Here is a 54971-nt window from a genome sequence, read left to right on the forward strand (position 1 = left end):
CCCCACCCCTCTGCTCCGGCGCCTCCTCCCCCCCCCCCACCCCCCCCCCCCCCCCCCCCCCATCCCCCCCCCCACCCCCCCCCCCCACCCCCCGCCCCCCCCCCCCCCCCCCCCCTCCGCCGGCTACCGGGCGGGGCGGGCTGCTCGGCGGGCTGCTCGCCCGTCGTCCGACCGCCCGGCTACAGGTGCTTGGCCAGCGCCTCGTGCACGCGTCGCCAGGCGTCGGCCGTCGCGTCGGCGTCGTGGTCCGTGGGGCGGTCGGCCGCGAAGCCGTGGCGGGCGCCCGGGTACGTGATCAGCTCGTGGCCGACCTCGGCCGCCGTCAGCCGCCGTCCGGCCTCCTGCCACTCCTCCTGGGGGAGGATGTGGTCCAGCTCGCCGCAGAAGCCCAGCAGGTACACGCCGTTGGCGGCGATGCGCTCGGCCGTCTCCAGCGGCGGCACCGGACCGACCAGCGGGAAGCCGGAGTTGAGCAGCCAGCCCGGGTAGAACACGGCGGCCAGCTCGAAGCGCAGCTCGGTGGCCGCCCGTACGGCGATGTGGCCACCCATGCTCGTTCCGACGAACGCCACCCCGTGGCCGCCGGCCAGGGCCCGGGCCGCGGCCAGCGCCTCGGCGGCGTCGGCGACCAGTTCGTCGCGGTCCAGGGCGCGCATCAGCTCCAGGCCCGCCTCGCGCTCCTCGGCGCTGTAGCCCAGTTCGGTGCGGCGGGCGTTGCGCCAGTAGAAGTCCGGCGCCACCGCCGCGTACCCGAGGCCCGCCAACTCGGCGCACACGCCGCGGAGGTACGCGTTGACCCCGTACAGCTCGGAGCAGACCACCACCGCGCCGCGCGCCTCGCCCGCCGGGCGGTGCACGTACGCCTCGATCCCGCCGGGCGTGCCCAGCTCCCGCCACTGACCTGCCATCAGATTCCCCGTTCGATTGGCCGGAACGTTTCGCTGCGCATGGTAGCGCCCTGCGCTTGGAAGGCCCGCTCCCGCTTCCCGTCAAGGACTTGGTATGACCACGGCAAAGGCTTCGCTTCGTCGTGTCCGCACGTCTGGACCGACCGCCCGCCCGCCTGGTGTGGTGTCGGCGCTCCAACGAACGCACGGACGAACCCCCCACGGATCGACCCTCCCACCACCCTCACACTCGGGAGCAGACGCATGCGCAAGCCGTTCAAGGCCGCCGCCCACACCCTCACCGCGCTGGCCCTGGCCGCTTTCGGCACCACCACGCTGGCCACCGGCGCCTCGGCGCAACCCGCCCCGGCGCCCGCCCACTCCGGAGTCAAGCCGCTCCACCCCGGCACCGCCCAGCGGGCGGCCGCGACCACGCGGAACACCCTCTCCGTCCGCTCCAACGCCTCCCAGGGCGTGGTCTCCCCCACCCCGAAGGTGTACCTGGTCTTCTGGGGCTCCCAGTGGTCGTCCGACCCGGCCGGGGTCGCCCCCGACATGCAGAAGATGTTCAACGGCCTCTACGGCAGCCAGGACACCTGGGGCACCGTCCTCGACCAGTACTGCGAAGGTGTCGCCAAGGGCACCACCACCTGCGGCACCTCGGGCGTCCACGTCCAGCACCCGGGCTCCTCCCCGCTGGCAGGTGTCTGGTTCGACAACGCCGCCGCCGCTCCCGGAAGCGCGACCAGCACCCAGATCGCCGCCGAGGCCGGCAAGGCCGCCGCCCACTTCGGCAACACCACCCAGGCGCCCAACCTGAACGCCCAGTACGTCGTCGTCTCCGCGACCGGCACCCACCCGGACGGCTTCCCCAACACCGGCTTCTGCGCCTGGCACGACAAGACCAGCAGTGCCTACGGCACGCTCGCGTACACCAACCTGCCGTACATCCCGGACAACGGCGCCGGTGCCTGCACCACCCTCACCGACGGCCGCCTGCTCTCCGGCATCGAGTCCACCGAGACCCACGAGTACGCCGAGACGGTCACCGACTTCTGGCCGAGCATCGGGTGGAACGGCGGCGGGGGCGAGATCGGCGACGAGTGCGAGAACCTCGACGCCTACGTCACCCTGAGCACCGGCACCTTCGACCTCCAGGGCCTGTGGTCGAACAGCGCCGGCAAGTGCGTGACCCACGGCTGACGAGACCGAGTCGGAGCGCGGGTCCACGGGCCCGCGCTCCGCGCCGGAAGTCCGGCGGACGAGCGGCGCGGCCTCGGTGGCGGCAGCGGTTACGGCCCGCGGACGAAATGCGCGCCGCGCGGGTGCCGGCGGCCGACGACGGCCCAGACCGTCTTGCCGCCGCCGGCGAGCGGGTGGGCCCCGTGGCGGTCGGCCACGGAGGCGACCAGGCGCAGCCCGCGGCCTCCCGGCTCGCCGGGTTCCGGGAGGCGCGGGACGGGCAGCCGGGGATCGTCGTCGCGGACCTCCACGCGCACCCGTCCGTCCTGGGCGCGGAGCACGAGCAGAGGCCGTGCCCGGGTGTGCCGGAGGACGTTGGTGACGAGTTCGGAGACGACCAGCAGGACGTCGTTCAGGAGTTCGGGGTCGCCGGCGTAACCGGTGACGGCCAGTGCACGGCGGGTGACGACACGCGCGGTGGCGATCTGCCCGGGTCCGCGCCCCAGCCGTACGGCGAATCCCACCGCCGCATCCGGGGGCGCGGCCATCAGGGCCAGCGGAGGTCTGGACATCTCAGCCTCCATAACCGGAGCGGGTCGTTCACGCCTTGGGGTACCCGGTCGCGGTTCGGCCATTCGCGCAAATCGGACCGCATTTCGTTCCCGCACGGTGGGCGGGCGTCGTGGTGCGCACCGCGAGCCGCCCGGGGATGCGGCGCCGCGTTCACCGTGCGTACCTGGTCTTGGAACAGCCTGCAGGGGCTGGGAACGGCTCGGAACGACCGCGGAGGAACCGATGGGCTTGCCGCTTTCCGTCGGCCATGTGCTGGTGCGTCTGGGGGACGGCGATCCGGAGGTGGCGGACGCCGTTCTGGACCTGCTCGAGGCCGTCTTCCCGACGCACACCGGCCGCGGGCGGACCCGGATCGGGAACCCGTGGGACGTACCGCCCACGCTAACCTCGGAGAGCACCTGGACGGTGGCCGAGCCCTGGCCCGGCGGTGCCTCGCCGATCCGCGGGCCGGGCCCGGCGGTGAGCTCCTCGCAGGCCTTCGACGTGCACCACCCCACGCCGCCGGCGCGCCGGGCCGTGCCGGCGGGCGAGATCACCGCGGAGTTGCTCGGCGCTCCGGAGAACGTCGAGGCGATGCTGCGGACGCTCGCCGGCCTCTGCCCGGTGCGTGAGGAGGACCGCCGGCAGCAGGGGCCGCAGCTCGCGGTACGGCTGCGGCTCGGCGTTGCCGCGGACCCACCCGGGTAGGCGCGTCCGCGCGCCGGCCGGCGCCGGGCGGCTCCGCGGCCCGGTCACTCCCGGAGCGCGGCGAGCCGGCGTCGGGCGGGATTGAGGGATCGGCCCCGGTTCGGGGCGTCCCGCCACGGATCGGCCTTGAGGAGCCGGTCGACGGTGGCGAGGGTCCAGCGCTGCGGGGTGAGGCCCGGGTCGGCCACGTCTTCCCAGCTGACCGGGGCGGCGACGGGGGCGCCCGGCAGGGCCCGTACGGCGTAGGGGGCGACCGCGGTCTGGGCGTAGGCGTTGCGCTGGAGGTCCAGGTAGAGCCGGCCGCCCCGGGCGCGTTTCCTGGCCTCGGTGGTGAGCCGGTCGGGGTGGCGGGCGACCAGCAGGTCGGCCACGTCGCGGGCGAAGGCGCGGACCTCGTCGAAGTCGGCACGGCGGTCCAGCGGCACCAGGACGTGCAGGCCACGGGAGCCGGTGGTCATGACGGCGGACGGCAGCCGGAGTTCGTCCAGGAGTTCGCGCAGCAGCAGCGCCGCCTCCCGGACCGGGGTGAACTCCGCGCCGGGCGGGTCGAGGTCGAAGACCAGCCGGTCGGGGTGGTCGGGCCGGTCGGCGCGGGAGAGGAACCGGTGCGGGGTGATGCAGGCCTGGTCGGCGAGGTAGAGCAGGGTGGCGGTGTCGTCGCACAGCGGGTACGTCACCGTGCCGCCCGCCTTGGGGAGTTCGACCCGGTGCACCCAGCCGGGGAAGTACTCGGGGACGTCCTTCTGCATGAAGCCGGAGCCGCCGATGCCGTCGGGGTGACGCTCCAGCATCAGCGGCCGGCCGCGCAGCTGCGGCAGTAGCCGAGGGGCCACCGCCCGGTAGTGGTCGGCGAGTTCGGCCTTGGTGATGCCGTCCTCGGGGAACAGCACCTTGTCGGCGCGGTGGAGCTCGACGGTCCGGCCGCCGGCGCGCAGTTGCCTGGTGGTCATCGCGGACTCCTCGTCTCTCGGCCGCACCGACCGTGGCGGGCTCAGGCGGCATCGCGGGTCTGCCGGAGGGTGTGCCCGGTCCGCACCGAGCGCGCCCGGGCCGGGTCGGTCGTGCCGTCGGCCGAGGTACCGGAGCCGGCGTGCTTGACCAGCAGCCAGGCCTCCCGCTCACCGGCGCCGTGGCGGAACCGGGTGAGGGAGTAGCCGCCGTGCAGCTTGTGTCCGTACAGGTGGAAGGAGGCATGGCCGCGCTCCAGGGCCTCGGCGAGCGGGAGGCCGTGTCCGGCGCGGTCGGTGGACAGGTTGCGGTAGGTGCCCTCGTCCCAGACGATCACGGTGCCGGCGCCGTAGCCGCCTTCGGCGATGACGCCCTCGAAGTCGCGGTACTCCAGTGGGTGGTCCTCGGTGGGCATGGCGAGGCGCTTGTCGTGCGGGTTGCGGGACGGGCCTTTGGGGACGGCCCAGGACTTGAGCACGCCGTCGACCTCCAGCCGGAAGTCGAAGTGCATTGCCGTCGCGTCGTGGAGCTGCACGACGAACGACGGGCGGTCCTCGGACGGCCCGGTGCGGCCGCCCTCGGGTTCGGCGGTCCGGGCGAAGTCGCGGCGCCGGTGGTACTCGGCGAGGGCGTCCTTCATGTCTCCTCCGACCATGTCTCCTCCGACGCGTCCGGGCTCGGCCGACGGACCCGACCAAGTGCCCGGTGTCGTCCGGCCCCTCCGTCCCAACCCGCCTGCCCGTGGTCCGTCGGCCGAAACGGGGGGTCGGCGTCGCGGCCCGGCCGAACGGGATCCGCGGGACGTCTACCGCAGGCCGAGTTCGCACCAGACGGTCCTGCCCGGCCCCGGCGGGCGCCAGCCCCAGTGCAGGCCGAGCCGGTCGAGCAGGTACTGGCCCAGGCCGCCGCCTTCGTCCGGGCCGGGCCGGGCGGGGGCCGGGGCAGCGGGGGCTTGGGGCCCGGGCGGCGGCCCTCGGGGCTGGTCAGTCTGGTCAGGTGGTCAGGGAGGTCAGGGAGCGTCCAGCCAGTGGCGCATCCGGTCGAGCAGGTGGGCGGTGTCGACCGGCTTGGTGATGTGGTCGTCGGCGCCGGCGGCGAGGCTCTTGGCCTGGTCCCCGGGCATGGCCTTGGCGGTGACGGCGATGACCGGCAGGCGGGCGAAGCGCTCGTCGGCGCGGATCGCGGCGATCGCGGCGTAGCCGTCGAGGCCGGGCATCATCACGTCCATCAGGACGAGGTCGGTCTCCGGATGGGCCCGCAGCAGGTCGAGCCCGGCGTCGCCGTCGGCGGCGTGGAGCACGTTCAGGCCGTGCTGCTCCAGGGCCTCGGCGAGGGCGAAGACGTTGCGGACGTCGTCGTCGACGATCAGCGCCGTCCGCCCGGCGAGTGTCCCGGCGCCCGGGGTGGTGACCGGATCGGGCTCGCCGCGCCCGCCGCCCAGCAGTCGGACGACACGCTCGCGCAGGTCGTCCAGGCCCCTGGTGGTCTCCACGCCGTCGATCGGGTCGAGGGCGCGGTCGGTCCGGTACCCGAGCACCGGGGTGCCGTCCGCCAGCCCGGCCAGCAGGACGGGCGCCAGGTCCGCGGAGCCCGCCAGGTCGAGCACGGCGCAGCGGTACGGGCCCTGCGCGAGCGCGGCGCGTAGTTGCGCGGCGTCCCCGGCGCCGCTCACCCGCGCCGCGGGGAGGGGGCCGCCCGGGGCGTCGGCGGCGGCGCGGGCGAGCAGGGTCAGCAGGCCGGGCGCGCCGGGTTCGACGACGAGGACGGCGGGCTCGGCCTCGGTGGTGTCGTCCGGGTGTTCCGGCCCGCTGAGCGGCAGGTGGAGCGTGAAGCGGCTGCCCTGCCCCACGGTGGAGCGGACGGTGAGGGAGCCGCCGAGCAGCCGGGCGAGTTCCCGGCTGATCGACAGGCCGAGGCCGGTGCCGCCGTAGCGCCGCGCGGTGGATCCGTCGGCCTGCTGGAAGGCGCCGAAGATGGTGTCCAGTTGGCCGGGTTCGATGCCGATGCCGGTGTCCTCGACGTGGAAGGCGATCGCCGCGGCCGCCCGGCCGAGTTCGGGCGGCAGGTCCGGGGGTTCGACGTGTTCGACCCGCAGCTCGATCCGCCCGGTGTCGGTGAACTTGACCGCGTTGGAGAGCAGGTTGCGCAGCACTTGGCGCAGTCGGGCCGGGTCGGTGACGATCCGCTCCGGGGCGGCCCGGTCGACGACCACCGGGAAGGCGAGGCCCTTCTGGTCGGCGAGCGGCCCGAAGGCGGATTCGACGTACTCCAGCAGCTCGCGCACGGGGAAGGGCTCGGGGGCCACCTCCATCTTCCCGGCCTCGACCTTGGACAGGTCGAGGATGTCGTTGATGAGCTGGAGCAGGTCGGCGCCGGCGGAGTGGATGACGCCCGCGTACTCGACCTGTTTCGGGGTGAGGTTGCCGCCGGGATTCTGGGCGAGCAGTTGGGCGAGGACGAGCAGGCTGTTGAGCGGAGTGCGCAGTTCATGGCTCATGTTGGCCAGGAACTCGGACTTGTACGTCGAGGCGAGGCTCAACTGCCGGGCGCGTTCCTCCAGTTCCTGGCGGGCCTGCTCGATCTCCAGGTTCTTGGCCTCGATGTCCCGGTTGCGCTGGGCCAGTAGGGCGGCCTTCTCCTCCAGTTCGGCGTTGGATCGCCGCAGTTCCTGCTGTCCTTCCTGCAACTCCTCCGACCGCTCCTGGAGTTCGGCGGTGAGTCGGCGGGACTCGGCGAGCAGTTCGTCGGTGCGGGCGTTGGCGAGCAGGCTGGCGAGGTTGACGCCGCAGGTCACCGCGAACCGCTCCAGGAAGTCACGGTGGACCTGGGTGAACGGGTGGACGGAGGCGAACTCCATGACGCCGAGCAGCCATTCCTCCAGGACGACGGGCAGGACGACGAGCGAGCGGGCGTCGGCGGATCCGACGCCGGTGTCGATCACGGCGTAGCCGGGCGGCAGGTCGTCGACGGTGATGATCCGCCGGCTGCGGGCGGCCTGGCCGACCAGGGACTCCCCCAGCCGCAGCCGCCGCTTCGGCCCGGGCGGGTGGCCGTAGGCGCTGACCAGGGCCAGCTCGGCGCCGTCCGCGCCCTCCTCGGCCAGGAAGAACGCGCCGTACTGGGCTCCGACCAGCGGGGTCAGCTCGCCGGTGATCATCTCCGCGACGGCCTGGATGTCCCGGCGGCCCTGGATCGCGGCGGAGAACCGGGCCAGGTTGGTCTTCAGCCAGTCCTGTTCCTGGTTGGCGCGGGTGGTCTCGCGCAAGGACTCGACCATGGCGTTGATGTTGTCCTTGAGGTCGGCGACCTCGCCGGAGGCGTCCACGGTGATCGAGCGGGTGAGGTCGCCGGCCGCGACGGCGCTGGTGACCTCGGCGATCGCCCGGACCTGCCGGGTGAGGTTGCCGGCCAGCTCGTTGACGTTCTCGGTCAACCGCTTCCAGGTGCCGGAGACGCCCTCGACCCGGGCCTGGCCGCCGAGGCGCCCCTCGCTGCCGACCTCCAGGGCGACCCGGGTGACCTCTGCGGCGAAGGAACTCAGCTGGTCGACCATGGTGTTGATGGTGGTCTTGAGCTCCAGGATCTCGCCGCGCGCGTCCACGTCGATCTTGCGGGTGAGGTCGCCGTCGGCGACGGCGGTGGTCACCTGGGCGATGTTGCGGACCTGGCTGGTCAGGTTGTGCGCCATGAAGTTGACGTTGTCGGTGAGGTCCTTCCACGTCCCGGCGACGTTCGGCACCCGGGCCTGGCCGCCGAGGATGCCCTCGGTGCCGACCTCGCGGGCCACCCTGGTCACCTCGTCGGCGAAGGCCGACAGTGTGTCGACCATGGTGTTGATCGCGTCGGCGAGGGCCGCCACCTCGCCTTCGGCCTCCACGGTGATCTTCCGGGAGAGGTCTCCCCGGGCCACCGCCGTCGCCACCTCGGAGATCGAGCGGACCTGGCCGGTGAGGTTGGAGGCCATCACGTTGACGTTGTCGGTGAGGTCCCTCCAGGTGCCGGAGACGCCCTGGACGGTGGCCTGGCCGCCGAGGTTCCCGGCCGTGCCGACCTCGCGGGCCACCCTGGTCGCCTCGTCGGCGAAGGCCGAGAGCTGGTCGACCATGGTGTTGATGGTCGTCTTGAGCTCGAGGATCTCCCCGCGCGCGTCCACCCGGATCTTCTGGGTGAGGTCGCCCTCGGCGACGGCGGTGGCGACCTGGGAGATGTTGCGCACCTGGCTGGTGAGGTTGCCCGCCATGGAGTTCACCGAGTCGACCAGGTCGCGCCACGTGCCGGCGGCGCCCTCGACCGTGGCCTGGCCGCCGAGCCGCCCCTCCGTACCGACCTCGCGGGCCACCCTGGTCACCTCGTCGGTGACCCGGGCCAGCTGGTCGGCCATCCCGTTGAAGACCTCGGCGATCTCCCCGAGCACTCCCGGCCGGTCGGGGGTGAGTCGGGTGCGGAAGTGCCCGTCGCGCACGGCCGTCAGTCCGGCGAGCAACTGCCGCAGCGCCTGCTCGGCCGGGTCGGCCGCCGACACGCCGGACGCGGGGTACTCGTCCATCCTGTCCCACTGCCCGGATCCGTCACGGACGGCGTACGCGCTTGGGTCGCGCCGACGCCATGGGCGGCTCGGGACCGCCCTGCTCCTACTGTGCCACCGCACGCCGGGGCGTGCGACGGCGTTCGGCGCGCCGCCGGGGCGCGGAGGTGTCAGTCGGGCAGGGTGTCCCGGATCCGGAAGGCCTCGGTGGCGCCGGTGAGTTCGAGCATCCGCAGGACCAGCGGCCGCGGGCGGGCCAGTTCGATCCGGCTGCCGTCGGCCACCGCCCGGGCCTGGGCGCGCAGCAGGGCGTTGAGCCCGGTGGAGTCGCAGAAGTCCAGCCCCGCACAGTCGACCACCACGATGGTTCCGGGCGCTTCCAGTGCGGGGTCGAGGGCCGCCCGCAGCTCCGCGACCGAGTCGAGGTCGAGTTCGCCGCGGAGGGCGAGGACGGTCCCCCCGGCCCACGGTGACACGTCCACGGTGAACGGGCCGGGCGGTGGCCCGGTGACGGAGTCCCGGTCGGCGGGGAGCCGGCGGGGCGGTTTCCTCGCGGCCACGACACTCCTCCTGGCGGCTACCTCGGTGGCGAGGGCCCCCGAGGCGCGGCTGTCCGCTGGGCGGCGTCCGAAACACGGCACGCCCGGGAAACCGGCCGCCACGGAGATGCTTGACAACCTCAACCTTTCAGGCCTAGCGTGCGTCCTCGACAGGTACTTCATGACCTGAAACATCGGCCGCCCAGGCCCTTCCGAAGCGCCGCGAGACCCGCACCCCCGGAGCCCACGTTCATGACCCCGCTCGACCACGGCGCGGCCGTAGCCGCCGAGACCGCCCGCTTCGTCGCCGCCGTCCGGCAGGCCGACACCGCCCTCCCGGTGCCCAGCTGCCCCGGCTGGACTCTCGCCGACCTCGTCCGCCACGCCGGCAGCGTGCAGCGCTGGTTCACCGTCCTGCTCCAGCAGCGGATCCAGGAACCGCCGCGCAGCCGCGACGTAGACCTGCGACTGCCCGAACGGCCCGAGGATTACCCGTCCTGGCTGGCCCAGGCCGCCGAGGAGGCCGCCGCGACGTTCGCCCGGACCGACCTCGACGCCCCGATGTGGGCCTGGGGAGCGGACCAGCACGCCCGGTTCTGGGTGCGCCGGATGCTGTTCGAGACCCTCGTCCACCGCGTCGACGCGGAGCTCGCGCTCGGTCTCGAGCCCGCCGTCGAACCGGCGCTGGCGGCCGACGGCGTCGCCGAGTTCCTCACCAACCTGCCCTTCGCCGCCTTCTTCGCACCCGGCACCGCCGAACTGCGCGGCGACGACCGCACCATCCGGTTCGCCTCCGTGGACGGCGGCGGCGACTGGCTGGTGCGCCTGCGCGCCGACGGCTTCGGCCTCGACCCGGACGGCGCCGACGCGAGGGCCGACGCCACCGTCCGGGCCACCGCCGCCGACCTGCTGCTCCTGCTGTACGGGCGGCTCGACCGCACCTCCGAGCGCGTGGAGCGCTCCGGGGACGAGGAGCTGCTGGCGCACTGGTTCGCCCACTCGGCCTTCTGACGGCCGTGGCGGCGGAGTGACGACGGGCCGCGGGGCCCTTCCGCCGAGCGGGCCCCTTCGGCCGAGCGGGCCCACGCCGTCGAAGGGCCCCGGCGGCCGCTGGTCAGCCCCGGATCAGCGACATCAGCTGTTCGTGGGTCTCGCCGTCGGCCGCCGCCACGAGCCCGCCGCCCGCCCCGTCGACCGGACCGCCGTCGATTCCGGTAATGACGCAGCCGGCCGCCCGGCACAGGGCGATGCCGGCGGCGAAGTGCACGCTCCCGGACAGGTCCCCGCCGTCGGTGACGTACGCGGCGCGCCTGCCCGCCGCGACCCAGGCCAGTGCGAGCGACGAGGAGACGACCCGCGGCCGGAACCCGGCCGTGAACCCGGGGTCGGCCAGCAGCTCCACCGCCCGGAAGGTCCGGGCGTTGGGGAAGGGCGGGTCCAGGTTGACGTCGACGAGCCGACTGGCGACCGTGGGCTCCAGCCGGGCGTCGGCGCCGTCGCTCCGGAGCCAGGCGGTGTCTCCGTCGGTGACGAACACCTCGCCGCCGAACGGATCGGCCACCGCCGCCGCCCCGCCGTGCAGCGCCACGTTGACGGCCACCACCTTGGTGCCGACGGCGTAGTTGAGGGTGCCGCACAGCGGATCCACCAACCACTGGCGGGCGGCCCGCGCCGCCCCCTGCTGCCCGCCCTCCTCGCCCAGCACGGCGTCAGCGGGCCGGGCGGCACGGATGACGTCCAGAATGGCCCGCTCGGCCTCGATGTCGGCCGTGGTCGCGAAATCCCCGGCCCCCTTGTCGATCCGGGCGAGCCGCCGGCCGTACAGCTCCCGCACCACGTCCGCGCCGGCCCGGACCGCCGCCATCGCGACTCCGGAATCGTCGAGCCCCTCATACGAGTTGATCATGCCTCGCAGGATATCCGGGCCGGCCACGCCACCACTACGACTCGAGCCGGACCCGGTCCGCCTGCATCCCCTTCGGGCCCTGAACCGCTTCGAAGCTGACCTTCTGGCCCTCCACCAGGGATTTGAAGCCGCTCCCCTCGATCGCGCGGAAGTGCACGAACAGGTCGGGGCCGGACTCCGGGCTGATGAAGCCGAAACCCTTCTCGTCGTTGAACCACTTCACGGTGCCGAACTGACGCTCCGCCATGTCTTCTCCTCTGCGTTCGGGTCACACTGACCCCGCAGATCCTCTCACGCAGAGCGTCCGCTCCGGTACGCAAAGTGGCGGCCTCGGCTCAGGCGGTCGGGGCGAGGGTGCCGTCAAAGGTGGCGGCCGCGAGCCCGAAGGAGAGGGTCATGCCGATGCCCGAGGTGACGGAGAGCGCCCGCACCCCCGGCGCCAGGTCGCGCACCAGCAGCGGGCCGCGCGCACTGCTGGCGTACACGCCCTGCCAGCGCTCGAGGATTCGCAGGCGCTCGACGCCCAGGACCGCGGCGACGGCCTCGATCAACAGCTCGGCCGTGCGCTCGTCGACGAACGGCGGGGTGGTGGCGTCGTAGTGGTGCGAGTCGCCGACCAGCACGGTGCCGTCCGGGAGCCCGGTGAACATCACGTTGGCGCCGATCTCCAGCAGCTCCGCGCTGTGGCCGCGCACCTCCTCCCGCAGCCGGGCGGCCGACGGGCGGCCGGTGAAGGCGTCGTAGCGGAGCATCGAGGTGGCGGTCAGCACCGCGGCGTGGGTACGGAAGCCCGCCGGCGCGGCGGCTCGCGCCATGGTGAGGCGGCAGCGCTGGACGCCGTGGTCCTCGGCGATGTCGGGGAACAGGTAGTCCAGGTCATGGCCGACGCAGATCAGGATCCGGTCACCGTGGACCGGCCCGCGGGTGGTGTGCACCGTGCCGGGCTCCACACCGGTAACGGCGGTGCCCCACAGGACCCGGCCCTGCGGCTGCTCCACCACCCAGCGGGCCAGGCCGGGCGCCGCCTCGCGCGGGTTCACCCGCAGGTCGGCGGGCAGCAGCGCGCCGCCCACCAGGTCGCCGGCCCCGCCGGCGCCGTCCGCCCTGCCGGCAACACCGTCGCCACCGGCTCCGCCGTCCGCGCGCCCGAGCAGCGCGGCCGTCTCGGCGGCGGTGCGCAGCTGAACGGCGTCGCCGCCGCGCTCGGCGCGCAGTTCCTCCAGCACGGCCGCCTCGGTCGCCGACCGGGCGACCACCAGGGTGCCGGCCTCCTCGGCCCAGAAGCCGGCGGCCTCGGCGGCGCGCAGCCAGCCGGGCCGGGACCGCTGGGCGAGGGCGAGCAGTTCGCCGTCCTGGGCGCTGATGCAGCAGTGGCCGAAGTTGCGGACCGAGGCGCCGACCGGTTGCCGATCGCGCTCGACGACGGTGACGGACAGTCCGTTGCTCAGCGCCTCGAAGGCGTGGGCCAGGCCGATGATGCCGGCGCCGACGATCACCACGTCGCTGCGGCCGGGGGTGCCGGCGGCGCAGGTGCGGGAGACGGCGGGGGCGGGGGTGGGTGTGCTGCTGCTCATGGCTCCAGGTTTCCGGCTGGTCGGCGCCCGTGTCAACGGCTGTATGTACAGGTTATCGCTTACTTCATCTCTGCGACGACCATCGATTCCCTGGGACTCTCTGCGCAAACGCGTCGGCGGACCTGCCTTGAGAAGTACTGCCCGCGAGTGTCATAGTCATCTTGTGAAGACAAGTGACGAGCTTCCTCTCCACCAACGGCTCGGCGCCGAGTTCCAGCGCCGCATCGAGGCCGGCGAGTGGCCCGAGGGCGAGCCGGTGCCCAGCGAGTCGCAGCTCTGCGCCGAGTTCGGCACCTCCCGGGGCCCGGTCCGCCAGGCCCTGGCCATGCTGCGCCGCGAGGGCAGTCTGGTCGGCGGGCGCGGGAAGCCGCCGGTCGCCCGCCGCGCGGCACCCTCCCAGCCGTTCGGCACCTTCCTGTCCTTCACCCAGTGGGCCCGCACCATCGGCCGCGAGCCCGGGCAGACGACCCTCGAGGTGGCCCGCCGCCGGGCGACCCCGGAGGCGGCGGCCCGGCTCGGCCTCGCCGAGGGCGAACCGGTCGTCGAACTGGTCCGGCTGCGGCTGCTGGACGGCGTACCGGCCATGCTGGAGCGCTCCACCTTCGTCCACGACGTCGGCCGCATCCTGTTCGACTTCGACCCGGACACCGGGTCCGTCTACGAGGAGCTGCTGCGCCGCGGCGTCGACCTGCACCACGCCCGGCACACCATCGACGCGGTCGCCGCCGAGCCGGGCGACGCCGAGCCGCTGCGCGTCACCGTCGGCGCGCCGCTGCTGCGCGTACGGCGGCTCACCGCGTCGAGCCGGGGCCTGCCGCTGGAGGACGCGGACGACCGCTACCTGCCCGCCATGGCCACCTTCACCATCGAGAACGCCATCAACGGCCCCACCGTCATCGGCCGTTACCACACCGACGAGGACTGACACGTGATCGAGCTCGCCGCCCTGGACATGGCCGGTACCACCATCAACGAGGCCGGCGCGGTCTACCGGGCCCTGCGCACCGCCGTCGAGCGCACCGGGGTGCCGGTCGCCGAGGCCGACCTCCAGACCTGGATGGGCACCGACAAGCGCGAGGCCATCGCCGCCCTGGTCCGCCTCGGCGGCGGCACCCCGACCCCGGAGCTCGTGGAGGAGGGCTACGCGGCCTTCCGGGAATTCCTGCGCGAGGCGTACCGGACCACTCCCCCGCAGGCCATCCCCGGTGTCGAGGAGGCCCTGGCCGAGTTGCGCCGGCGCGGCATCAAGGTGGCCTTGACCACCGGCTTCAGCGACGACGTCGCGTACCCGCTGCTGGAGTCGCTCGGCTGGTCCACCGGTGAGGGCGGCAACCTCGACGCGGTGGTCACCTCGGACGAGGTCCCGCGCGGGCGTCCGGCCCCGCACATGATCCACCGGGCGATGGAGAAGACCGGGGTCATCGACACCCGGCGCGTGCTGGCCGCCGGCGACACCGTGGTCGACGTCGAGGCGGGCAGCAACGCCGGTGCCGGCGTGGTCATCGGCGTGCTGACCGGGGAGCTGACCCGCGCCGACTTCGACGGGCATCCGCACACCCATGTCCTGGACAGCGTCGCCGACATCCCGTCGCTGCCCGAGGCCCGGCCGGCCGCCTGATCCACGGCCGGGACGCCGGAGGAGGCCGGCCGCGGGGCAGCGTCGCCGCGGCACGAGCCTCCTGCCGGCGCCGTGGTCACGGCACGGCACTCCGATACCGCTGGCTATCCGCGGGCCGCGTGCCGCAGACTCGGGCCGAGCACTTTCCTGACCGGAGGATGATTTCCATGGTTGACAGGCCCTTGACGCTGATGGCGGTGCACGCCCACCCCGATGACGAGGCCACCGGGACAGGAGGTGTGCTGGCCCGGTACGCGGCCGAAGGCATCCGTACCGTTCTCGTCACGTGTACCGACGGCGCCTGTGGCGACGGGCCGGGCGGCATCAAGCCGGGCGAACCCGGTCACGACCCGGCCGCCGTCGCCGCGCTGCGCCGGGCGGAACTCCGGGCCAGTTGCGATGTCCTGAAGGTCGGTCACCTGGAGATGTTGGACTACGCCGACTCCGGGATGATGGGCTGGGCGACCAACGACGCGCCCGGCTCCTTCTGGCGCACGCCCGTCGAGGAGGGTGCCGCCCGCCTCGCCGAGCTGATCCGGCACTACCGGCCCGACGTGGTCGTGACCTACGACGAGAACGGCTTCTACGGCCACCCCGACCACATCCAGGCCCACCGCATCACCATGGCGGCGCTGGAGATGACGGGGGCGACGCCGAAGGTGTACTGGACGACCGTGCCGCGCTCGGCCATGCGGCGCTTCGGGGAGGTCATGCGCGAGTTCGGCGCGGACTGGGAGGAGCCGGAGGGCGGGGAGCAGGCGGAATCCGACGTGATGCCCGACATCGGCCTCCCCGACGAGGAGGTCACCACCTGGGTGGACACCACCGCGTTCGGCGGCCAGAAGTACGACGCCCTGGCCGCACACGCCAGCCAGGGCGAGAACATCTTCTTCCTGCGGATGGGCAAGGAGCGGTTCACCGAGCTGATGGGCGTGGAGACCTTCGTGCGCGTCCAGGACACCACCGGCGCGGCCGTCCCGGAGAACGACCTCTTCGCCGGCCTGCGCTGAGCCTCTCGCGGCCGGTCCGCGACCCGCCCTCCGGGTCGCGGACCGGCCGCGATCGATCCCTGCCGGCGGACCGGTCGGCGCGCTGCCGGACGTCCGGCGCCCTTCGGCCGGGGCGCAACCGCGCGGGGCGCCTCCCGCGTCGGAGCGGATGAACGCCCGTCGGCCGCCCAGGCCGGGCGGGACAGCGGAAACGGGGGGCCGTCGACGTGCTGATCGTGCTCGTACTTCTCGCCGCGGGCGCAGGCCTGGTCCTGATGGGCGTCCACAAACTGACCACCGCGGTGCCCACCTGCTACGGCCGGCCCATGTCGCCCGAGGACGTCTGCCACCCCCGCGTCACCGGCTCCTTCTCCGAAGGCATGCCCGAGCCCTACTCCTCCACCTACCAGGAGCAGTTGGACAACCTCACCAGCGGCGGCTGGACCGCCATCGTGATCGGCGTGGTCCTGCTGGCGCTGGGGGGCCTGGTCGCCGTCGCCTGGGCGGCCTCCCGGGACTGAACCCGCGGCTGCGCCGGGGAGGGGGACCGACCGGTGTACGACCGGCCCGGCCGGCTCCTGCCGGCGGTCAGGCCGGTCGCACGCCCGCGTGGCGGAGCGCGGAACGGGCGGCCAGGACTCCGCACAGGCCGTGCACCCCGGCGCCGGGCGGGGTGGCCGCCGAGCAGAGGAAGACACCGGGGATCCCGGTGGCGTACGGGTCGATCGCGGCGCGCGGGCGCAGCACGGTCTGCAGCGCCGTGTTGGCGCCCGTGGAGATGTCGCCGCCGACGTAGTTGGCGTTCTCGCGTGCCAGTCGGCCGGTCGGGGTGACGGCCGTGGCGAGCACGCGCTCCCGGAAGCCGGGCGCGAACCGCTCGATCTGGGCGAGGATCGGCTCCGAGGCGTCCCCCCGGTAGCCGTTCGGCACGTGGGCGTAGGCGTACACCGGGTGCACGTCGCCGCGGGAACGGCCGGGATCGGCGAGGTACTGCTGCGCCACCAGCACGAAGGGGCGCGCGGGCATCAGGCCGAGGGCCGTCTCCCGTTCGGCGTGGGCGATCTCCTCCAGGGTGCCGCCGAGGTGGAGGGTGCCGGCCCGGCGGCAGTCGCGGTGGCGCCACGGGACGCCGCCGGCCACGGCGAAGTCCACCCGGAACGCCGCCGGCCCGTGCCGCCAGCGACGGTAGGCGCGGCGCACCCGCGCGGGCAGTTCCGCGCCGCAGAGGTCCGCGGCCGCGCCCGGCGCGAGGTCCAGCAGGACGACGCGGTACGGCCGCAGCTCGGCCAGGGTGCGCACCGGCTGCCCGGTCTCGATGCGTCCGCCGAGTTCGACCAGCCGTGCCGCCAGGGCGGCGGTGATCCGGCCGGAGCCGCCCCGGGCGACCGGCCAGCCGCGGTGGTGCGCGGCCGCGAGCAGCAGCAGGCCGACGGCCGAGGTCAGCGGCCGGTCCAGCGGCTGGAAGGCGTGCGCGGCGGCGCCGGCGAACAGGGCCCGGGCCCGGTCGGTGTGCCAGCGGCGGGCGAGCAGCGTGGCGGGCCGGACGGCGTTCAGACCGAACCGCCCGAGCGTCACCGGGTGCCGGGGCATCCGCAGGAGCGGGCGCAGGGCGTCCCCGGCCAGGGCGTCGAAGTCCGCGCCCAGCCGGCCGAACACCCGTTCCCAGGCCGCCGCGTCGGGCCCCAGCGCACGGGCGGTCTCCGCTACCGAGCGCACCGCCACCGCCGCGTCACCGCCGTCGAGCGGGTGCGCCAGGTCCACCTCCGGCCAGACCCACTCCAGCCCGTGCCGGGCGAGCTCGGCGGAGCACAGCAGGGCGGAGGCCATGGCGAAGGGGTGCACCGCCGAGCAGTGGTCGTGCAGCAGGCCCGGCAGGGTGGCCTCGCCGCTGCGGGCACCGCCGCCGATCCGCTCGGCTGCCTCCAGCACCGTGACGGAGAGGCCCTGCCCGGCGAGCGTGACCGCGGCGGCCAGGCCGTTGGGTCCGGAACCGACGACGACGGCCTCGCTCATGCCTGCCTCCTGAGTGGTCGCCCGCTCCGGCCGGTGCCGCCCGGTCCCTGCTCCTACCCCGGCCCTGGTCTCGTCCCCGGTCTCGGGGCACGAGCTCCAGCCTGGCGCCTTCGGTCGCTTCAGGACTCGTCCAGCGGCGTGGCCTCGTCGGGTTGGTACGGCTGGAATGACTGGAAGGGCCGGAAGGGGCGGAAGGGCCTCTGCGCCGGGTCGTGGTCCTGGGCCCACCAGGGCTGCTCCTCGTCGCCGGCGCCACCGGTGGTCTCGCGCGGTCCGCGGATGGCGCCGTGCAGGTGTTCCAGCACCTCGGGCGGCACAGCGGCCGCGAGGTCCGTCACGGCCCCTTCGCCGGTGCGGCGGGCCTTCCGCCGCGCCCGGTCCGTCGGGGCGGCCGTCCGTAGTCCCGGGACGCCGTCGATGCCGGTGGCGTCGTACCGGGTGCCGAGGCTCTCCTGGGCGATCCGCGGGTGGTCCCCCAGGGCGATCGGCGAGGACAGCATGATCTGGTGTCCGCCGAACGGCCCGGCCAGGACGGGCCAGGTCCGCTCGTTGCGGCACCGCTCGACGGCCTTGCGGGCCCACTCGGGCGGGTTGGTGACCGACAGGAACCGGCCGTGCTGCAGGCCGAGCAGCAGATGGACGGAGACCAGCGAGCGCGGCAGCGCCTCCTCCCGCCCGGCCCGCCGGGACGGCGTCCAGTCGGAGGTGTTCTCCACCACCACCGTCAGGCGCTGCGCCCGGTACGGGCCGGGCAGTTCCTCGGCCCGCAACCGCACCAGGCCGTCGACCTGTTCGCACCGCCGCACCACCCGGCCGACGGTGGCGCCCTGGCGGTGCACCAGCTCCGTCCTGCCGACACCCGGCAGCCGGAACGCGCGCTGGACGCCGTCGCCGTTCAACTCGTCGATGTCCAGGAGGAGTTCGATCCTCTCCTCGGCGCCCTCGTCCTGCTCGACGGGATCCCGGTCGGCGGGATTCCGGTCGGCCGGATCCCGGTGGGCGAGGGTCCGGTCGAGGAGTTCCCGCTCGGTGAGATCTTGGTCGAGGGGTTCCCGGTCGAGGGCTTCCCGGTCGAGGAGCGCGCCACCGGTCTCGACGGCCCGTTCGACGATCCGCCGCTGGACGCGCAGGAAGCGCAGCTCGACCGCCAAGCGGTCGTCGCGGCGCGCCTCCATCACGCACTCGGTGCGCTGGTGGGAGTGCTCACCGCCCTGTGCGGTGTACTCGGGCGGCACCAGGACGCCGAACTGCCAGCGCAGCCCGTTCCCGGCCGCCGAGTCGCCGTACGGGTGGAGCGCGTAGTCCTCCAGCAGCACCGCGTCGGCGATCTTCCGGGCGGCGGCGAAGCCGCGCTCGATCCCCTCGGGGAGGCCGCTCACCCGCTCCTCCTCCCCGGCCGCCGTCGTCGCGGGCAGTTCACGCATCGTCGCCTCCCGGGACGGCGGGGCTCGCCGGGAGCGGTGGACCGGGCAGCGCAGGGGTGACGGCCTCCTCGCTGCGCGGTCTCCTCGCGGCGGTCGGTGGCACGGCGCCGCCGTCGGTCGTTGCAGCACCCATCAGGACGCCTCCTCGGGGTCTCGGGGCGGGACGGTACGAAAGGGCTCGGATCAAGTCATAGCAACGGTTCGGACCGGTCGCCGGTCCGGAGGGCCGAGGCGGCCGCCCCGGGAGGCGCCCGTGGGTGGGAGCATTCGGGTCAGGTCTGAGTGACCGGCCCGGCTGTCGGCCCGTCGGGCGCGTGGCGATCGCGGACGAGCGCGGACCGCTCGCCGGGCGGCCACGGAGCTCGGGGTTGCGCACTGCACCGTCCGGAGTAGCCCGTCCCCCGGCCACCCGCCCTGCCGCGCCGGGCCGCGCCGGACCGCGCCGGACCGCGCCGGACGGGACCGCAGCGGATCAGCCGACCGTCAAGGTGCCGTGCATGAACGGGTGGATGGTGCAGAGGTACGGGTGGGTGCCCGACTGGGGCGCGGTGAAGGTCCCGGTGGAACCGGCCGCGATCGTCCCCGTGTCGAAGGACTTGTCGGAGGCGGTGAGGGTGTGCGACACGGAGTCCTGGTTGACGACCGTGACGGTCTGACCAGGGCTCACCGTCAGGTCCGCCGGCGCGAACGTGAAGTTCTTGATCGTGACCTGGAGGGCGCCGCTGCTGCTGGGCGCGGGCGACGAGGCGGTGGCGGCCGGGGAGCTGACCAGCGGGGAACTGGCGGCCGGGGACCGCACCGCGGTCGTCGTGCCGCCCGAGGGCGTGCGGGAGGGGGAGCTCGAGCAGCCGGCGAGGACGACGGAGGCGACGGAGAGCAGGAGCGCTGCGGTTGCCTGGAGGGGCCGGGCGGTGGTCACGGACGGGCTCCGTTCGGAGAGGGATTCGACGAGGACGCGGCGCGAGGACGGGCCGTCTTCCGTTCTCCTTCGCCGCACGCCCGGCCGCAACCGGGCCGAGCCCCCGGGACAGCCCGTCGCTTCACGCGCACGGGTGAACCGGACGGCGGTGGCTTGACCCGGGCCGGCGGTCCGGGACACTCCCGCCGCTCCCTCCCCGTACGCCACTTGACCGGGCTGCGCGGACGGTGGTGTGCGAAGGGGTTGTGGAGATAGCGGCCCCACGCGGTGCCCGAGGGCCCTTCGGGTAGGCACCCCTCAGGTGCGCCGGCCCGCCCCTGGGCCGACCCGTCGCGATCGCAGGAGGCCGATTCGATGCAGACGTCCACGGTCCGCCCGATGCCCGTCACCTTTCCGGAGAGTGCGCTGCCCGACGTGCCGGTCGACGCGGAACTGCGCTTCGACACGAGCCTTCCGTACGCGGCCTGCCTGGCGTTCCCGCTGTCCCCGTGCCAGTGCACGGACGACGGCGCCCGGGTGTCCTGGTACTTCAGCCGGGAACTGCTGAAGGAGGGCCGCCACGGACCCGTCGGCAGCGGCGACGTGAAGGTCCGTCCCGGGCCGGAGGGCGAGGTACTGATCACCCTGCGGGGGCCGACCGGCAACGCGGCCGTCCTCAGCGCCCCGGAGGACGTCGTCACCGCGTTCCTCTCGGAGTGCTTCGCACTGGTGCCGGCCGGGTCGGAGTCCGACCACCTCGACCTCGACGCCGCCGTCACCCGGCTCCTCGCGGCCGACTGACCCGCGGAGGCGTACCGTTCCGTAGAATCCGCAGGTCGAACCCGCCGTTGATCCCCCGCCGTCCCCCCGTCCCGACTCGCCTGCAGGAGGCCGCGTTGGCGCCCCACCCCGGGCCCGGTGTGCTCACCCACCTGGAATCCCTGCTCCACGAAACGCCCGCCGACCAGGGCGGGGCGCTGTGGCGGCTCGCCGAGGAGGGGCGCCAGCTGGACGCGAACATCATCCGGCTGGCGCCGCACGCCGAGGGCGCCGAACACGTGGAACCGGACCTCGACGTCCTCGTCCAGGTGCTCGGCGGGAGCGGCCACCTGGAGACGGACAACGGCCGGCAGCCCCTCTCACCGGGTGCCACGGCCTGGCTGCCACACGGCGCGCGCCGGGCCCTCGCCGCGGATTCGGACGGCCTCCTCTACCTCACCGTCCACCGCCGCCGGCCCGGCCTCGCGATCCGCTCCGCCCCGGTGACGTAGACCTACGGCCCGAGCTTCCTGCGGTCAGGTCTCCCGCCGCGGCCCGCTCAGCCGTCGTTCTCCGCGGAGGGCAGGTACGCCCCGGGCACGTCGTCCGGCGCGAGGATCGCGGACTCCCCCGGGTACGGCGTGGTCCAGTTGTGCGTCTGGTACCAGGTCAGGTGGTTCATCTGCGCCGGGTTGGCGCGGTCCGGTGCGGCGGTCGGCCCGGTGAGGCGCTGCTTGGACTTCCAGGCGTCCCACTGGTCCGCGACGGCCCGCTCCGCGGCCGGCGGCGCGGTCGTCGCCGGGGCCGCCGCCGCGCTGCGGTCCTGCGCCGCGGGTACGTCGACGCCGCACGCGGGCGGGGTCTTCAGGCCGTCGGTCAGCGAGGTGCGGTTGGGCACCGCGGTGAACGGCGTGTAGTCCGGCTTGTCGGTGAAGGCCGTGGCCATCGGGGTGGCCGCGCTGTCCTTCTGGTTCATCGGGTGGACCCCGAGGATCTGCTCGATGGTGCGGATCATGGTGATCTGCGAGTAGTAGCGGCTGTCGACGGCCCCGTGCTGCGCCCAGGGGCTGATGATCTGGATCGGGGCACGGTGGCCGTCCACGTGGTCCAGGCCGGCCTGGGAGTCGTCCTCGACCACGAAGACCGCGGAGTCCTTCCAGTACTCGCTGTGCGAGATCTCGTCGACGATCCGGCCGACGGCCAGGTCGTTGTCGGCGACCTGCGCGGCCGGGCTGGCCGGGCCGCCGGTGTGGTCGCTGGACAGCCACAGCAGGTTGAGGTTCGCCGGGCCGTTCCGCTCGAAGTCCTGCTTCCAGATCTGGTACCGGTACTGGTCGGGCACGTCGAGGTCGAACTTGGGAAAGCCGGGCACCGACACGTCGTTGAGCGAGGGGATCGGCGACGAGGACTCGAGCGGGTAGGCGGTGTCCTGCCCGTTCGCCGCCATGTCCTTGGCGTCGCAGTACAGGTTCTGCCAGGTCGCGCCGGCGGGCTTGGTGAGGAACTGGTGGAACTCGCCGAAGTCGCGCACGTCCTGCCCGGCGGCCTGGGCGCCCGTCCACAGGAAGCCCGACCGCTGGTGGCCCAGGCCGTCGTCCTCGGTGTCGTAGCTGCGCTCGTACTCGCCGGCCGAGGACTCGGTGTACTCGGGGTTGTCGGCCTGCATCAGCCAGTTGTGGCCCTCGGCGGAGTTGGTGCCGATGTCGTAGGTGTTGTCGTAGAGCCCGAACTGCTGGGCCAGCGCGTGCTGGTTGGGTGTCACGTTCGCGCCGAACTGGGCCAGCTTCGGGTCGCCGCCGCCCTTCGCGAGGTCGCCGAAGAGCTGATCGTACGTCCGGTTCTCCTTGACGATCAGGAAGACGTGCTTGATCGTCGACGGGTCGCCGATCCGCGCCGGCACCGGCACGGGCTTGGCCTTCCGACGGTCGGCGGTCTGCACGGAGCCGTTGGTCCAGCCGTTCTGGCGGAAGACCTTGGCGGTCTGGGAGCGGATCTCCCGGTCGCCGGGCAGGGTGAACCGGGTGAGGCTGGCGGTGGTGTCGTGGGTGTTGTGCGCGCCGGTGTTGTTGGGCCGGCGGGCGTCGATGCCGCGGGTGTTGGAGACGACCACCGTGGACCCGACGGTGGTGATCTCGGCCGGGAAGTAGTCCGTGGGCAGCAGACCGACGGAGCTGACCGGCTCCTGCGCACCGGTGAAGCGGTAGACGGCCACTGCGTTGGCGCGGCCGAGGGTGACCAGCAGGTGCCCGTCGTCGGTGAGCGTGACGGCGGTCGGCTCGTAGCCGACCGAGGCCTCGGGCCACGGCTTGGTGGAGATGCGCTGGACGACCTCGCCGCGCGCGGTGTCGACGACCGACACCTCGTCACTGCCGGTGTCGGTGACGAAGAGCACGCCGTTCCTGGCGTACAGCGCCGTCGGATGCAGGCCGACCTCGATGGACGCCACGGTCGCGGAGGGGTCCGCGAGGTCGATCACGCTGACGGTGCCGGTGGTGGTGGCGCCGGTGTCCGGGTCGGCCACCACCTGCGTGCCGTAGGAGTTGATCGTGTCGTCGTCGGGTGTGGCCGGGCGCCCGCCCTCGTTGCTCACGTACAGCTTGTGGCCGACCTGCACGATGTCGCGCGGCGCGTTGCCCACCGTCCAGCTGTGCTCGATCGCGCCGGTCGCCGCGTTGATCGCGACCACCCGGTTCTGGCCGTTGACGGCCGCGTACACCGTCGAGCCGTCGGCGGAGAACACGGCTCCCGAGGCCAGCGCGTGCTTGTCGCCGTCGGCCGGGATCGCCACCGTCACCGGGGCGCTCAGGGAACCGTCGGCGTTCACGGTGAACCTGGTGTAGCCGTTGAGCTGGCCCAGCCACAGCTGGGAGCCGTCCGGCGAGTAGACCGGGGCCTCCTGGCCGACCGAGCCGTCGGTCAGGTGCAGGTCGTCCGTCTTGGCCTTGCCGATGCGCTGCTGCACCCGCCCGGTCTTCAGGTTCACCACGACCAGGGACGCGTCGCCGTCGGCGACCGAGGCGGCGAGGTGACCGCCGTCCGGGCTGACCCGGGACGCCATGACCTTGCCGTTGTCGATCACCAGCCGGTCGCCGTACGGGGCGAGGTACTGGTCGCTGGAGATGACCTGGCCGTCTGCGGTGACCTGACCGACCTGGTCGGTACCGAACTGGTGGGTGGCCGCGAAGGCGGTGCCCGTGGCCACGGACACCGCCGTGATGCACGCCGTGGCGAGCGTGGCACGGCGGCTCACACGCCGGCCGCGAAGGACGGGGTGCTCCTTCGGGAGGCGTCGACGTCGCGTTACCTGCATGGTGTCAGCCTTTCGTTGAATGCGTTGTGGTCGTTGCCTGTGGTGCGGCCGTCGGGTGCGTTGCGGTGTGTCAGGGCGTCGCGGAGGAGAGCAGGCCGAGCTGGCCGTCGAACTGCCAGAGCGGGTTCGGCGCGTCCCCGCCCGGGGTGTGCACGAGGAAGTAGCCGTTCACTTCCTTGGGCCCGTCACCGTCGGCCGTCAGCCGACCGTCCGGAGCCACGTCCACCTGGTAGACCGCCGTCCCCGGGGCGGCCGTGCCGGGCAGGTGCCAGGTGACGACACAGCGCCAGTCGTTGCCGGGGCCCTGCGGATCGACCTGGCCGTCGCCCCGGTCGCACGCTGCGGTGGCCCTCAGCTGGTCCTCGGTGACGGCGGGGCGGTGCAACTGCTCGGTCTGCAGCCGGTACAGGTGCGCGAACACGGTCGCGACCGACTGCTGCACCTTCGTCTGCGAGACCCCGGAACCCGTCGAGGGCGTGGCCACCGCGACCGCGCCGGAGGCCAGCGCGAGCAGCCCGGCGAGCGGCAGCACCCCGAAGGTGAGCGCCCGGCGCCCCGTGCCGTCCTCGCTGCCGGTGGTGAAGTCCCGGCGGACGAACAGCCGGTAGGCCGCCGCGGTCGCCACCGCGGCCCACACCAGGCTGACCGTGACCGCGATCAGCGACTCCTCCAGCCGCGCCGGGTCGGCGAACAGCCCGTTCCACGCGACGAAGGCGTATCCGGGCAGCGCGAGGCGCAGCGCCACCGGCAGCGGCAGCATCTGCGCGAGCTGCATCGCGACCGCCGCCAGCGCGGGAACCAGCAGCCCCATCGGCGACCGCCCCAGGATGACGGAGCCGAGCAGGCCGAGGGCCGCCAGCGCCAGCGTGGGCGCCAGCGCACTCCCCCAGGCCAGCAGCACGTGCACAGCCGCGTCCGACGGCGGCAGGAGGTGCCCGTCGATGCCGACCAGCGGCCGGTTCCCGACCGCAGCCAGCCCGCCGACCGTGCTGGAGGCCGCCAGTCCGGCCACCAGCAGCACGATCACGGTCGCGCTCGCCAGGGCCTTCGCCGCGAAGATCCGTCGTGGTGAGCGGATCGCCACCAGCAGGTGGCGCCAGGTGCCGAGCCGGTCCTCGGCGGCGAACACGTCGCCGGCGACCACCGAGGTCAGCAGCGGCAGCGCCCACGCGCCCGAGAATCCCAGCACCACCAGGGGCCCGGCCCATCCGGTGGCGTGCATCCAGCGGCCGAACAGGGTGTCGGAGGGCAGCGTGCCCTGCTGGGCCACGGCGGCCGTGAACAGGCCGGGCACGATCCAGCAGGCCAGCATCAGCAGCCGGACCCGCCACTGGGAGACGAGCTTGACCAGCTCGAAGCGGTACACCCGGCCGACCGGCACCCGGCCGGCCTCGGGGGCCAGACCCGCACGGGCCGTGGCGGTGGTGGTGGTCGCGGTCATCTCCGCCCTTCCTGCCGCTGTTCGGTCAAGGCGAGGAAGGCGGCCTCCAACGGCGGTACCACGGGCGCGACTTCGCGTACTCCGATGCCCGCGAGCACCAGCTCGGCCACCAACGCCTCGACGGCCGGCCCCGCGGCCCGTACGACCAGCGCGCCGTCCGAGCGGCGCGCCCCGGTCTGCGCCACCGCCCGCACCCCCGCGGCCCCGGCGGCCACCCGCCGGGCGGCCTGCGGATCGGAGGTGAGCAGGCGGTGTTCCAGCTCGCGGCTCTCGGCCGCGAGCTTCTCCAGCGGGCCGGAGAAGCGGACCCGCCCGGTCGCCAGGATGGTGACCTCGTCGCACAACGCCTGGAGGTCGTCCATCCGGTGGCTGGACAGCACCACCGTCACCCCGGCGTCCGCGAGCCGCCGCAGGGCCCGGTGCACGTGCTGCTTGCCCGCCGGGTCCAGGCCGTTGGACGGTTCGTCGAGCACCAGCAGCCGGGGGTCGGTGAGCAGCGCGGCGGCCAGCCCGAGCCGCTGCCGCATGCCCAGCGAGAAGCCGCGCACCCGGTCGTCGGCGACGTCCGTCAGCCCGACCTCGGCGAGCACGTCGTCGATCCGCCGGCCCCGCGCGTCCTGTCCGTGCAGCGCCGCCAGCGCGGCCAGGTTCTTCCGCGCGGTCAGCGCGGGGTACAGCCCGGGGCCGTCCACGAACCCGGCCACGCCGTGCGGCGCCGCCAGAGCCGGCCCGACCGGTCTGCCCAGCACCCGCAACTCGCCGTCGTCGGCGACGGCCAGTCCGAGCAGCAGCCCGAGCAGGGTCGTCTTCCCGGCACCGTTCGGCCCGGCCAGCCCGTGGATCCGCCCGGGCGCCAAGGCGAGCCCGACGTCGTCGAGCGCCACGACGTCCCCGAAACTCTTCGTCAATCCGCGAGCCCGTACGGCGAGTTCTGTGTCGTCCATAGCCCCTTCTCGCAGTCCACCAGGGAAGGTAGGGCGTCGGCGGGGCGCGGACAGGAGCGCGTGATTGAACACGGGTGGAACAGCAGGCGGTGGGCGGGCCGATCCGGATGACACGGTCACATAACCCTGAGGTAACTTGATGTGACGTCAGCACTTCATCAAGGAAGGCGCGCCGACCCCGCGCCGATGGGGCGGGAGCCCATGGGCGAGGATCTGAGCAGGAGTCCGCGCGTGAGGAGGATCAGGACGATGGGTGTGCGCCGTTGGGTACCGGCAGTGGCGGGGCTCGGCCTCCTGCTGGCCGGGTGCGGGACCGAGCACGTGGGAGGAACCGCCGCGCCGGGCGCGACGATGCCTTCGCTGAGCACGCCGGCACCATCCACGTCACCGCTCGACTTCCCCTGCCCCGGGGAGAGTCCGACAGCGACGCCCACTGCCAGGGCGACGGTCAACGGCGAGCCGTCGCCGCCGGACCATTACCGGGAGAACAACGGGTTCAAGATCCCCCTCCCCCTGCACGGACAGCCGCGCTGCGACGGGCTGTCGGCCGTCCAGCGGATCCGGGGCGCCCTCGACCCGCTGCGCCGGCGCGGGGACTTCACGGTCGGGAGTGCCCGCACCGCGCTCACCGGCCTCGACTTCGAGGACGGCAAGGTGACGGTGAACGAGAACGGCGCCGGCGTCAGCTTCCTGATCGACGCCATCAGCACCCACCACCTGTGTCTGGAGGGCACCGTGAACCCGGCCGCCGTCACGGCGGAGGCCTTCGGCGGCTATCCGGACCACACGGGCTGCGACCAGCCCCGCGGTGGGCACTGACCTCAGCCCGGCGGTTCCGTCGGGCTGAGGCCGGTCGGACTGCCTCAGCCGGTGACCTCGATCGTCACGTCGTACGTGCGTTGCTCCGGCCCGCAGTTGAGGGCCTCGCCGCAGGTGGTGCGGGAGGCGGCGAGGTGGGCCGTGCCGGGCGTACGGGCGGTGAAGGAGGTGGCCACGCTGCCGCAGCCCCCGCCGGGGTGGCAGCCGGCGGACGGCGAGGTGCTCAGGGCACCGACCGGGGCGAGGACATCCGGCACCGAGCTGGTGACGGCGGACCAGTAGGTACTGTGCAGCTCGACGGTGACGGTGGCGCCGACGGCGACCTTCAGGGTGGTGTGGTTGGCCTTCTCGTCGGCGGTGACGGCGGCCGACCCGGTCGTGGCGGTGGCCGCGGGGGCGGAGGAGGTCGCCGGGGTGGAGGGGGCCGCCGGAGCGGCGGCCGAGCCGCAGCCGGCCAGGGCCAGCAGCACGGCGGCGCAGGCCAGGGCGGTGGCGGTGGCGGTGGGTCTTCTCAGGTTCACGGTGGTTCCCTTGTGCCGGGGTAGGAGCGGTGCGGGTTCGACGCACCGGCGGCCGAATCGGATCCCTTCCCCCTCCGGCGGAAAACGCACCGGGGCGGGCACGAGGCCCACCCCGGCGCGTTCGGCGCGTCGATCGTCAGGAGACGGTCACGTCGTCGTAGTAGGTGTAGGTCGGGTCACCCGGGTAGTTGTCGTCGTGGTTGCTCAGGGTGAGCGTGTAGGAGTGGCCCGGGGTGACGGCGGCCGTCGTGTTGGTCCAGGTGCCCGTGGTGGTGCAGGTCTTGGCGAGGACCGTGGTGGTGGTGCCGGTGGTGTTGTCCTTCAGGGTGGCGGTGGCCCAGTCGTAGGTGACGGTGTCGTTGCAGGTGTTGCTGTACCAGAAGGACACCTTGCTGGAGCCGGTCGGCGCAGTGAAGGTCTGGGCGACCGAGGAGTCCCCGGTCGGGCTGGTGGAGCCGACCATGGCGCCGTAGCCGCCGCTGTGGGCGGCGCCCGCGGTGGCGGAGGTCGAACCGGCGGTGGTCCAGCCGGTCAGGTTGCCGGTCTCGAAGCCGCCGTTGGTGACGGATCCACCGCCCGAGGTGGAGGACTCGGTCCAGGTGAAGGTGGTGTTACCGGCAGCGCCGGTGGTGTCGGTCGCGGTGACCGTCACGCTGGAGGTGCCGGCGGCGGTCGGCGTGCCGGAGATCAGGCCGGTCGAGGAGTTGATCGACAGGCCGGCGGGCAGGCCGGTGGCCGAGTAGGTCAGGGTCTCGCCGGTGGCCGAGTCGCTGGCGCTGATCTGCAGGCTGGCCGCGGTGCCGACGGTACCGCTCTGGCTGCCCGGGTTGGTGACGGTGACCGTGTTGCCGTGGGTCAGGATGGCGTGCGAGATCGCGCAGGAGTTGGTGTCGTTCGACCAGCTGGCCTGCTCGGCGAAGGTGCCGTAGGAGCCGAAGGAGACGTTCGCGGCGCCGCCCGTCGAGCCGGGCCGGATCCAGGCGCACTCGTCGGAGTTCTCCTGGCCGTTGTACGAGCTGCCGGACACGTGGTTGGTCCAGCCGCCCGCCGGGTTCTGGTCGGACATCATCTCGTGCCACTCGTGGCCGAGCGTCATCGTCCAGCCGTCCAGCGTGCCGGGCGAGTTGACGAAGCCGACCCCGCAGCTGGTGCCCTGGTCGATGTTGTACGGCTGGTTGGAGAAGGCGATGTCTCCGTAGGGCGAGGTGGCCGCGCCGCCGGTGAGGGTGGTGTCGCCGTTCCAGTCGTGCCAGGCGCAGTACCCGGTGGTGGGGTTCTGGTAGTCGTCCGGGTTGGTGCCGTGCGGCGAGAGGATGACGTAGTACGCGTCGCGGTTGGCGGCGGCCGTGGTGTTGCCGAAGTGACCGGCGGCCTTGACGGCCTCCTGGGCGAGCTGGTTGCCGGTGGCCTGGGCGGGCGAGGCGGCTGCGTTGTCGTACCAGACGCCGGACAGGACGCCGCCGCTCTGGTACGGGACGAAGTTGGCGTTCGAGGGGCAGCTGGTGGCACCGGTGGCGACGTTGGGGCCGTCGCACCACTGCGTCAGGTCGGCCGACCAGGTCTCGCCGTTGGTCCCGATGCCCTTGAACATCTGCTGGGTGGCACCGGCCGCGCCGGCCGAGTCGCCCGAGAACTTGGCGTTCCCGCTCGCGTCGGTGGTCTGGGTGCCCCACTGGGTGCCGTAGAAGACCAGGTACACCTTGGAGTGGCCGCTCTGCACGCCGATGCCGTCGACGCCGCCGCCGTAGGACAGCGTCTGCTGGCCGGTGGCCGCCGCCTGGTTGTGCTCGGCGAGCCACTTCTTGTAGTTCTCGTTCTGCTTCGTGCTCGGCACCGCGCCGTGCCGGTACGGGTGCCCGTTCTGCGGGCTCCAGGGGTTGAACTCGTTGGCGGTGCTGCCCGAGGAGCTGGAGATGTCCTGCGCGGCGGCCGGTCCGGCCGCGCCGGCCAGGCCGGCGGCGGCGAGCGCGAGCGACGCGATTCCGGTGAGCGCCGCGTACTTCGCACGCCGCATTCTGCGGGAGTGACCCATGGGGTGGGGGGTGCCTCTCTCTGCCGATCGCCCGTACGGCCTTGGGGAGCCGTGGACGATCCCTTTGTGGGGAAGGGAGCTGACGGCGAATTCCTTCGAAAGCCGGATCCGGCGGTGTGTTCCGACACCCGGATTTGACTGCCCGTCGGCTGGGGCCGCCGTCTGCTGGCATGAGGAAAGCAGAGCTGATGAACGCGGGTCAACGGCGAATGGTAAGGAATGATTAAGAGCGAGTGTCCGGGCAGGTGAAACCCGTGATCGGAAGCCCGGTTGCTGCAGGTCGGCCATTCACTGAATGGCGGTCGGGAGACTGTTTCCGCATTCAGTGAAACGTCACGTCTTCAACACCTTCGCCATTCACTGTGAACGGCCTCCGAGCCCGCGTGCCGTCTACTGGAGGGCCTATTCCGGCTCAGCTGCCGGGAGATGGAGGCGGCGCGTCGATCTCGGCCCAGACGGTTTTTCCGTCGTCGTGCGGCAGCGCACCCCAGCGGGTCGCGGTCTGCTGGACGATGAACAGGCCGTGCCCGCCCGGCAGGCCCGGATGGTGGGGGCGGCGCGGCTCGGGCAGAGCGGTCGAGCGATCGCCGACCTCGATCCGCAGGCGGACCTCGGAGGCGTCGAGGACCAGCTCGACCGGGCCGTCGGCGTGCAGGGTGGCGTTGGCCACCAACTCGGCGACCAGGAGCACGATGTCCTCCCCGGTACCGGCGGCTCCCATCGGCCACGACCAGTCGGCAAGGGCCTGCGCGGTGTACGCCCGGGCACGGGCGACGGGCTTGGGCAGCCCGGCCAGGTGCAGGCGCCGGCGCTGTCCGCCGGGGGGCAGTGTGGGACCGGCGCCCGACCGGTCGCCGTCCAGGGTTGCCCGGCTGGTCGTCATGGGCGGGTTCCCCTCCGGTTCGGCACTGTGTGGTTCGGCTTCGCCTGCTCGGCTTCCCGACGGCCGCGGGATCATGCGCGGCCATCCGGGGCCAGTGTTCACAGCGGTGCCGCCAGGGCGGCGTCCAGCGACGGATGGAGCGAGAACACGCTCTCCGCGCAGGTCAGTTCCAGCAGCCGCCGGACCGCTTCGGAGGGCGCCGAGAGACGGAACCCGACGTCCGCCGCGGTGGCCGCCAGCCGGGTCCGCAACAGCAGGTTCAGTCCGGAGGAGTCGCAGAAGTCGACGTGTCCGAGGTCGACGACGAGCAGCGGCGGATGCCGGTCCACCAGGTCGTCGAGCGTGCTCCGCGCGGGGGCCAGGGTCTCGACGTCGAGGTCGCCCGCCAGCGCGCAGACCACGGCCAGGGTCTCGGTGTGCCAGGTGCGGACGGCCAGATCGGACCCGGCCGGGCCGCACGCCGCCAGGTCGAACCCGGCCGGCTGGAGCCCGACCAGCCGGAGTGCGGCCGGCTGGAGCCCGACCGGTCGGCGCCTGACCGGCTGGTGCCTGACCGGGGCGCTCGGCCAGGGCGGTTCGAAGGCCGCGACGGTCGGGGGCACGGTCGCAGGCCCCTCCTCCTCCGGCGTCGTCTCCTCGGGCCGCATCGTCTTCGCTCTCCCTCCCCCGGGGTCCTCTCCGAGCCTAAGCACGCCGACGCCGTACTGGCCAGGCCCCGGTCGGAATTCGGGCCGTCCCGGGAGTCCATGGGCCGTGACGCGCGCTCAGGTGACGGTGAGACCGGCGTGCAGGCGTTTCAGCGTGCGGCCGAGGAGACGGGAGACCTGCATCTGGGACAGCCCGAGGCGATCGCCGATCTGGGCCTGGGTGAGGTCCTCGCCGAAGCGCATGGCCAGGATGAGCCGGTCGCGCTCCGGCAGGGCGGCGATGAGGGGCTTGAGGACGATCAGGTCCTCGACCGTCGCGTACCTCGGGTCCTCGGCGCCGAGGCACTGGAGGAGCGGGGCCGGTTCCCCCTCCTCGCCCTCGGGGGCGGGCGCGTCCAGGGAGCCGGCGGTACGGCCGTTGGCGGCGGCGAGCCCGTCGACCACCTCCTCCTCCGGCAGTCCGAGGTGTTCGGCCAGTTCGGGCACGGTCGGGGCGCGGCCCAGCCGCTGGAACAGCACGTCGCGGGCCTTGGCGAGGCCGATGCGCAGCTCCTGCAGGCGTCGCGGCACGTGCACGGCCCAGGTGGTGTCGCGGAAGTGGCGCCGGATCTCGCCGAGGATGGTCGGCAGGGCGTAGGTCGTGAACTCGACGCCATGGCCCGGGTCGAAGCGGTCGATCGCCTTGATCAGTCCCAGCGCGCCGACCTGGACCAGGTCCTCCTCGGGTTCGCTCCGCCTGCCCAGGCGGTGCACCGCGATCCGCACCAGGGACAGGTTGAGCTCGATGAGCGTGGCCCGTACGTACGAGTACGCCCGGGTGCCCTCCTCCAGTGCCGCGAGCCGGGCCAGCAGCACCCGGGTCAGCTCGCGCGCGTCCGCGGGGGCGACCCGCCGGACGTCCTCGATGCCGGCGAGTTCGGGGAGGGCGACGCGGGAGGCGGCGGGTGCGCCGACCGACGGCGCTGCCGCCGCCCGGCCCGGGGCTGTCGCGCGGTGGAGGAGTTCGTCACTGCTCGTGGCCACGTCGTTCCCTTCCGCTCGGCGTGCGGTCCGCACCCGGTTACCCCCGGGGGCCGTTTCCATGCCCGCTTGCCGTTGGCGAAGCGCGACAACTCCCTTGCGGAGCAGGTGAGTAGTCGAGACGGCACACACCGTGCATGGCCGTCCGGGATCGGGGCACCCGGACACCGTGGGCCGCCGCAGGGGCGGCGGAGGCGGGGGAACCCGGACGCTGGAGGTCGAGGAGGAGACGATGGGACGGATCGAGGAGTCGGTCGAGGTGGCGGCGCCACTCGACGAGGTCTACGGGCACTGGATCCGGTGCGAGGACTTCCCGCAGTTCATGCGCGGGGTGCTGAGCGTGGACGTGTCCGCCCCCGGCAGCAGCAGCTGGGTGGTCGAAACCGCCGGCGGCCGACGGGAGTTCGAAGCCGTGACCACGGAGGTGGTGGAAGGGGAGCGGGTGGCCTGGGACGGCGGCTCCGGCCCGGTCCGCCACAGCGGTGTGGTGACCTTCCATCACGTGGACGAGCGCACTACCCGGGTGATGCTGCAGCTGGAGATCGAACCGCACGGAGTCTGGGAGCACCTCGCGGAGGCGCTCGGCTTCGTCGACCGCCGGGTCATCGACGACCTGAACGACTTCAAGCACCACGTCGAGCTGACCGGCGGGGCGGCGGCCGGTTGAACCCGCCTCCCGCGCTGAACGGCGATTCGGCGCCGAAGGCTGAGCCGAACGCATGAACCGCGACATCGGGGGCAGCCGAGCGGACACGACCGACCGGGCCGCACAGGAAGGCCTGGTCCACGAGGAAGCGAACGGAGGCAGTCATGAGCGAACGACACGACATCTGGCAGTTCCGCACCACCGCCGGGCACACCGCCGGCACCGACCTCATCGGCTTCCACGTCGAGGCCACCGACGGCTCGATCGGCAAGGTCGACAAACTGTCCGAGGAGGTCGGCGAACAGTACCTGGTCGTCGACACCGGCCCGTGGATCTTCGGCAGGCGCGTCCTGCTCCCGGCCGGCACGGTGACACGCATCGAGGTCGCCGAACAGAAGGTCTACGTCGACCGGTCCAGGGACGAGATCAAGCACAGCCCCGACCTCGACGAGTCCGAGCCCCACCAGGAGAGCGACACCCGCGAACGCTTCGGGCCCTACTACGACCGGCTCTACGGCGGCCGGATCATGTGAGGCGGCCGCCGGCCGCCGCGCCGGACGGGTCGCAACCACTGGTCGGACGATCGCCGGTCGGGCGAGCACCACCGGTCAGGAACGGACGGGACTGACCGCGACAGACTGACGGGCGGACCGGCTGAGGCCGGGCCGGCCCGGAGGAACCCGGGAAGGGGAACCCGCTCGATGGAACGTCTCACCGCCCGGATCACGATGCGACTGATCACCGGCGACGAACGCAGCCGGGACCTGGACGTCGGCTGGTCCTACCGGACCGGCGACCCCCATGCGGTGGACCTGGACTTCACCTCCTACCAGCCGGAAGCGGTGTGGACGCTCTCGCGCGACCTCCTCATCACCGGCCTGCAACGGCCCGCGGGTGAGGGCGACGTCCACGTCACGCCCTTCGACGGCGACCGGGTGCTGATCGCGCTCGGCGGCCGCGAAGGCGTCGCCCTGCTCGCCGCCGCCACCGAGGCGGTCGCCCGCTTCCTGGCCGCGACGGCCCGGATGGTCCCGCCTGGGCGCGAACATACCCGGATCGACTGGGACCAAGGCCTGCAGGACCTGCTGGCCGCCTGAGCCGCCGGGCCCTGCCTCCGGCGGGGGGCGGGGCCCGGCGTCAACCCGCGGCCGTGCGGACGGCAGGCGCGGAACCGGTCGGGGGAGCCGCCCTCCCGAGCGAGGCCATTCAACCCGAGCCTTCGAACCTCACGAAGCGAGCTCACCGGCCGAACTCACCAGCCGAGCCCACCAACCGAGCCCTACGAACCGAGTTCACGACCGACCGAGAGGAGCCCCCGTGACGAACCCCGTGACAAGCGCACCCGCCCAGCCGGGCGTCCTGCCGCCGCCTTCGCAACCGGAGCCCCCGGGGCCGCCGATGCCGGTGCCCCCGGAACCGGCCCGGCCGCCCGGCCCGCCCGTGCTGCCCGACCCGCCGCCACCACCCGGCTCGCCGGTGCCGCCGCCGGATCCACCACCGGTGCCCGGCCCCGTACGGCCGGCCCCCGGCCCGGTCACGCCCCAACCGGGGCGCCCCCATCCGCCCGAGCCGCCGGACTGACCGGCGGTCAGCGAGCCCGGTCACGGGCCGACGGACGCCACCCTCCCGGGCGGCGTCCGTCGGCATGCCGGCACCGTGCCCCGGACCGGGCGTCACCGTGCTCAACTCCCGGAGACAGGAAGGAGACCGGCTCATGTGGTGGAGCCTGCTCCGCCTCGCCGTCGTCGGTGTCGCGGCCGCCCTCTTCACCTACGGCCTCGATCGGATGGCGCAGGTGGTGGCGCGGCGGCTGGCGATTCCCGGCAGCGCCGACGGTGTTCCGCGGATGGTGCGCAGGTGCCGCCGTCCGCTCCTGGCGCTGACGGCCTGCCTGCTGCTCTCCGCCGCGCAGCCGTGGATCGACCCGCCGCCTGCCGCCGGCGAGGAGCTCCGGCACCTCCTCGTGATCCTCTCGATCGCCGCCGGCGGATGGCTGTGCGCCCGGGTGGTGGCGCTCCTCGTGGACAGCGCGCTCAGACTCGCCGTCCACCGCCGCGATTCGGCGTGGGCCGGCCGGGCCCGGACCCAGGCCAGCCTGCTCGGCCGGATCTGCCAGGCGGTCGTCGCCGTCGCCACGCTGGGGGCCGTACTGATGACCTTCCCGGCGGTCCGCGGTGTCGGCACCAGCCTGCTGGCCTCCGCCGGGCTGGTGGGCGTGGTGGCGGGTGTGGCCGCCCAGAGCACGCTCGCCAACGTGTTCGCCGGGGTGCAGATGGCCTTCGGCGACCTGGCCCGGATCGGCGACGTCGTCGTGGTGGCCGGTGAGTGGGGGACGGTCGAGGAGATCACGCTGACCGCCGTGGTGATAGCGACCTGGGACCAGCGGCGGCTGGTGATGCCGATGTCCTACTTCGTCGGCCGTCCGTTCGAGAACTGGTCGCGCCGTACCAGCCGGATCACCGGGACGGCGCTGCTCCACCTCGACCACCAGACCCCGGTCGGGCTGCTGCGGGAGGAGTTCGACGCCTTCCTGGCCAAGAGCGACCTGTGGGACGGCCAGGGCAGCGCACTCCAGGTGGTCGACACCACCCCCACCACGATCGTGGTCCGAGCACTGGCCACGGCGGCGAACGCCGACGACGCCTTCGAGCTCCGATGCCGCCTGCGCGAGCACCTGATCGGCTACCTGCGCGACCACCACCCCTACGCACTGCCGCGCATCCCGGTGGGGGACGCGCCGTCGGACCGGACCGAGCGCCCTGTCTGGCCGCCGCAGGACGGCGTCAGCGGGCTCCGCGGCCACCTGCCCTGAACCTGTCCCGGCGGGGCCCGCGCGCTGCTGCGGCCACGCGCCCCGGGCCCTCGCGCGGCCCCGGGCGGTGACGCTCGCCTCAGCGGTCTTCGTCCGCTCCCCCGTCCTGCCCGCCCCCGCTCCCGGGCGTTCCCGCCCCGGGCAGCTGGTCCTTGATCAGCTGCATCACCGAGCTGTCGGTGAGCGTGGTGACGTCGCCCAGGCTGCGGTTCTCGGCGACGTCGCGCAGCAGCCGACGCATGATCTTCCCGGAGCGGGTCTTCGGCAGCTCCGGCACCACCAGGACCTGGCGGGGCCGGGCGATCGGCCCGATCTCCCGGGCGACGTGGGCGCTCAGCTCGTCGGCGACGGCCCGGCCGCCGTCGCCCTCACCGGTGCCGGCGTCCGCGCGCAGGATCACGAACGCGACGATGCCCTGCCCGGTCGTCACGTCGGCCGCGCCGACCACCGCCGCCTCCGCCACCTTCGGGTGGGAGACCAGGGCCGACTCGACCTCCGTAGTGGAGATCCGATGGCCGGACACGTTCATCACGTCGTCGACCCGGCCGAGCAGCCAGATGTCGCCGTCCTCGTCCTTCTTGGCGCCGTCCCCGGCGAAGTACACCCCCGGGAACCGCGACCAGTAGGTGTCGAGGTAGCGCTGCCGGTCGCCCCAGATGGTGCGCAGCATGGCCGGCCACGGCTCGGTGAGCACCAGGTAGCCGCCCGCGCCGTTCGGCACCGGCTCGCCCCGGTCGTCGACCACGTCGGCGCTGACCCCGGGCAGCGCGCGGAGCGCCGACCCCGGCTTGCAGACGCTCACCCCCGGGAGCGGGCTGATCATCTGGGCGCCGGTCTCGGTCTGCCACCAGGTGTCCACCACCGGGCACCGGTCGCCGCCGATGTTGTGGCGGTACCAGATCCAGGCCTCCGGGTTGATCGGTTCGCCGACCGAGCCGATGATCCGCAGACTGCTCAGGTCCGAGGCGGCCGGCACCTCCTCGCCCCACTTCATGAACGTCCGGATCGCCGTCGGGGCGCAGTAGAGGATGCTGACCCGGTACTTCTCGACGATCTCCCACCAGCGGCCCTGGTGCGGGGTGTCCGGGGTGCCCTCGTACATCACCGAGGTGGCGCCGTTCGCCAGCGGGCCGTAGACGATGTACGAGTGGCCGGTCACCCAGCCGATGTCCGCGGCCGTCCAGAAGACGTCCCGTTCGGGCTTGAGGTCGAAGACGGCCCAGTGCGTCCAGGCCACCTGGGTCAGGTAACCGCCGGAGGTGTGGAGGATGCCCTTGGGCTTCGCCGTGGTCCCCGAGGTGTACATGATGTAGAGCGGGTGCTCGGAGTCGAACGGCTGCGCTTCGTGGTCCGGCGACTGCCGGTCCACCAGGTCGTGCCACCAGACGTCCCGGCCCGGGGTGAAGTCCACGTCCTGGCCGGTGCGGCGCACCACCACCACGGTGCGCACGTCCGGGCAGTCGGCCACGGCGCTGTCGACGGCCGGCTTGAGCGCGGAGGCGGAGCCCTTGCGGTAGCCGCCGTCGGCGGTGATCACCACCCGGGCGTCGCAGTCGATGATGCGGCCCTTGAGCGCGTCGGCCGAGAAGCCGCCGAAGACGACGGTGTGGGGTGCCCCGATCCGGGCGCAGGCCAGCATGGCGATCGCCGTCTCGGGGATCATCGGCATGTAGATCGCCACCCGGTCGCCCTCCCGCACGCCGAGCTCGGTCAGCGCGTTGGCCGCGCGGCAGACCGCGTCCTTCAGCTGGGCGTAGGTGATGGTCCGGGTGTCACCGGGTTCGCCTTCCCAGTGGAAGGCGACCCGGTCACCGTGCCCGGCCTCGACGTGCCGGTCCACGCAGTTGTGGGCGACGTTGAGCCGGCCGCCGACGAACCAGCGGGCGAACGGCGCCTCCGACCAGTCGAGGACCTCGGTCCACGGCTCGGCCCAGCTGAGCCGCTCCGCCTGCGCGGCCCAGAAGGCGAGCCGGTCCTGCTGCGCCTCGCGCACCGTCCGCTCGGTGACGTTGGCGGTCGCGGCCAACTCCGGCGGTGGCGGGAAGCGACGCTCTTCGTGCGACAGGTTGGACAGCGTCTCGTCACTCATCGCTACTCCTCGGGGCGGTCCGGGAATCCCCGAGCCTCCCCGAACCCGGGATCCGCGGGCCCGGCGGGCGGAACGGAACCGGCAGGAGGAGTGGGCCCGCCCGGACCGACGGCCGCGGCGGGACCGCCGAGCGGCCACACCGGGAGGACCGTCCGTCGGAAGGTCCCGTTGGTGACGGTGGCGAAGGAGGCGTACCAGGCGACCACGGCGGTGACCAGTCCCAGCCACCCGCCGGCCTTGGTGCAGCCGTCGGACTGGGCGAAGGCGCCGATGGTCAGCAGCAGGAACGTCAGGGTCAGGGTGACGAACACCGCGAGCACCGCGCCCGTCGTCCGCAGGGCGGCGATCGTCATGTAGGCCGTGAAGATCGTCCAGGCCAGCAGGAACAGGCCCGTGGCCTGGTAGAGCTGGTGGGCGTGGAGCAGGTGCGGGACCACGGCCTGGACGAAGCCCCAGTACGCCAGCCAGAAGGCGCCGAAGGAGGCGAAGGCCGTGGCGGCGAAGGTGTTACCGCGCCGGAACTCCCACATCCCGGCGAGGAGTTGGACGATGCCCCCGTAGAACAGGGCCAGTGGCAGCACCACGGCCGCCACGGACTCGTTGATCAGGCCCGCGTTGAACCAGCTCAGCACGAACGTGGTCATCGCGAAGGCCCCGAGACCGAGGGCACCCGGATCGGCGACGGTACTGGGGGCCGTCGCGGGGGCCGGCGGAGCCGGCGGTTTCGGAGGAAGTACGGACCCTCGATCGGTCCGGCCGGGAACTGCCACGATGACTCCTCTCCACGGCGTGCCGGCCGCGCCCGCCCCGCCCGTGTCCACCGGCGGACACGGCGCTGGAGGGACGCGGTGTGTCCCGGCACCCGCTGATCGGCGGCCGTGCTGCCGGGCGGGGATGGCTCCTCGGCGCGGCAGCCCGTCGCATCGGCGCGCCTTTCCGGTCCGCACCGGCTCAAACGGTCCGGGCGGCCGCCTTCCGGGCCGTCCCCGGAGCGTCCCGGGGTCGTTCCGGGACCGCGCTTCGGTGCGCTCCCGGCGCGCCGGACCGCCCCTCTGGTGCACCCGACCGGCGGCGGCCACAATGCGGGGATGCGGACACGGCGTGTGGCGGGCCTGCTGGGCCCGATCGTGGTGGTCTCGGTGGCGTCGGCGTGTGGCGGGCCCGCCGCAGCGCCGCCGACCACGCCGCCGCGCCGCCCCCCGCCGACCGGGTGGCCGACTGCATGCTGAGTGTCCTGCCCTGGCTGCAGACCTCGCTGGACGGCGGCACCGACCCCGGCGACTACCAGGAGATGGGCCTGTCCAACGCCCAGGGCGGCGCGCTCCGCGAACTCCAACGGCAGGCGGCCGCCCTCAAGGCCCACGGACCACTGCCCTCCGCCTGGGCCGCCACGGAGGTCCGCCGCGCCTGCGAAGCGATCGTCGCCGCCGCCTCCGCCGCCTCCCCGGCCGCCACCAGGCCGCCCGGCTGGCCGTGACCGGCCCGAACCACCCGCCGGAGGGGAAGCGCCGGGGTCAGGCCGGGGCGCGGCGGACGGTGAGCATGTCCTGGGTGTGGCCGATCGCGTAGCTGCCGTCGGGCTGCGTGAAGTGCTTGCGGACGTAGGAGGTGAGGGCGGCGCGGGTGGGCCGGGGGTCGAGGTCCACGAGGTCCGCGACGTTCACCATGAACTCGGCGACGTCGACGGCCTCGTCGAGGTGGGGCGTGCGGTAGTGGAGGGCGAGGGTCTCCAGGGCGTAGTCGTGGGAGGGGTGCGCGGTGCGGAGGCGGTCGAGGAGGGGGCGCAGGTCGTAGCGGACGCCGGTGAAGTGCTCGGCCATCCGCATGCAGGGGCTGTCGGGGTTCTGCAGGATGACCAGCAGGGCGCCGCCGGGAGCCGTCCAGTCCAGGGCCCGGGTGACGACGGGGAGCCAGTCGGGGTCCGGGACGTAGTAGAGGACGTGGGACAGGTGCACCAGGTCGGCCGGCTCGGGCGGCCGGGCCCGGTCGATCGGCTCGGGGAGGACGACCGCCTCGGGGCAGGCGGTGCGGAGCTTCTCGCGCATGGCCGCGCTGGGCTCGACGGCGATCACGCGGTCGAAGTGGCGGGCCAGGTGGGCGGTGGTGCGGCCCTCGCCGGCGCCCAGGTCGAGCAGGACCCGGCGCTGCGGGAGGGCCGCCGCGATCTCGCTCAGCCGGGCGTGGGTGCGCGGCTTCTCGTCCGTACCGGCGAGGAAGAGTTCGAAGGCCCGGCGGTAGTCGGCGCCCGAGACGTCGAGTACGCGGACCGGAACACTGTCGGTGGTCGTCGGCTCCATCGGGCGGCGCCTCCTGTGGTGGGGTGCGGGGGCCGGGCGGGTGTGCCGGCCGGGTGGGATGTGCGGGCTCCGCGGCGGTCCCATTGCACCGTGGTGCGACCTCTGCCGGATGCAGGCACGTTCCTTCCCGTGTGTCGCCGGGCGCTCGCTCCCGATCCGTCAACTCCCTGACGGATCAGTTCACCTGGCAGGGTGGTTAGTCCCCGCCACTCCCCTGCCAGTCGAACCGCGTCGTCGGATCCACCTGGTACGAATACGGAGCGAAGAAAGCCCCGCACGGAAAGGAGCCACGGCATGCGACGCCTGCTCCGCCTGCTCGCCGTCCTCGCCGTGCTCCTGGCGGTCGCCGCCGCCCCGCCCGGCCACGACGGCGCCGACCCGCCGCGCACCCCCGACGCGCCCGGCTACACCGTCGAACTGCGCAGCGACGCCACCGGTGCGCACTGGAGCGGCCACGAGCGGATCGCCTTCAGCAACGCCTCGCCCGAACCGCTGCGCGAGGTGTACCTGCGGCTCTGGGGCAACTCCCACGGCGGCTGCGCCGCCCGGCCCGTCCGGGTGTCCGGCCTCGCCGGCCCCTACTCGGTCGACTGCACCGCGCTGCGCGTCCCGCTGCCCCGGCCGCTGTCCCGGGGCGCCTCCGGGAGCCTGACGTTCGACCTGGCCATCGACGTCCCGGACGGCGTCGACCGCTTCGGCCGCGACGGTGCCTTCGGCTTCCTCGGCAACGCCCTGCCCGTCCTCGCCGTCCGCGACGGGCAGGGCTGGCACCTGGATCCGTACACCGACCTCGGCGAGTCCTTCTACGCGCTCGCCTCCGACTTCGCCGTCACCCTCGACCACCCCGCCGGCCTGCTGGTCCCCGCCACCGGCACCGCCGTCGACACCCCCGGCGAGCCGGGCCGTACGCTCACCCGGGTCACCGCCCGCCGGGTGCGTGAATTCGCCTGGGCCGCCGGCCCGTTCAGCCGCATCACGGGCCGCTCGGCCGACGGCGTCCGGATCGCCGTCTACTCGACCGCCGGCATCAGCGCCGAGGACACCCGCGCGATGCTCGACCTCTCCCTGCGGACCGTCGACGCCCACTCCGCGAGCTACGGGGCCTACCCGTACGGCGATCTGGCCCTGGTGCTGGACAACGCCTTTGAGTTCGCCGGCATGGAGTACCCGGCCTTCGTCCTCGACCGGATCAGACCCTCCGCCGTCGTCCACGAGCTGGCGCACCAGTGGTGGTACGGCATCGTCGGCGACGACCAGTACCGCGCGCCCTGGCTGGACGAGTCCTTCGCCGAGTACGCCATGGACCTCGCCCTCGGCGACACCGGCGAGGGCTGCGCCGCCGCCACGCCCTGGCGGTCCGCCCAGGAACGCCTCACCAATCCGATGAGCTACTGGGACACCCACCCCGACCGCTACGAACCGGTCATCTATGACCACGGCTCCTGCGCCCTGCACGAACTCCGCCGCCTGATCGGCGCGGAGACGATGTCCGCCCTGCTCCACGACTACGCGCACGCCCACTGGTACGGCATCTCGACCACCGCCGACTTCAAGGCAGCCGCCCAGGCCGCGACCCCCGTCGACCTGACCGCCTTCTGGCACGAGCACCGCCTCGACTGAGACCGCCGTCGAACCGCTGCCCCAGCAGACGTCCGAACCGACCCTCGGCCGGCTGAGCCCCGCCCCGAGCGACACGATCGAAGCACCGGCCCGCCTCCCCCGGCGGGAAGGCGGGCCAGGAGGACCAGGGCCGGGACCAAGACCGGAGCCAGTGCCAGTGCCAGTGTCGGGCAGGCCTCAGGCGCGGCAGCGCAGCAGCTCCAGCGGCGGGCTGGCGAGGAGGTCCGCCCAGAAGTCCTCGCCGTACTCGCGGAGTCCGGCCTCGGACACCTGCAGCGGCACCCACTCCAGGTCGCTGAACCCAGCCGCCCGCAGGGACTCCTCATAGACCTCCCGGCGCGGGACCACGCCGAGGATGCTGATGGGCTGCGGGTCGAGGAGCGCCGTGACCCGTACGCGCGGGCCGATCTCGATCTCCTCGCCGGTCGGCTCGCAGCGGAAGCCGTACTTGTCCAGGGAGGCGCAGTCGAACCCGTAGTCGGGCTTCTGGGCGAACACGAAGAGCTCTCCACCCGGCACCAGGTTGCGGTGGATGTTGCGGCACATCCGCTCGAGCTCCGCGAGGGATTCCGCGTAGTTGAGACACTGGACCGCCAGTGCGATGTCGAAGCGCCGGTCGAGCGGCCGGAGTTCGCCCACATCGCCAACCTCATAGCGCGCCCCCAGCGGCTCACGCTGCTCGAACTCCCGCGCGACGGCGATCATTTCGCCGGAGATGTCGACGCCGAGCACCTCCTTGGCGCCGCGCCGCATGAACTCCCGGCTGTAGAAGCCGGTGCCGCACGCCAGGTCGAGGACCGACTTGCCGCTCACGTCCCCGACCAGGCCCAGGACGCTGGGCACTTCCCCGTAGCGGATCAACGGCAGGGACTTGAAGCCCTCAAACGCCTCACCGATCTCGTCGTACTGCTGCACGCCCATGTGCCGCACCTCCGTGTCGTCATCCTGTCGGCCGCCGCCCCCCGTTCCCAAGGTGCTGACGTGCGGCGGCCGTGGCGGAAAGTCTCCCGCCACCGGCTCCGCCGCCGTACTGGCAGATGACACAAAGAAGTCGGCCGCCGGAGCCGGGCCATGGGCGCCTATCGCCCAATCCCGGCACGCCGGCGGCCTGCCGGGGCGTCAGTCGGTTTCGGCGTCACCGGTCAGCCGACCGGCGTGCCGACCTGGTCGCGCTCGAGGACGGACCGCAGGGTCGAGAGAGCCTGCGCGACCGCCGACAGCGAGGAGCCGTCGAGAGCGCTCCCGAGCAGCTCGGCCAGGCCGCCGGTGAAGGTCCGCTCCGCCTCCGCGACGAGCTTCGCCCCCTCCTCGGTCAGGACCAGCAGCGAGGACCGGCGGTCCGCCGGGTTCGGCCGACGGGCGGCCCACCCCTGCTTCTCCAGACGGTCGATGCCCTTGCTGGTCGCCCCGACTCCGATGGCGAACTCTCCGGCGAGGTCCGCCACCCGGCACTCGGGGTGGTCGCGCAGGTAACTCAGGAACTCGTACTGGGAGGTGACGATCCCGTGCCGTTCGCGCAGGCGGTCATTGAGCGCGTTGTACAGGCGCGTCTCGCACCGGACGAGATCGGCGAAGAGCTCGGACAGATGGGGAAGGCCGGAGGGATCGGAGAAATCGACTGCGGTCCGGCCACCACCCGATGTATATTCCATGGCATATAGTGTACAGGAAGCTACTTGTGGCAGGAGTATGCCCATGAGCAGGGAACAGCGCATACGGATCGACGGGATCCTGCGGCAGCCGCGCCCCCGAGGACCCCAGTCGGTCGAGCAGATCCGCGCCGGATTCCGGGAGTTGATGGCTGGGATGATCGTGCCCCACGACAGCATCCGCACCGCGCCGACGACGCTCGGCGACCGACCCGCCCTGCGCGTCGAACCGAAGGTCGGACCGGACACGGAGACGGACGGCCCGGACTCCGGAACGATCCTGTACCTCCACGGCGGCGGCTGGGTCTTCGGCTCCCCCGAGACCGCCCTCTCGCTGACCGGCAACCTCGTGGCCAGGACCGGCTTCGGCGCCTACTCGCTGGACTACCGGCTCGCTCCCGAACACCCCTTCCCGGCCGCGATCCACGACACCGTGGACGCCTACCGTGCCCTCCTGGACAGCGGCGAGGACCCCTCGGCCGTCGTGTTCGCCGGGGACTCCGCCGGCGGCGGACTGGCCGTCACCGCCTGCCTCGCCGCCCGGGACGCAGGCCTGCCGCTGCCCGCCGCGATCCTGGCCCTGTCCCCCGGGCTGGACGCGACCCGGACCGGCGAGAGCATGGACACCAAGGAGGGCGCCGACCCGGTCTTCACCCGTGCGGCGCTCGAACACACCGGAGCCATGTACCTCGCCGGAGCGGACCCGCACCAGCCGCTGCTCAGCCCGGCCGTCCTCGCCGACCTGACCGGCTTTCCCCCGATGCTGATCCAGGTCGGCACCAATGAGGTGCTGCTGGACGACTCCACCCGCCTGGCCGCGCGGGCCAGGGCCGCGGGCGTGGACGTCATCCTCGACGTCACCGCCGATGTGCCGCACGTGTTCCAAGCCTTCGCCGGCGTCCTCGACGAGGCGGACGAGGCCCTGGACCGTGCCGCGCTCTTCCTCCGTCAGCGGATCCGCGCCGGAGCCACCGCGCGGACCTCCGCGGCGTAGGGCCGGCCGGCCCGGCGCTCAGGCGAGGACCTCCGGGCGCTGCGGACCGAGGTACTGCACGCCCACCCCGTCCGCATGGGGGCGAGCAGGCCCCGCAGTGGCTCGGCGGCGGCCTTGAGGCGCTGCCCGTCCGCGCGGCCCGTCCGCTCTGCCCCTCCGCTCTGCCCGTCCCGTGCGTCCCGGACGGTCCCGTGCGGCCCGGACGGTCGCGGGTGGCCCGGACGGTCGCGGGTGGCCCGGACGCCCCTCCAGGACGAAGGCGACGCGGCCGGACTCCTCGGCGAGGCGGTCCGGGTCGGAGGCACCGGCGGGCGGGCCGGGCGGCCTCAGGCGAGGGCGAGGAGGCTGACGGCGAAGGCGGCGACGCCGAGTCCGACGAGCTGGGCGCGGTGGATGCGCTCGGCGAGCACGCCGCGGGCGAGCAGGACGGTGCCGGCCGGGTAGAGCGCGGTGATCACGGCGACGACCGTGAGGTCCCCGCTGCGGACGGCGAGCAGGAACAGCAGGTTCGCCACCGAGTCCAGCACCCCGGCGGCGGCCGACAGCGCGTACGCGGGCCGTTCCGTACCCAGCCTGCGGCGCATCAGTCCGGCGGCGGCCAGGGTGACCGCGGAGGAGACCGCGCGGCCGACGATCAGCGGCGCCACCCCGCTGTCGGCCGGCGCCTGGTGCAGGCAGACCAGTTGGAGGGCGATGGCGGCGCCCGCGCCGAAGGCCAGCAGCAACGCGGTGCGCGAGGGGCGCGCCGCGCCGGTGCCGTGGCCGGCGCTCACCAGGACGATCGCCGCCAGGGCGAGCGGCAGGCCGATCAGTCCGGTGGCGCCGAGGTGCTCGCCCTGCAGCAGTCCCACGGCGACGGGCAGCGCGGCGGACACCAGGGCGGTCACCGGGGAGAGCACGTTCATCGGCCCGATCGCGAGCGTTCGGTAGAGCAGCGCGAACGCGGCGGCCGAGGCGACACCCGAGGCGGCGCCCCAGCCGAGCGCTCCCGCGCTGAACGAGGCGCCGAGCACGGGCCACAGCAGCAGTTCGACGGCCAGGCTGGCGGGGGCCGCGATGAGCACGGTCCGCAGGACGTGGGCCTTGCGGGCCCCGAGGCCGCCGAGGAAGTCGGCGCACCCGTAGGCGAGCGAGCAGCCGAGGGCCAGGAGCAGAGAGATCACGGTGGTACGTCCCTCGCGACGTTCAGTGGAATGACCACACCGTACATCGGATCGACCGAGCAGTGCCAATGAACCGACCGGTCGGTGCACTAAAGTAGTCCGCGTGAGGATGGTGATCAGGTGACCGAGACGGCCGAAACCCTGCGGACGGTCGCGCACAACGTCCGGGCCGCCCGCGTCCGCGCGGGCCTGTCGCTGGAGGAGCTCAGCCGACGCGCCCAGGTCAGCAAAGGCGCCCTGGTCGGCTTGGAGAGGGCTCAGGGCAACCCCAACCTGGCGACCCTGGTCCGCCTCGCCGACACCCTCGGCATCTCGGTGTCCGCGCTGATGCAGGGCCGACCCGAGGGCCGGGTGCGCGTCGTCGCGGCCGACACCGTCACGCCCCTGTGGACGGGGGAACGCGGCGGCGAGGCCCGGCTGATGCTGACGACCTCCGGCCCGGCCCCGGTCGAGGTCTGGCGGTGGCGGCTGGAACCGGGCGAGGAGTACGCCAGCCACCCGCACCAGGCCGGCGTCGTGGAGACCGTCAGCGTCACCTCCGGCCGAATGACCCTGGTCGTCGATGGCACCGAACACCCCGTCGAGGCCGGCCAGACCGCCACCTTCGACGGCGACGCCCCACACACCTACCGCGGCGCCGGATCGGAACCGTGCCGCCTGATCATGACCGTCCACCTGCCGCCCGGCCCCGCCCCGACCGCCTGACCCGTCCCGACCGCCTGCCCCGTCCCGACCGCCCGACCCGCGCGAGCGCCTCGACGCCGTCGTACCGCGGTGCGATCGTCAGCCGACCGCCCCTACTCCCCGGCCTGCTGGTAGAGCGTCACCAGGAGGCCGTGCACCGGCTCGCCCTCCGGGTCCTCCTCCGCCTCGTCGACCAGTCCGGCCAGCGCCTCGGCGAGCCGCGCCGCCTTGGCCGGGCTGAGCCGCAGGTGGCGCAGCGTCAGGAGGTGGTCGGCGGGTGAACGGTCCAATTCCTGGGCGACGGCGCCGAACAGTGCGGCCGTGCCCTCGGCCTGCGGTTCGGCGACGAGGAGTCGCTCGGCGGTGCGCCGGTAGTACTTCTCGGTGCCGCCGCGCACCCGTCGTGTTCCCGCGTCCTGGAGCAGCCCCGCCTCGCAGAGCACCCTGAGGTGGTGGGAGACGCTGCCCTTGTTCACTCCCAGCTGCGCGGCGAGCCGGCTGATCGTCGACGGCCGCCCGCTCAGGGCGAAGAGCAGGCGCTGGCGCAGGGGGTGGGCGAGTGCGGCGTGCTGCAGGGGCGTGCTGATCCGCTGGACGCTGTCGTCTGTTCGGTGGCTCACCAGATCAAGCGTTAAGTACGTTTGACGCTTCGGCAAGCCACTGGTCTACTCCCTCCCATGACCTCCACCACATCGTCACCCGCGCTGGACACCGTCGCCGTCGTCGAGTCGATCGCCGACCTGGTCCGCGAGAAGTACGTCTTCCCCGAAGCCGCCCGGCAACTGGCGTCCCTGCTGCGGCGCCGCGGCGCGGACGGCTCCTACCGGGCCGCTTCCGCCCAGGAGTTGGCCGAAGCGGTCACCGCGGACCTGCGGTCCGTCAACGGCGACCTGCACTTGGCCCTCAAGTACCACGCCATGCCGGTGCCGCTTGAGCGGGGCGCGGCGGCACTCGCCGCGATGCGGAGGGAGTTCGACGCCTCCCTGGCCGGTGTTCCCCGTGTGGAGCTCCTCGACGGCGGCGTCGCGGTCCTGGAGCTCGCACCCAAGATGTTCCCGCTGGACTGGGCGGCGCAGCCGCTGACCGCGGCGCTCTCACTGGTGGCCCCGGCCCGCGCCCTCATCCTGGACCTGCGCCGCAACACCGGCGGCGATCCGGACACAGTCGCCTTCGTCTGCGGCTACCTGCTCGACGGCCGAACCCACCTCAACACCATGCTCTCGCGGCAGGGCGAGGTGGCCGAGCAGTCCTGGACGCCCCCGTTCGTACCGGGCGCCCGCTTCGGCGGCAGCAAGCCGCTCTACGTGCTGACGAGCGGAAACACCTTCTCCGCGGCCGAGGAACTCGCCTACGACCTGCAGCAGCTCGGGCGCGCCGAGATCGTCGGGGAGGCCACCCGGGGCGGCGCGCACCCGCGCGAGGGCTGGACGGTGCACCCGCACCTGGAGCTCAGCGTGCCCGTCGCCCGCGCGGTCAACCCGATATCGGGCACCAACTGGGAGGGCACCGGCGTCCAGCCCGACGTGCGGTGCGACGCCGAGGCGGCGCTCGACCGCACGCTGCCCCTGGCCTTGGCGTGCCTGGCCTGAGACCGTTGTCCCGGATCAGCGGGCGGACCGGATGAAGACGCCCGCTGTGTGTTCGCGGTGTGTTCGCGGATGGCGCGTGATGAGGGGCGTGCCGCTCAACGAGGCAGTGCGGCGAGCCACTCGAGCAGGAGCCGGTTGACCTCGGCGGGGCGCTCCTGCTGGATCCAGTGGCCGCAGCCGTCGAGGAGGTGGGAGCCGATCAGCCCGGGCAGGGTGGTCGGGAAGGCCGCGATCGCGTCGGCCAGCCAGGTGGTGGAGGCGTCCCGGGTACCGCCGATGAACAGCGAGGGCTGGGTGACGGGGGCGCCGTGGAAGGCGACGAGGTCCTCCCAGTCCCGGTCCATGTTCCGGTAGCGGTTCAGTGCCCCGGTCAGGCCGGTCCGCTCGAACTCCCCGGCGTAGACGTCGAGGTCGTCCTCGCTGAGCCACCCGGGCAGCGGCCCGGCGGGGAAGCGCTCCCGCAGCGTGCCGCCGGCGGAGACGAAGTGCGGATCGGGGGCGCCGGGCGCGGGCATGGTGTCGGCCGACAGAGCCGCGTAGAAGCCCGCGAGCCAGCAGCGGACGTCCGGCTCGATCTCGGCCTCCGCGCGCCCCGGCTGCTGGAAGTAGGAGACGTAGAACTCCTCGTCCCCGCCCAGCCCGGCGAAGATCTCGCTGGGCCGCGGACCGCCCCGCGGGGCGTAGGGAACGCTGAGCAGCCCCACCGCGCGGAACACCTCCGGGTGGAGCAGCGCGCTGTCCGCGGCGATCGTCGCTCCCCAGTCGTGGCCCACGACCACGGCCGTCTCCTCGCCCAAGGCGCGCACCACGGCGACGTTGTCCTCGGCCAGCTCGCGCGTCCGGTAAGCCGCCGGATCGGCGGGCTTGGCGGAGCGGCCGTAGCCGCGCACATCGAGGGCGACCGCGCGGTACCCCGCCGCGGCGAGGGCGGGGAACTGGTGGCGCCAGGAGTACCAGGACTCCGGGAAGCCGTGCACCAGCAGCACCAACGGCCCGGTGCCCTGCTCCACCACATGGATCCGCTGCCCACCCTGGGAGACCAGTCGGTGCGTGAGTGCGTTCTGCTGCGGCATGCGTCCTCCGAGCCGTCGATCCGGCGTGCGCCGGGAGCAGCCTGACCTGGCCGCTCTGCGGGTTCCACGGCCGATCCTGTGCGAACGCCCGCTGAAAAGACCAGGCGATTTGCCGTTCCGGCAAATCGGCCTGACCGCGGATCACCTTCTCCGTTTCTCCGTCGTGCGGACGCGGGGCGGTGAGGGCCGATCAGCGGGTGACGGCGGATGTAGCGCAGGCCGTCCAGCAGGTCGGCGCGGGCGGTGCCCCGGCCCGGATCCTGCTGCTCGTGCTGCTCGTGCTGCTCGGACGTCTCAGTCGGCTCGGACGGCGCGTCGAGGGGGCGGATCCGCACCGCCGGCGCCGCGTTGCTCGCCATCGCCGGGCTCCCCCGGGCGGGCCTGACCATGGTGGCGACGCTGTTGGCCGGCAGTGTGGGCGCAGCCGCCATGGCGTTGGTCCCGAGCCTGTGGGGGGCGGCTCTGCTGGCCGCGCTCGTCGGGCTGGGCGCGGGTGTCTTCGGCAGCCTGGACGGTGCTCTCATCCAGACCTCCGCCGACCCGGCCTACCTCGGCCGGGTCACCTCCCTCGTGATGCTGACCATGGTCGGCCTGGCGCCGCTCGGCTATCCGCTGGTGGGTGCCGCGATCGGGGCTTGGGGCGCGGCGCCGGTCTTCGTCGGCTGCGGCGGCCTGTCCTGCCTCGGTGCGGTGTTCGCCTTCGGCTCGCGGGCGGTCCGCCGGGCCGAGCTGCCCCGGCGGACCGCCCGCGCCGGTGGGGCGTGAGGCGGGCGGGCGGGTCACCCGGCTACAGCCCGGGCGTGTAGGGGGCGATGCCGACGATGAGGATGTCGCGCCTGCCCTCGTCGCCGTCGTCGCCGAGACGGACGGGGCCGACGTAGTGGCTGACGCGGCAGTCGTGCACCCCGTAGCCGTCCAGCGGCTCGCTCAGGACGAAGCGGGCGTGGACGGCCTCGGGGGGCAGCGTGTCGGGTTGGCGGCCGGCGCTCTCCGGGGTGGCGATGACGTTCTCGCCGCCTTCGATGTTCTGCCGCCCCACGAGGTGGGCGAAGGTGAAGGTGGCCGGCGAACCGCCGTCCTGGTGGAGGCAGTTCGGCGAGGAGACCGCCACCTGCTCCCGGTCCCGGACACCGAGCGCGATCAGGTGGATGCCGATGTAGACGGGGACGCGGTGCAGGTCCTCCAGCCACAGGGCGTGCTCGAGGTCGGCCCGGATCAGGGCGTCGAGCAGTCGGTTGCCGTGCAGGGCGGTCGGGATGTCGGGCAGCCGCCGGCGCACCCTCGGGTACTCGGGGTTGTGCTCGTCCTGCCAGTACTCGGTGACGGTGCCGAACTCGTCGTCGGGGGCGCCGGGGATGTAGGACAACTCGCCGGTCCAGGGCAGGTAGACGGCGTGGGAGTAGCGGCGGAACCGGTTGGTCTCCCTGGCGTACGGGTCCGGGGGCAGGTCGTCGTAGGCGGCGGCGAGCCGGGCGAAGTCCTCCGCCATGGCCGCCATGTCGACACCGAGGTCGGCGGCGCCCAGCCGGGCGTAGCCGTCGCGGCGCACCCGCACGGCCTGTTCGACCGTCGGGGGCCCGGGCGACCGGTCGGCGGTGCCGGGCGCACCGGTGGCGGCCGGCCGGCCGTCTGCGTCCAGGATCGTGTCCATCGGCTCCTCCTCCTGAGTTCACGGGCGACCGTCGGCGGGGGTCCGTTCCCCGCTCGGGTCCGGCCGCGTCCCTTCAACGTGGCACGCCCCAGGCGGCCGCGCCGCCGGGTGATCCGCCGTGCGGGCGGTGTTCGGAGCGGTCGGGGCGGTCGGAGCGGTCTGGGCGGTCTGGGCGGTCTGGGCGGTCTGGGCGGTCGGCGCGATCATGTAGGTCGCCAGGTCGTCCACCACCGCGGGCAGACCGCCCGAGCGGTGGACGGCGCGCTGGCGGTGGGCGCCGCTGCCCCGGGTGGCCAGCCGGTCGAGGAAGGCGTCGACCCGTTCGAGGTCGCCGCATTCCGCCAGCGCCGCTCCGATGTGGGCGACCAGCCGCCGGGCGCGTTCCGGCGCCGGTAGTCTCCGGCCGGACAGCGCGTCCACGCCGTCGCCCGGCCAGCCGTCGCGGGTGGCGTACCAGTACGCTCCCCGCAGCACCTCGCCGCCCAGCCGCGGGCCCTTGTCCCCCTGCTCCGCGAGGCGGGCGGAGGTCATCACCAGGCCCCGCACGACGGCCGCCAGCGCCGCCGAGTCCGCGGGGTCGGCCGGCACGTCCATGCAGCGCACCTCCAGGGTCGGCAGGTTGGGGTGCGGGCGGGTGTCCCAGAAGGGCAACTCGGCGAAGGACATGCCGCCGACGTCCGCCATGGCCGTGGCGACGCGCCGGTAGCCGTCGAAGGAGTCGACCCACGGTGGCGGCCCGAGGCTGGGGAAGCGCAGCCGCAGCACCGACCGCCAGCTCGCGTACCGGGTGTCCCGCCCGGCGTGGAAGGGCGAGTTGGCGCTCATCTCCACCAGCAGTGGCAGCCACGGCCGCAGGTGGTTGCCGGCCAGGGCCGCCACGTCCCGGTCCGGCAGGTGGACGTGGACGTGCAGCGCGCAGACGGCGAAGTCGTCCATCATGGTGCGGAACAGGTCCACCCCGTCGTGGTACCTGGGGTGGTCGCCGACCGGCACCGCACCGCCGCCGCCGATCACGGGCGTGCCGCTCGGGCACACCTTGAGGTTCGCGGCGGCTGCGCAGCCGGCCAGCTCCCGGCGCAGTCGGGCCAGTTGGGCGGACAGCTCGTCCATGGTGGTGCAGGGCGTGGTCCGCACCTCGATCTGGAGGTCCGTGAACTCCCCCGAGACCGAGTCGCCCAGCACGCCGGCGGCCAGGGCGGCGAGTCGCGGGCCGGCCGGCACCACGGCGCGGGTGTCGGCGTCGACGAGGAAGTACTCCTCCTCGATGCCGACCGTCGGCGGGCCGTCCGCGGGCTGAGCACCACCGCCCGGGGTCGCGAACGGCCCGGGCCGCAGAGCCCGGGTCGCCGCGTTCACGGGTCGGTCGTCCGGCACCGCGGACCCGCCATCGGTCGGGTGGGACCGGTCGGAAGCACCGGACCGGTCAGAAGTAGTGGCGACGTCCACCGACAGCGTGTCCCAGAGCGCCCGCGACCCACAGGATGAGGCCGATGACGAGAAGGATGATGCCTATGGTCCACAGGACCGAGATCCCGGTGACGAAGCCGATGATGAGCAGGATGACGCCGACGACGATCACGGTGCCCTCCGGGTTTGGTTGACGGGACGGCTGTCGGAAAGGGGCGGCTGACTGACCGGTCCGGTGTCCGGGGCCGTCCCCTGGAGTGGACCGTCCGTCCTCCGGCTCCACCCGAGCCATGCGTCTACCGCCGCACGGGCAGGCCAAACATTCCGGCCCGGGTTCCACGGGATGGACGGGCACGTACGGCCCGGCGCATACCGGCCCGGCGTGCCCCTTTCCGCGTCGGGCCCTACCGAATCCGTACCGACCCGGTCGGGGCGTGCGGGAAAAAGTTCCGCCGAATCCGTCCGCCGTGTCGATCCCCGGCTGGTCCCGTTCGACCTGGGACTGAGAGGGTCGAAGGACGGCCCCCGAGCAAGGAGAGCGAAGATGGCGAAGTACATGCTGATCATGCGCGGCACGGACGAGTCCGTCGCGAAGATGATGGAGACGCCCTTCGAGGAGATGCTGGAGACGGTCGGCCGCTTCAACGAGGAGCTGATCCGGGCGGGCGTGCTCGTCGCCGCCGAGGGCCTGGACGACCCGACGCAGGGCGTGGTGGTCGACTTCAGCGGGGAGACCCCGGTGGTCACCGACGGGCCCTACGGTGAGACGAAGGAGCTGTTCGGCGGCTTCTACCTGATCGACGTCGCCTCGAAGGAGGAGGCGGTCGAGTGGGCCAAGCGGCTCCCGGCCTTCCCCGGCTCGAAGTGCGAGGTCCGCCGGGTGCCGGGCATCGACGAGTTCCCCCAGGACAACGAGTGGATCGTCAAGGAGCGGGCGTGGCGCGAGCGGACCGGCCAGCTGTGACGCCTGGAGCCCCCGACGGCTCGCCGGTCGCCGAGTCGGTGCGGCGGGCCGTCGAGGCCGTCTGGCGGATCGAGTCCGCCCGGATCGTGGGCGCGCTGGCCCGCTACACCGGGGACTTCGCGCTCACCGAGGACGTCGCCCAGGAGGCGCTGGCGGAGGCGCTGGTCTCCTGGTCGCGGGACGGTGCGCCGGCCAGCCCGGTGGGGTGGCTGCTGGCCACCGCGCGGCGCCGGGCCGTCGACGCCTTCCGCCGCAGGTCGGCGCTGGACGAGCGGTACGCGGCGCTCGCGGGCCCGCTGGCCGACGGGGAGTTCAGCTCGGGCGCGGCGGCCGCGCCCGAGCGGCGGGACGACCTGCCGTTCGACCCCGACCGGGTGGACGACGACGTGCTGGCGCTGATGTTCACCGCCTGCCACCCGGTGCTCTCCCCCGAGGCCCGGGTGGCGCTCACGCTGCGCGTGGTGGGCGGCCTGTCCAGCGAGGAGATCGCCCGGGCGTTCCTGGTACCGGTGCCGACCGTCCAGGCCCGGATCACCCGGGCGAAGAAGACCATCGCCGCCGCCCGCGTCCCGTTCGAGCTGCCGCCGCCCGAGGAGCGGCGCGAGCGCCTCGGCACCGTCCTGAGCGTGCTGTACGTGATCTTCACGGAAGGGTCGACGGCGACGGCCGGCGACCGTCTGTTGCGCCCCGACCTCGCCTACGAGGCCGTCCGGTTGGCCCGGACGCTGGCCGCCCTGCTGCCGGCCGAACCGGAGGTGCACGGGCAGCTCGCGCTGTTCGAACTCACCGCCGCGCGCTTCCCGGCCCGGACCGGGCCGGACGGTGCGCCGGTCCTGCTGGAGGACCAGGACCGGCGGCTGTGGGACCGGTCGGCGATCCGTCGCGGGCTGGCCGCGCTCGGCCGGGCCTCGTCCCTGCGGCGCGGCCTCGGCCCGTACGGTCTGCAGGCCGCGATCGCCGCCTGCCACGCCGTGGCGCCCTCGGTGCCGGAGACCGACTGGGAGCGCATCGTGCTCCTCTACGAGGCGCTCGGCCGGGTGGCTCCGTCGCCGGTGGTGGAGCTCAACCGGGCGGTGGCCGTCGCGATGGCGAGCGGCCCGCAGCAGGCGTTGTCGGTGGTGGACGACCTCGTCGCCTCCGGCCGCCTGTCGGGCTCGCACCTGCTGCCGAGCGTGCGCGGCGAACTGCTGGTCCGCCTCGGCCGCACCGGCGAAGCCCGGGCCGAGCTGGAGCTGGCCGCCCGCCTGTGCGGCAACGCGCGCGAGCGGTCGGTGCTGCTGCGCAAGGCGGCCGCGCTGGCGTGAGGTCCCGGTCGGCCCTGGTCCCGCGCCCGGCCCCGCGCCGGCCCAGGCCGGCCCCGCCCCGGCCGTCGGCGCGCGCCGTACGGTCCGGCCACCCGCCCGGCGTTCGACGCACGCCGCCCTCCGACCAGGCCACCCGAAGCGAATTGGCCCGCGACGGCTCACCGCGCTCCCCCTACCGTCGGGCTGACAACCGATCAACGGAGAAGCGCCATGCACCCCGAACTCGCCGCCGACCTGACCCACTTGCCCGCCCTGCTGGAGGAGACCCGGCAGCAGGCCGTCGCCTTCCTCACCGGCCTCGCCGACCGCCCGGTGATCCCTCCTGCGCCGGACCGGCCGACGCCGGTGCGGCCGCTTCCCGAGGAGGCCCAGGGCCTGCGGGCCGCACTGGCGGAATTCGGTGAACGCTGGCAGCCCCGGCTGTCGGCCAGCGCCGGCCCGCGCTACTTCGGGTTCGTCACGGGCGGCGCGACCCCGGCCGCGCTGGCGGGCGACTGGCTGACCTCCGCCGCCGACCAGAACTCCAACTCCTCGCTGGACCCGACCGGTCAGCACCTGGAAGCGGAGACGGTCGGCTGGCTGCGCGACCTGTTCGGCCTCTCCCCCGCGCACAGCGGGACCTTCGTCAGCGGGGCGACCATGTCCAACACCGTCGGCCTGGCGGTCGCCCGGGAGTGGCTGGGCGAACGGCTCGGCGTGGACGTGGCCGAGGACGGGGCCGCCGCGCTGGGCCGGGTGCGAGTCCTGTCGGGCAGCGCGCACTCCAGCGTGTCCAAGGCACTGAGCGTGCTGGGCCTGGGCCGCCGGGCGCTGACCGCCGTGGCGACCCTGCCCGACCGCGAGGCCGTGGACGTGTCCGCGCTGGAGCGGGCGCTCGCCGCGGCCGAGGG

The 54971-nt window shown here is 73.6% G+C and carries 53 protein-coding genes and 1 pseudogene (1 of these 54 running past the window's edge); 23 read left to right on the forward strand and 31 right to left on the reverse strand.

What is annotated here, in order from left to right; genetic code table 11:
* Positions 1 to 179: 179 nt before the first annotated feature.
* On the reverse strand, positions 180 to 908 hold the full coding sequence (locus ACZ4WV_RS25905) for a dienelactone hydrolase family protein (RefSeq protein ID WP_465750663.1): 729 nt from the start codon (positions 906 to 908) through the stop codon (positions 180 to 182).
* Between the two features lie 243 nt (positions 909 to 1151).
* Here ACZ4WV_RS25905 and ACZ4WV_RS25910 point away from each other — a divergent pair, with 243 nt between their 5' ends.
* On the forward strand, positions 1152 to 2090 hold the full coding sequence (locus ACZ4WV_RS25910) for a hypothetical protein (protein ID WP_465750665.1): 939 nt from the start codon (positions 1152 to 1154) through the stop codon (positions 2088 to 2090).
* An 89-nt stretch (positions 2091 to 2179) separates the two neighbouring features.
* On the opposite strand, the gene ACZ4WV_RS25915 is transcribed toward ACZ4WV_RS25910, so the two are convergent.
* Positions 2180 to 2641, reverse strand: a complete 462-nt coding sequence (locus ACZ4WV_RS25915; RefSeq protein ID WP_465750667.1) for an ATP-binding protein — start codon at positions 2639 to 2641, stop codon at positions 2180 to 2182.
* A 223-nt stretch (positions 2642 to 2864) separates the two neighbouring features.
* Between ACZ4WV_RS25915 and ACZ4WV_RS25920 the strand changes: the two genes are divergently transcribed.
* A complete protein-coding gene (locus ACZ4WV_RS25920; RefSeq protein ID WP_465750669.1) occupies positions 2865 to 3329 on the forward strand; it encodes a hypothetical protein in 465 nt (154 codons plus the stop codon).
* 44 nt (positions 3330 to 3373) lie between these two features.
* Here ACZ4WV_RS25920 and ligD read toward each other — a convergent pair whose 3' ends face one another.
* The 4 genes from ligD to ACZ4WV_RS25940 all read right to left on the reverse strand — a co-directional run bounded on the left by ligD (position 3374) and on the right by ACZ4WV_RS25940 (position 9362).
* Positions 3374 to 4279 carry a non-homologous end-joining DNA ligase gene (gene ligD / locus ACZ4WV_RS25925; protein ID WP_465750671.1) on the reverse strand — a complete coding sequence of 302 codons (906 nt, stop codon included), beginning with the start codon at positions 4277 to 4279 and terminating at the stop codon, positions 3374 to 3376.
* Between the two features lie 41 nt (positions 4280 to 4320).
* The gene (locus ACZ4WV_RS25930; protein ID WP_465750672.1) at positions 4321 to 4932 is read right to left on the reverse strand and encodes a DNA polymerase ligase N-terminal domain-containing protein; all 612 of its coding nucleotides are present in this window, start codon (positions 4930 to 4932) and stop codon (positions 4321 to 4323) included.
* Between the two features lie 354 nt (positions 4933 to 5286).
* Positions 5287 to 8823, reverse strand: a complete 3537-nt coding sequence (locus tag ACZ4WV_RS25935) for a HAMP domain-containing protein (protein WP_465750674.1) — start codon at positions 8821 to 8823, stop codon at positions 5287 to 5289.
* Positions 8824 to 8972: 149 nt separating this feature from the next.
* The gene (locus ACZ4WV_RS25940; protein ID WP_465750676.1) at positions 8973 to 9362 is read right to left on the reverse strand and encodes an STAS domain-containing protein; all 390 of its coding nucleotides are present in this window, start codon (positions 9360 to 9362) and stop codon (positions 8973 to 8975) included.
* A gap of 231 nt (positions 9363 to 9593) precedes the next feature.
* Between ACZ4WV_RS25940 and ACZ4WV_RS25945 the strand changes: the two genes are divergently transcribed.
* The gene (locus ACZ4WV_RS25945; RefSeq protein WP_465750678.1) at positions 9594 to 10352 is read left to right on the forward strand and encodes a maleylpyruvate isomerase family mycothiol-dependent enzyme; all 759 of its coding nucleotides are present in this window, start codon (positions 9594 to 9596) and stop codon (positions 10350 to 10352) included.
* Positions 10353 to 10455: 103 nt separating this feature from the next.
* Here the strand turns inward: ACZ4WV_RS25945 and ACZ4WV_RS25950 are convergent, their stop codons facing one another.
* From ACZ4WV_RS25950 to ACZ4WV_RS25960, 3 genes are all read right to left on the reverse strand, one after another.
* Positions 10456 to 11247, reverse strand: coding sequence for an inositol monophosphatase family protein (locus ACZ4WV_RS25950; RefSeq protein ID WP_465750680.1), 792 nt, complete (start codon positions 11245 to 11247; stop codon positions 10456 to 10458).
* A gap of 34 nt (positions 11248 to 11281) precedes the next feature.
* Positions 11282 to 11494: a cold-shock protein gene (locus ACZ4WV_RS25955; protein WP_465750682.1), complete on the reverse strand. Its 213-nt coding sequence runs from the start codon at positions 11492 to 11494 to the stop codon at positions 11282 to 11284.
* Positions 11495 to 11582: 88 nt separating this feature from the next.
* Complete coding sequence (locus ACZ4WV_RS25960) at positions 11583 to 12821, reverse strand: TIGR03364 family FAD-dependent oxidoreductase (RefSeq protein WP_465750684.1); 1239 nt, start codon at positions 12819 to 12821, stop codon at positions 11583 to 11585.
* Between the two features lie 163 nt (positions 12822 to 12984).
* On the opposite strand from ACZ4WV_RS25960, the gene ACZ4WV_RS25965 reads away from it, so the two are divergent.
* The 4 genes from ACZ4WV_RS25965 (at position 12985) to ACZ4WV_RS25980 (ending at position 15949) form a co-directional block, all read left to right on the forward strand.
* Entirely contained in the window at positions 12985 to 13746 is a 762-nt protein-coding gene (locus ACZ4WV_RS25965; RefSeq protein ID WP_465750686.1) for a GntR family transcriptional regulator, read from the forward strand.
* Between the two features lie 3 nt (positions 13747 to 13749).
* A complete protein-coding gene (locus tag ACZ4WV_RS25970; protein WP_465750688.1) occupies positions 13750 to 14439 on the forward strand; it encodes a phosphonatase-like hydrolase in 690 nt (229 codons plus the stop codon).
* A 167-nt stretch (positions 14440 to 14606) separates the two neighbouring features.
* Entirely contained in the window at positions 14607 to 15449 is an 843-nt protein-coding gene (locus ACZ4WV_RS25975) for a PIG-L family deacetylase (RefSeq protein ID WP_465750690.1), read from the forward strand.
* Positions 15450 to 15655: 206 nt separating this feature from the next.
* On the forward strand, positions 15656 to 15949 hold the full coding sequence (locus tag ACZ4WV_RS25980; protein WP_465750692.1) for a hypothetical protein: 294 nt from the start codon (positions 15656 to 15658) through the stop codon (positions 15947 to 15949).
* Between the two features lie 67 nt (positions 15950 to 16016).
* On the opposite strand, the gene ACZ4WV_RS25985 is transcribed toward ACZ4WV_RS25980, so the two are convergent.
* From ACZ4WV_RS25985 to ACZ4WV_RS25995, 3 genes are all read right to left on the reverse strand, one after another.
* Positions 16017 to 17441 (reverse strand): phytoene desaturase family protein, encoded by a 1425-nt coding sequence (locus ACZ4WV_RS25985; RefSeq protein ID WP_465750693.1) that lies wholly within the window; start codon positions 17439 to 17441, stop codon positions 16017 to 16019.
* Between the two features lie 119 nt (positions 17442 to 17560).
* Complete coding sequence (locus ACZ4WV_RS25990; RefSeq protein WP_465750695.1) at positions 17561 to 18865, reverse strand: hypothetical protein; 1305 nt, start codon at positions 18863 to 18865, stop codon at positions 17561 to 17563.
* Positions 18866 to 19337: 472 nt separating this feature from the next.
* A complete protein-coding gene (locus ACZ4WV_RS25995) occupies positions 19338 to 19784 on the reverse strand; it encodes a cupredoxin domain-containing protein (protein ID WP_465750697.1) in 447 nt (148 codons plus the stop codon).
* 354 nt (positions 19785 to 20138) lie between these two features.
* Between ACZ4WV_RS25995 and ACZ4WV_RS26000 the strand changes: the two genes are divergently transcribed.
* Positions 20139 to 20564, forward strand: coding sequence for an SsgA family sporulation/cell division regulator (locus ACZ4WV_RS26000; RefSeq protein WP_465750699.1), 426 nt, complete (start codon positions 20139 to 20141; stop codon positions 20562 to 20564).
* Positions 20565 to 20659: 95 nt separating this feature from the next.
* Positions 20660 to 21034, forward strand: a complete 375-nt coding sequence (locus ACZ4WV_RS26005) for a cupin domain-containing protein (RefSeq protein ID WP_465750701.1) — start codon at positions 20660 to 20662, stop codon at positions 21032 to 21034.
* A 47-nt stretch (positions 21035 to 21081) separates the two neighbouring features.
* Here ACZ4WV_RS26005 and ACZ4WV_RS26010 read toward each other — a convergent pair whose 3' ends face one another.
* The 3 genes from ACZ4WV_RS26010 to ACZ4WV_RS26020 all read right to left on the reverse strand — a co-directional run bounded on the left by ACZ4WV_RS26010 (position 21082) and on the right by ACZ4WV_RS26020 (position 26217).
* Entirely contained in the window at positions 21082 to 23832 is a 2751-nt protein-coding gene (locus ACZ4WV_RS26010) for an alkaline phosphatase family protein (protein ID WP_465750703.1), read from the reverse strand.
* Positions 23833 to 23902: 70 nt separating this feature from the next.
* Entirely contained in the window at positions 23903 to 25273 is a 1371-nt protein-coding gene (locus tag ACZ4WV_RS26015; protein ID WP_465750705.1) for an ABC transporter permease, read from the reverse strand.
* On the reverse strand, positions 25270 to 26217 hold the full coding sequence (locus tag ACZ4WV_RS26020; RefSeq protein WP_465750707.1) for an ABC transporter ATP-binding protein: 948 nt from the start codon (positions 26215 to 26217) through the stop codon (positions 25270 to 25272). The genes ACZ4WV_RS26015 and ACZ4WV_RS26020 overlap by 4 nt, the downstream gene beginning before the upstream one ends.
* A gap of 351 nt (positions 26218 to 26568) precedes the next feature.
* Between ACZ4WV_RS26020 and ACZ4WV_RS26025 the strand changes: the two genes are divergently transcribed.
* Positions 26569 to 27036: a hypothetical protein gene (locus ACZ4WV_RS26025; protein WP_465750709.1), complete on the forward strand. Its 468-nt coding sequence runs from the start codon at positions 26569 to 26571 to the stop codon at positions 27034 to 27036.
* 44 nt (positions 27037 to 27080) lie between these two features.
* Here ACZ4WV_RS26025 and ACZ4WV_RS26030 read toward each other — a convergent pair whose 3' ends face one another.
* The 5 genes from ACZ4WV_RS26030 to ACZ4WV_RS26050 all read right to left on the reverse strand — a co-directional run bounded on the left by ACZ4WV_RS26030 (position 27081) and on the right by ACZ4WV_RS26050 (position 32142).
* The gene (locus ACZ4WV_RS26030; protein WP_465750711.1) at positions 27081 to 27557 is read right to left on the reverse strand and encodes a hypothetical protein; all 477 of its coding nucleotides are present in this window, start codon (positions 27555 to 27557) and stop codon (positions 27081 to 27083) included.
* 136 nt (positions 27558 to 27693) lie between these two features.
* Positions 27694 to 29571, reverse strand: a complete 1878-nt coding sequence (locus ACZ4WV_RS26035) for an Ig domain-containing protein (protein WP_465750713.1) — start codon at positions 29569 to 29571, stop codon at positions 27694 to 27696.
* 430 nt (positions 29572 to 30001) lie between these two features.
* Positions 30002 to 30472, reverse strand: coding sequence for an ATP-binding protein (locus ACZ4WV_RS26040; RefSeq protein WP_465750715.1), 471 nt, complete (start codon positions 30470 to 30472; stop codon positions 30002 to 30004).
* 98 nt (positions 30473 to 30570) lie between these two features.
* The gene (locus tag ACZ4WV_RS26045) at positions 30571 to 31119 is read right to left on the reverse strand and encodes an STAS domain-containing protein (RefSeq protein WP_465750717.1); all 549 of its coding nucleotides are present in this window, start codon (positions 31117 to 31119) and stop codon (positions 30571 to 30573) included.
* Between the two features lie 117 nt (positions 31120 to 31236).
* A complete protein-coding gene (locus ACZ4WV_RS26050) occupies positions 31237 to 32142 on the reverse strand; it encodes a SigB/SigF/SigG family RNA polymerase sigma factor (RefSeq protein WP_465750719.1) in 906 nt (301 codons plus the stop codon).
* Between the two features lie 229 nt (positions 32143 to 32371).
* On the opposite strand from ACZ4WV_RS26050, the gene ACZ4WV_RS26055 reads away from it, so the two are divergent.
* The 4 genes from ACZ4WV_RS26055 to ACZ4WV_RS26070 all read left to right on the forward strand — a co-directional run bounded on the left by ACZ4WV_RS26055 (position 32372) and on the right by ACZ4WV_RS26070 (position 35597).
* On the forward strand, positions 32372 to 32806 hold the full coding sequence (locus tag ACZ4WV_RS26055) for an SRPBCC family protein (protein WP_465750721.1): 435 nt from the start codon (positions 32372 to 32374) through the stop codon (positions 32804 to 32806).
* 143 nt (positions 32807 to 32949) lie between these two features.
* Positions 32950 to 33318: a PRC-barrel domain-containing protein gene (locus tag ACZ4WV_RS26060; protein WP_465750722.1), complete on the forward strand. Its 369-nt coding sequence runs from the start codon at positions 32950 to 32952 to the stop codon at positions 33316 to 33318.
* Positions 33319 to 33486: 168 nt separating this feature from the next.
* Positions 33487 to 33882, forward strand: a complete 396-nt coding sequence (locus tag ACZ4WV_RS26065; protein ID WP_465750724.1) for an SsgA family sporulation/cell division regulator — start codon at positions 33487 to 33489, stop codon at positions 33880 to 33882.
* Positions 33883 to 34499: 617 nt separating this feature from the next.
* A complete protein-coding gene (locus ACZ4WV_RS26070; protein WP_465750725.1) occupies positions 34500 to 35597 on the forward strand; it encodes a mechanosensitive ion channel family protein in 1098 nt (365 codons plus the stop codon).
* A 79-nt stretch (positions 35598 to 35676) separates the two neighbouring features.
* On the opposite strand, the gene acs is transcribed toward ACZ4WV_RS26070, so the two are convergent.
* Both acs and ACZ4WV_RS26080 read right to left on the reverse strand, forming a co-directional pair.
* Positions 35677 to 37686: an acetate--CoA ligase gene (acs, locus tag ACZ4WV_RS26075; protein ID WP_465750727.1), complete on the reverse strand. Its 2010-nt coding sequence runs from the start codon at positions 37684 to 37686 to the stop codon at positions 35677 to 35679.
* Positions 37687 to 37688: 2 nt separating this feature from the next.
* Positions 37689 to 38330 carry an acetate uptake transporter gene (locus tag ACZ4WV_RS26080; protein ID WP_465750729.1) on the reverse strand — a complete coding sequence of 214 codons (642 nt, stop codon included), beginning with the start codon at positions 38328 to 38330 and terminating at the stop codon, positions 37689 to 37691.
* A 506-nt stretch (positions 38331 to 38836) separates the two neighbouring features.
* Between ACZ4WV_RS26080 and ACZ4WV_RS26085 the strand changes: the two genes are divergently transcribed.
* A complete protein-coding gene (locus ACZ4WV_RS26085) occupies positions 38837 to 39163 on the forward strand; it encodes a hypothetical protein (RefSeq protein WP_465750731.1) in 327 nt (108 codons plus the stop codon).
* A 37-nt stretch (positions 39164 to 39200) separates the two neighbouring features.
* Here the strand turns inward: ACZ4WV_RS26085 and ACZ4WV_RS26090 are convergent, their stop codons facing one another.
* The gene (locus tag ACZ4WV_RS26090) at positions 39201 to 39983 is read right to left on the reverse strand and encodes a class I SAM-dependent methyltransferase (protein ID WP_465750733.1); all 783 of its coding nucleotides are present in this window, start codon (positions 39981 to 39983) and stop codon (positions 39201 to 39203) included.
* A gap of 294 nt (positions 39984 to 40277) precedes the next feature.
* Here ACZ4WV_RS26090 and ACZ4WV_RS26095 point away from each other — a divergent pair, with 294 nt between their 5' ends.
* Positions 40278 to 41603, forward strand: coding sequence for a M1 family metallopeptidase (locus tag ACZ4WV_RS26095; RefSeq protein ID WP_465750735.1), 1326 nt, complete (start codon positions 40278 to 40280; stop codon positions 41601 to 41603).
* Between the two features lie 177 nt (positions 41604 to 41780).
* On the opposite strand, the gene ACZ4WV_RS26100 is transcribed toward ACZ4WV_RS26095, so the two are convergent.
* Both ACZ4WV_RS26100 and ACZ4WV_RS26105 read right to left on the reverse strand, forming a co-directional pair.
* Positions 41781 to 42524, reverse strand: coding sequence for a class I SAM-dependent methyltransferase (locus ACZ4WV_RS26100; RefSeq protein ID WP_465750737.1), 744 nt, complete (start codon positions 42522 to 42524; stop codon positions 41781 to 41783).
* A gap of 221 nt (positions 42525 to 42745) precedes the next feature.
* Complete coding sequence (locus ACZ4WV_RS26105; RefSeq protein ID WP_465750739.1) at positions 42746 to 43255, reverse strand: MarR family winged helix-turn-helix transcriptional regulator; 510 nt, start codon at positions 43253 to 43255, stop codon at positions 42746 to 42748.
* Positions 43256 to 43298: 43 nt separating this feature from the next.
* Between ACZ4WV_RS26105 and ACZ4WV_RS26110 the strand changes: the two genes are divergently transcribed.
* Entirely contained in the window at positions 43299 to 44246 is a 948-nt protein-coding gene (locus tag ACZ4WV_RS26110) for an alpha/beta hydrolase (RefSeq protein ID WP_465750741.1), read from the forward strand.
* Positions 44247 to 44572: 326 nt separating this feature from the next.
* On the opposite strand, the gene ACZ4WV_RS26115 is transcribed toward ACZ4WV_RS26110, so the two are convergent.
* Positions 44573 to 45409, reverse strand: coding sequence for an EamA family transporter (locus tag ACZ4WV_RS26115; protein ID WP_465750743.1), 837 nt, complete (start codon positions 45407 to 45409; stop codon positions 44573 to 44575).
* Between the two features lie 120 nt (positions 45410 to 45529).
* Between ACZ4WV_RS26115 and ACZ4WV_RS26120 the strand changes: the two genes are divergently transcribed.
* Complete coding sequence (locus ACZ4WV_RS26120) at positions 45530 to 46114, forward strand: helix-turn-helix domain-containing protein (protein ID WP_465750745.1); 585 nt, start codon at positions 45530 to 45532, stop codon at positions 46112 to 46114.
* Between the two features lie 92 nt (positions 46115 to 46206).
* On the opposite strand, the gene ACZ4WV_RS26125 is transcribed toward ACZ4WV_RS26120, so the two are convergent.
* Positions 46207 to 46713: an ArsR/SmtB family transcription factor gene (locus tag ACZ4WV_RS26125; RefSeq protein ID WP_465750747.1), complete on the reverse strand. Its 507-nt coding sequence runs from the start codon at positions 46711 to 46713 to the stop codon at positions 46207 to 46209.
* A 57-nt stretch (positions 46714 to 46770) separates the two neighbouring features.
* Between ACZ4WV_RS26125 and ACZ4WV_RS26130 the strand changes: the two genes are divergently transcribed.
* The gene (locus ACZ4WV_RS26130; protein ID WP_465750749.1) at positions 46771 to 47682 is read left to right on the forward strand and encodes a S41 family peptidase; all 912 of its coding nucleotides are present in this window, start codon (positions 46771 to 46773) and stop codon (positions 47680 to 47682) included.
* Positions 47683 to 47777: 95 nt separating this feature from the next.
* Here the strand turns inward: ACZ4WV_RS26130 and ACZ4WV_RS26135 are convergent, their stop codons facing one another.
* A complete protein-coding gene (locus ACZ4WV_RS26135; protein WP_465750751.1) occupies positions 47778 to 48755 on the reverse strand; it encodes an alpha/beta fold hydrolase in 978 nt (325 codons plus the stop codon).
* A 336-nt stretch (positions 48756 to 49091) separates the two neighbouring features.
* On the opposite strand from ACZ4WV_RS26135, the pseudogene ACZ4WV_RS26140 reads away from it, so the two are divergent.
* Positions 49092 to 49520, forward strand: a pseudogene (locus ACZ4WV_RS26140) (MFS transporter); the annotation flags it as partial.
* 22 nt (positions 49521 to 49542) lie between these two features.
* On the opposite strand, the gene ACZ4WV_RS26145 reads toward ACZ4WV_RS26140, so the two are convergent.
* The 3 genes from ACZ4WV_RS26145 to ACZ4WV_RS26155 all read right to left on the reverse strand — a co-directional run bounded on the left by ACZ4WV_RS26145 (position 49543) and on the right by ACZ4WV_RS26155 (position 51985).
* The gene (locus ACZ4WV_RS26145; RefSeq protein WP_465750753.1) at positions 49543 to 50406 is read right to left on the reverse strand and encodes a 2OG-Fe dioxygenase family protein; all 864 of its coding nucleotides are present in this window, start codon (positions 50404 to 50406) and stop codon (positions 49543 to 49545) included.
* Between the two features lie 18 nt (positions 50407 to 50424).
* Positions 50425 to 51762 (reverse strand): carboxylate-amine ligase, encoded by a 1338-nt coding sequence (locus ACZ4WV_RS26150; protein ID WP_465750754.1) that lies wholly within the window; start codon positions 51760 to 51762, stop codon positions 50425 to 50427.
* A gap of 67 nt (positions 51763 to 51829) precedes the next feature.
* Positions 51830 to 51985, reverse strand: a complete 156-nt coding sequence (locus tag ACZ4WV_RS26155) for a DUF6131 family protein (RefSeq protein WP_465750756.1) — start codon at positions 51983 to 51985, stop codon at positions 51830 to 51832.
* Between the two features lie 372 nt (positions 51986 to 52357).
* Between ACZ4WV_RS26155 and ACZ4WV_RS26160 the strand changes: the two genes are divergently transcribed.
* The 3 genes from ACZ4WV_RS26160 to ACZ4WV_RS26170 all read left to right on the forward strand — a co-directional run.
* Complete coding sequence (locus ACZ4WV_RS26160) at positions 52358 to 52777, forward strand: YciI family protein (RefSeq protein ID WP_465750758.1); 420 nt, start codon at positions 52358 to 52360, stop codon at positions 52775 to 52777.
* Positions 52750 to 54081: an RNA polymerase sigma factor gene (locus tag ACZ4WV_RS26165; protein ID WP_465750760.1), complete on the forward strand. Its 1332-nt coding sequence runs from the start codon at positions 52750 to 52752 to the stop codon at positions 54079 to 54081. Before ACZ4WV_RS26160 ends, ACZ4WV_RS26165 begins: the two co-directional genes overlap by 28 nt.
* A gap of 210 nt (positions 54082 to 54291) precedes the next feature.
* Positions 54292 to 54971: the 5' end (the start) of a pyridoxal phosphate-dependent decarboxylase family protein gene (locus tag ACZ4WV_RS26170; protein ID WP_465750762.1), read on the forward strand. 718 nt of this gene lie beyond the right edge of the window; the window shows 680 of its 1398 coding nt (coding positions 1-680); the start codon lies at positions 54292 to 54294; its stop codon lies off the right edge, out of view.

This window comes from Kitasatospora sp. NPDC029312, from assembly GCF_055569215.1.

Excerpts from the sequence above, each read along its gene's own strand:
- ACZ4WV_RS26010 (WP_465750703.1), bottom strand. The coding sequence starts at position 23,832 with ATGCAGGTAACGCGACGTCGACGCCTCCCGAAGGAGCACCCCGTCCTT.
- ACZ4WV_RS25985 (WP_465750693.1), bottom strand. The coding sequence starts at position 17,441 with ATGAGCGAGGCCGTCGTCGTCGGTTCCGGACCCAACGGCCTGGCCGCC.
- ACZ4WV_RS26060 (WP_465750722.1), top strand. The coding sequence starts at position 32,950 with ATGAGCGAACGACACGACATCTGGCAGTTCCGCACCACCGCCGGGCAC.
- ACZ4WV_RS25915 (WP_465750667.1), bottom strand. The coding sequence starts at position 2,641 with ATGTCCAGACCTCCGCTGGCCCTGATGGCCGCGCCCCCGGATGCGGCG.
- ACZ4WV_RS26080 (WP_465750729.1), bottom strand. The coding sequence starts at position 38,330 with ATGACCACGTTCGTGCTGAGCTGGTTCAACGCGGGCCTGATCAACGAG.
- ACZ4WV_RS25990 (WP_465750695.1), bottom strand. The coding sequence starts at position 18,865 with ATGCGTGAACTGCCCGCGACGACGGCGGCCGGGGAGGAGGAGCGGGTG.
- ACZ4WV_RS25910 (WP_465750665.1), top strand. The coding sequence starts at position 1,152 with ATGCGCAAGCCGTTCAAGGCCGCCGCCCACACCCTCACCGCGCTGGCC.
- ACZ4WV_RS26100 (WP_465750737.1), bottom strand. The coding sequence starts at position 42,524 with ATGGGCGTGCAGCAGTACGACGAGATCGGTGAGGCGTTTGAGGGCTTC.
- ACZ4WV_RS25905 (WP_465750663.1), bottom strand. The coding sequence starts at position 908 with ATGGCAGGTCAGTGGCGGGAGCTGGGCACGCCCGGCGGGATCGAGGCG.
- ACZ4WV_RS26035 (WP_465750713.1), bottom strand. The coding sequence starts at position 29,571 with ATGCGGCGTGCGAAGTACGCGGCGCTCACCGGAATCGCGTCGCTCGCG.
- ACZ4WV_RS26110 (WP_465750741.1), top strand. The coding sequence starts at position 43,299 with ATGAGCAGGGAACAGCGCATACGGATCGACGGGATCCTGCGGCAGCCG.
- ACZ4WV_RS26130 (WP_465750749.1), top strand. The coding sequence starts at position 46,771 with ATGACCTCCACCACATCGTCACCCGCGCTGGACACCGTCGCCGTCGTC.
- ACZ4WV_RS26095 (WP_465750735.1), top strand. The coding sequence starts at position 40,278 with ATGCGACGCCTGCTCCGCCTGCTCGCCGTCCTCGCCGTGCTCCTGGCG.
- ACZ4WV_RS26040 (WP_465750715.1), bottom strand. The coding sequence starts at position 30,472 with ATGACGACCAGCCGGGCAACCCTGGACGGCGACCGGTCGGGCGCCGGT.
- ACZ4WV_RS26000 (WP_465750699.1), top strand. The coding sequence starts at position 20,139 with ATGCAGACGTCCACGGTCCGCCCGATGCCCGTCACCTTTCCGGAGAGT.
- ACZ4WV_RS26160 (WP_465750758.1), top strand. The coding sequence starts at position 52,358 with ATGGCGAAGTACATGCTGATCATGCGCGGCACGGACGAGTCCGTCGCG.
- ACZ4WV_RS26015 (WP_465750705.1), bottom strand. The coding sequence starts at position 25,273 with ATGACCGCGACCACCACCACCGCCACGGCCCGTGCGGGTCTGGCCCCC.
- ligD (WP_465750671.1), bottom strand. The coding sequence starts at position 4,279 with ATGACCACCAGGCAACTGCGCGCCGGCGGCCGGACCGTCGAGCTCCAC.
- ACZ4WV_RS26070 (WP_465750725.1), top strand. The coding sequence starts at position 34,500 with ATGTGGTGGAGCCTGCTCCGCCTCGCCGTCGTCGGTGTCGCGGCCGCC.
- ACZ4WV_RS26105 (WP_465750739.1), bottom strand. The coding sequence starts at position 43,255 with ATGGAATATACATCGGGTGGTGGCCGGACCGCAGTCGATTTCTCCGAT.
- ACZ4WV_RS25945 (WP_465750678.1), top strand. The coding sequence starts at position 9,594 with ATGACCCCGCTCGACCACGGCGCGGCCGTAGCCGCCGAGACCGCCCGC.
- ACZ4WV_RS26145 (WP_465750753.1), bottom strand. The coding sequence starts at position 50,406 with ATGGACACGATCCTGGACGCAGACGGCCGGCCGGCCGCCACCGGTGCG.
- ACZ4WV_RS25975 (WP_465750690.1), top strand. The coding sequence starts at position 14,607 with ATGGTTGACAGGCCCTTGACGCTGATGGCGGTGCACGCCCACCCCGAT.
- ACZ4WV_RS26065 (WP_465750724.1), top strand. The coding sequence starts at position 33,487 with ATGGAACGTCTCACCGCCCGGATCACGATGCGACTGATCACCGGCGAC.
- ACZ4WV_RS26020 (WP_465750707.1), bottom strand. The coding sequence starts at position 26,217 with ATGGACGACACAGAACTCGCCGTACGGGCTCGCGGATTGACGAAGAGT.
- ACZ4WV_RS26025 (WP_465750709.1), top strand. The coding sequence starts at position 26,569 with ATGCCTTCGCTGAGCACGCCGGCACCATCCACGTCACCGCTCGACTTC.
- ACZ4WV_RS25920 (WP_465750669.1), top strand. The coding sequence starts at position 2,865 with ATGGGCTTGCCGCTTTCCGTCGGCCATGTGCTGGTGCGTCTGGGGGAC.
- ACZ4WV_RS25950 (WP_465750680.1), bottom strand. The coding sequence starts at position 11,247 with ATGATCAACTCGTATGAGGGGCTCGACGATTCCGGAGTCGCGATGGCG.
- ACZ4WV_RS25935 (WP_465750674.1), bottom strand. The coding sequence starts at position 8,823 with ATGGACGAGTACCCCGCGTCCGGCGTGTCGGCGGCCGACCCGGCCGAG.
- ACZ4WV_RS25960 (WP_465750684.1), bottom strand. The coding sequence starts at position 12,821 with ATGAGCAGCAGCACACCCACCCCCGCCCCCGCCGTCTCCCGCACCTGC.
- ACZ4WV_RS26090 (WP_465750733.1), bottom strand. The coding sequence starts at position 39,983 with ATGGAGCCGACGACCACCGACAGTGTTCCGGTCCGCGTACTCGACGTC.
- ACZ4WV_RS26045 (WP_465750717.1), bottom strand. The coding sequence starts at position 31,119 with ATGCGGCCCGAGGAGACGACGCCGGAGGAGGAGGGGCCTGCGACCGTG.
- ACZ4WV_RS25930 (WP_465750672.1), bottom strand. The coding sequence starts at position 4,932 with ATGGTCGGAGGAGACATGAAGGACGCCCTCGCCGAGTACCACCGGCGC.
- ACZ4WV_RS25955 (WP_465750682.1), bottom strand. The coding sequence starts at position 11,494 with ATGGCGGAGCGTCAGTTCGGCACCGTGAAGTGGTTCAACGACGAGAAG.
- ACZ4WV_RS26055 (WP_465750721.1), top strand. The coding sequence starts at position 32,372 with ATGGGACGGATCGAGGAGTCGGTCGAGGTGGCGGCGCCACTCGACGAG.
- ACZ4WV_RS26135 (WP_465750751.1), bottom strand. The coding sequence starts at position 48,755 with ATGCCGCAGCAGAACGCACTCACGCACCGACTGGTCTCCCAGGGTGGG.
- acs (WP_465750727.1), bottom strand. The coding sequence starts at position 37,686 with ATGAGTGACGAGACGCTGTCCAACCTGTCGCACGAAGAGCGTCGCTTC.